Source organism: Umezawaea sp. (assembly GCF_036375055.1).
Taxonomy (GTDB): Bacteria; Actinomycetota; Actinomycetes; order Mycobacteriales; family Pseudonocardiaceae; genus Umezawaea.
On record NZ_DASUSQ010000046.1, the window covers coordinates 1 to 57,671 of the forward strand.

Consider the following 57,671-nt stretch of genomic DNA (forward strand, 5'->3'; position numbering starts at 1 on the left):
CCCGGTGTGGCGCGACATCCAGTGGTGGCGCGGCACCCAGTGGTGGCGCGACATCCAGTGGTGGCGCGACACCCAGTGGTGGCGCGACACCCAGTGGTGGCGCCGGGCCGTGCGACCCGGCACCACCACCTCGGGGTCAGACGGTGGCCGTGGCCAGTGCTTCGAGCAGACGGGCGGAGTAGTTGGTCTGGCCGTTCAGCTCCTTGGTGTCGAACCACTGGGTGCTGGTCACCTTCAGGGTGACCTTCTTCCCCTGCGGGCTGAGGGCGTGCAGGGTTGTGCCCGGTGGGATCGGTGTCGTCGGCGGGGTGTGGTTCTCCTCGACCCCCTGGAGGTCGACGCGCACACCGGCCGCGAGTTCGGCGGCGGTGAGTTCCGAGTCGGTCACGGTCACGTCGGCCAGCAGCTGGTAGTCGGGCTTCTTCGTCATGTAGTGCGCGACGTGCGCTTCCGAGCCCTGTGCGAACAGCAGGTACGAGGGCTTGGGCGGGTAGTCGTCGGCGTCGTGGAACTGCCGGTTGTGCAGGACGAGGGTGATCTCGGCCGGAACGCCCGACACGATCGGCTGGGCGTCGTGGAGGTCGTTGCCGATCACCTTGAGGATCGAGCCGGTGAACCTCCGGTTGGTCACCATCTCCTGGAGCAGCAGCTTCTCGTCGTTGACGACGATGAACGTCGCCGTCGGCGCCGCCCGCCGGGCGTCGACGTAGGTCTTCTTGACCGCGGCGCTGAACTCGAACGTCGCGATCACCTGGTAGCGGTGGGCGGCCATGGTGAACATCGCCAGGTGGCCGCCGTACACGAGCTGGTCACCCATCAGCACGAAGCCGTGGATGTCCGGGGTCTCCTCGTCGTGGGACATCGTCATGAGCCGCTCCTCCCTAGAAGGCGCTGTCGGAGAAGCGGACCAGGGCCAGGCGGGCGATGTCGCCGCTGTCGGCCGAGCCGTCCACGTAGGTCGCGAGGTTCGTGCCCCCGCGCTGCATCGGCACGCTGACGGGACTGGACTTGGCGAGGTCGGCCACCAGCGCGTCGATCGTCGACGTCGTGACGTGCGGCATCACGTACAGGTGCGCGTAGTGGACGACCTGGTCGCCCACCTTGAGCGGGATCGTGGCCAGCGAGTACTTGTGCACGAGTTCGGGCGGTGGCTGCTTGAACCGCACCGTGAGCGCCAGCGGCGTTCGCGCGGCCTCCCACGTGCCGCCCAGCTCCTTGAGCTTCTTCTCCGCGTGGTCGGTGACCTCCAGGGCGGTGCGGATCATCGTCATCTGCTCGCGCTCGGAGTGCTTGGCCAGGAAGTGCCACATCACCAGCGGCGAGAACGCGTTGCGCGACCCGCCGAACGTGGTGTCCGGCGACCCGATCACGGCGGGCTGCTCGGGCGGCTGCATCTGGAGGTTCGCCTTGGTCATGAACACGCCGCACGGCCAGGGCGCGCCGGGGTACTTGTGCCCGCTGGTGACGATCGAGGCGACCTCGGGGACGCGGAAGTCGAACTTCGGGAGCGGGGTGGTCGGCGTGATCTCGCCCGCGTCGACGAGCTTCTCGATGAACGGCGCGTAGGTCGCGGCGAGCGCCCCGTCGACGTGGATCCAGTGGCCGGTGCGCTCGTCGACCAGTTCGTTGCCGTTCTCGTCACGGCCGTAGCGGACCTTGCGCTTGTCCAGCCCGTACCGGGCGAAGATCGGCCGCAGCCGGTCGCAGACGCCCTCCACGTCGTCGTAGGCGCCCTTGAACGTGCTGCCGTAGTTGAGGTTGACCACCACGGGGTGGCCCATGCTGGCGAAGAACTCCACCAGCGTCGCCAACTTGTCCACGTCGATGCTGCCCGGTCCGCCGTCACCGCCGGTGGACGGCACCTCGTGGTCCCACGGCTGGCCGGGGTTCAGCGGGTTGGCGTACGGGTACATCTTGGTGCCGACCTCGTAGAAGTTCGGGATGTTCAGCACCCGCAGCGCCTTGGCCACCGAGTAGTGCGTGTCGTGGGAGTAGAAGCCCACGGGCGAGTAGGCGTTCTGGTTGTCGGCGGGCGCGGTGTCCTGCACCCACACGTACTGCGCGCCGCCGCCCTCGGCCGGTTCGCGCATGAGGGTCTTGCCGGAGAGGTAGTCGCGGGCGTTCCACAGCGCGTAGTTGTTGCCCTCCGAGGAACCCATGGTGAGCACGTAGCCCCAGTAGGCGTCCTTCGGGACCTCGCCGTCGACCTCGGTGCGGGGCTTGGCGCGCCACAGCTTGGCGTAGTAGTCCAGGACGGCGCGCTCGGCCCACCGGGTGTGCAGGGTGAAGTGCGAGTCCTCGAACGGGTCGCCGACGTTGTTGAAGTGGTAGTCCAGGAACCGGGCCATCGGCTCGCGCAGCTTGAGGTCCTCGTTGGTCTGGTAGCCGAGGAACCTGCCCTGGAGGTCGGCGAAGTAGGTCTCCAGCTTGTCCAGCACCGCCATGCGCTGCGGCTCGGGCACGCCTTCGGGAGGGATCGCGAAGTCCTGGTCCGTCGGGCTCGGCGCGGACCTCGCACCCTCTGTGCGCGTGCGGTCCAGTGCCTGCTCTGTGATGGTCATGGTCGCCTTCCAGTGGTGGTCCGTCTCCCGATCGGGGAGCCGTTCAGCGGCGGGGCTTGGCGAGCGCGTTGAGCAGCAGCGCCTCGGCGAGGGTCATGTGCTCCAGCTCGGACTTGCTGACGCTCTCGTCGTCCCCGTGGATGTTGGCCAGTGGTTCCTCGCAGCCCCACAGCACGATGTCCGCGCCGGGGTTGGCCACGTGGAGCGCGGAGACCAGCGGGATGGAGCCGCCCTGACCGGCGTGCGCGACGCCCGCGGTCCCGTAGGCGGTCTTCAGCGCGGTCTCGACGGCGGCGTGGTGGGGCCCCTGGTAGGCGGCGAAGCCCTGGCCGAGGCTCACGGGCTCGACCGCGCGCACGACCGCCTGCGGGGCCTTGGCCTCGATGTGGTCCCGGAGCGCCTTGAGGGCCTCGGCCGGGTCCTGGTTCGGTGCGAGGCGCACGCTGATCCGGGCGGTCACCTCCGGGTGCAGCACGTTCGCGGGCCTGTCCATGCTGGGCGCGCCGCGCAGGCCCACGACGTTGGCGGAGGGACGGCCGAACAGGCGCTGGGCGAGCGTGCCGGTGCCGACGAGGGCGACTCCTGGTTCCACGCCCGCGTTCTGGCGGTACTGCTCCTCCGGCACGGCGGGCCAGTCGTGGTCGAAGCGGGTCAGGCCGGGCACGGCCACGTCGCCGTTGTCGTCGTGCAGCGTCGCCAGGAGCCGCACCAGCACCGTGAACGCGTCGGGCGCGGGCCCGCCGTACATGCCGCTGTGCACCTCCTTGGCGAGCGTCTTGACGGTCACGTCCACCGCCAGGATGCCGCGCAGGGTGGAGGTGAGGGCGGGGTGGCCGACCGCCAGGTTCCCGGTGTCGGCGACGATGACCAGGTCGGCCTTGAACCGGGGGTCTTCCGGGTGGTCGGCCAGGTAGGAGTCCAGGACGCTGCTGCTCTCCTCCTCCCCCTCGACGACGACCTTGACGTTGATCGGCAGCCCGGACCACGTCTCCCGCAACACCTTGAGCGCGCCCAGGTGCATGACGACCCCGGACTTGTCGTCGGCGGCGCCGCGGCCGTAGAGGCGGGTGTCGCCGCCCGCCGCGACCTCCTTGGGGACGAAGGGCTTCGTGACCGTCCACTTCGCCTCGTCGGCGGGCTGCACGTCGTAGTGCGCGTAGAGCAGGACCGTCGGCGCGCCGTCGGTGTTCGCGCTCTCCTCCGCGTACACCAGCGGGGCGGATGTCCTGCCCTGGTGGGTGATGGTGGTGACGGTGGCCCCGCTCAGGCCGACCGTGCGGAACAGCCCGGCGATCGTCTCGGCGGTCGTGCGCAGGGGCGGCTCCGGCTGGTCGGCCGTGGACCTGTGCTTCACCAGGTCGATCAGCGTCTGCCAGAACTCGGGGGCCGAATCGCGCACGTGCTCGTGCAGGCCCTGCTCGGAGGCGACCGCGGTCATGGGGGTCCTTCCCGTGGTTGTGCGGGCGCGTCGAGGGGAGGTGTCCACTCCGGATTGGGCGCCACGTGGGATCGGGCTGTGCGCCCATCGTCGCACCACGACGGCGGTGCCCGACAGGCCTCGGGCACCGGACCCCACCAACGTGTGGCAGGACGAGGTCGGCGGCGACGGTGCGTGTTCGCGGCGGTGCCGCGGCGACCGGGAAAGAGCGCGATCATCGTTGTGGCACAACGAGAAGAGGTCTCAGCGACGCGGGCGACCCCGATCGGGCACCGGCGCGGACGCTCTGGAACCACGCCGGACCACGCCACCGTCCCCGGCACCTGAAGCGGGAAACCCGATCGGGAGCGGAGTCCCCCTCCACGGGGTGCGCGGTCCGGGCCGGCCGGTGGCGCACGGTGATCCGCCCGGCCCGAGGGCTACCACGTCGGAGCACCACTCTCCCGATGGGATTCCCCTCGCGCACTCGGCCGCACACACCCCGAATCCGCAAATGTGCGGCGCCAGCAACGTGAAACGGCCGGAACGCGGGTGCGTCCCGGCCGCTCGACGTCGGTGGATCAGCCCCTGATCGGGCGATTCAGGTCCGCTCCGAGCTGGAAGCTCGTCACGGAATCCGGGTTGACCGCGAACCAGTCCGCGTCCAGGTCGCCTTCCTTGACCTCCAGGTCGTCGCCCAGCAACGCGGCGACGCGGTCACCGTCGACCTGGAACCCCGTCACCCCACCGGCCAGGTGGACCAGGTCGGCGTCGAGGTCGCCCTCCTTGGCGTACAGCTCGCCGCCCTCGGTGAACGCGATGCGGTCGGTGTCGAGGTGGAACGCGGTGACCGAGTCGGTGTTCACGGTGTACCAGCCGGGATCGAGGTCGCCCTCCTTGACGAGCAGGGCGCCCGCCGAGGTGAGGGCCGCCAGGCGGTCACCGGAGAGCTGGTAGGAGGTGACGCCGGACTCCTGCTCGACCGACGGCGCGTCCAGGTCGCCCTCCTGGGCGAACAGGGTGGTGCCCTCGCGGTAGGCGATGCGGGTGCCGTGCAGCTGGAAGTCCGCGACGCCCGTGGCGATGGTCTGCCAGCCGGGGCCGAGGTCGCCCTCCTTGACCAGCAGCGAGCCGTCGGTGGTGAGCACGCCCACGCGGTCGCCCTCGATCTGGAACGACGTCACCGCCGCGTCCTGGTGCACGATCTCGCCGTCGACGTCGCCCTCGACCACGTAGAGGTCGGGCCCCTCGGTGAACGCGATGCGGTCGCCGTCGAGCTGCACGTCGGTGACCGAGTCGCCGTTGACGGTGTGCCAACCGGGTTCCAGGTCACCCTCCTTCACCAGCAGCGAACCGTCGTCCTTCAGCACGGCCACGCGGTCGCCCTCCAGCACGTACTCCTCGACGCCCTCCTCCTGGAGCACGGGGTCGGCGCCGAGGTCGCCGTCCTTCGCCCACAGGGCACCGCCCTCGGTGTAGGCGATCCGCCGCGCGCCGACCGCGGGCCCGCTGGACGTGCCGCCCTCGAAGAGCCGCACCGCGCCGTAGTAGTCGCCGTGGGACGACGCGGCCGAGACCTTGATGAGCGAACCGGAGTTCGGCGCCTCCACGATCCAGCCGTCGCCCAGGTACATCGCGACGTGGTGGATGCCGCCGGGCGAGGTGCCGTAGAAGAGCAGGTCGCCGGGCAGCAGCGGGTCGTGGCCTTCGGCGCGGCTGAAGCGGTCGACCGCTCGGGAGGACTGCCACTGGGTGGTGGTGACGCCGTTGACGATGTCCTCGTCCACGGCCAGGTAGTAGGCGTAGCGGACGAACCCGGAGCAGTCGAGTCCGCGGACCCGGCAGTCGTTCGGGGCGCCGTTGAGGGGATCGCAGATCCCGTAGGAGAGGCCGGGCTGGGGGCCGTGGCCGCCGCCCCAGGAGTACGGGACGCCGATCTGGTCGCAGGCCCGCTCGACGGCGGCGACGGCGTCGGCTCCGGCGCCGTCCGCCAGCACGCCGCACTCGGGGGCGGCGGAGGCGGCGGGCGCCGCGGCGAGGTCGAGGGCGGCGGTGCCGAGGCCGATCGTGACGGCCAGCACGAGCCTGGTGAGCTTCTTCATCGGAGTGTCCTTCGTGGAGCGTCAGGGGCGGACGCAGTTGATGTGGCCGTCGGGCAGTTCGCCGCCGTTGAAGTAGCGCAGCGCGGCCTCGAAGTCGGAGCAGCGCTCGGCGTCCTCGCGGGCGTCGTGTGCGTAGCCGATGTTGCTGTCGACGCGGCCCATGTCGAGGTCGTCGGCCAGCTCGTTGGTGTTGGGGCGGGCGACGGTCCAGTACCAGCGGGCGATCTGGCCGCTGCGCTCCAGCGACGCCGCGGCGTCCGGGTCGGCGAGCAGGTCGTACCCGAGCCACTGGCCCGCGGAGCGGTAGTTGAAGTCACCGGTGAGCTGGATGTAGCCACGGCCGCGGTAGCGCCCCGACTGACCCGCTTCCCCCGCGTCGTAGCGGAACCCGCTCTCGTTGCGCAGCGTGGCGAGGAACGCCGCGATGCGCGCCGGGTTGTTGATCTCGCCGTCGTCCATGGCCTGGTTGAGGCTGTCCAGGCCCTCCTCGACGACGTCCTCGCTGCCGATGAAGCCGTAGACGGCCTTGAGGTCGTCGAGCGTCACGGTCGTGGAGCCGCCGCCGTGCCGGGTCGCGGCGAGCAGCCGCACGGCGGTCGCGCCGTCCTCGTCGGCGACGAACCAGCCCGGCTCCAGGTCGCCCTCCTTGACCAGCAGCCGACCGTCCTCGATCGCGGCGACCCGGTCTCCGACGAGGTCGAACGCGGACACGCCTTCCTCCTGGAGGATCGACGGGGCGTCCAGCTCGCCCTCCTGCGCCCACAGGTCGTCGCCCTCCAGGTAGGCGATGCGGTCGCCGTCGAGCCGGAACCCCGTGACACCACCGCCGATCTCGGCCCAGCCGGGCTCCAGGTCGCCGCCCTTGACGAGCAGGTCCCCGTTCTCCTTCAGCGCGCCGACGCGGTCCCCGCTCAGCTCGAACGCCGTGACGCCCGACTCCTGGTGGATGGACTCGGCGTCGAGCTCCCCTTCCCGCGCCCACAGCTCGGTGCCCTCGGTGTAGGCGATCCGGCTGTCCTCAAGCTGGAAGTCGGTGACGTCGTTCGTGCTGATCTCGGCCCAGCCCGGCGCGAGGTCGCCCTCCTTGACCAGCAGGTGGTCGTCGGTGGTGATGACGCCGACGCGGTCGCCCTCGATCTGGAACGACTTGACGGCCTGGTCCTGGTGCACGAGCTCGCCGCCGAGTTCGCCCTCGGTGACGTAGAGGTCGGTGCCCTCGGTGAACGCGATGCGCCCGTCGCGGATCTGGAAGTCGGTGACGGAGTCGGTGTTGACGGTGAACCAGCCCGGCCCGAGGTCGCCCTCCTTCACCAGCAGGGAACCGTCGGTCTTCAGCACGGCGACGCGGTCGCCGTCGAGCTGGAACTTCACCACCCCGGACTCCTGGGGTTCCCAGTCGGCGTCGAGGCCGCCCTCCTTCACGAAGAGCGTGTCGCCCTCCAGCACGGCGATCCGGTCCTCCTGGCCCGGCAACGCCGACGCGGGCAGTGCGGGCGCCACCACCAGGAGGCCGGCACCGACGGTCGACGCCAGTGTCATGCGCAGGAACTTGGACATCGGTGGATCTCCGTTTCGCTCGGGTGCTCGTCTGGGAACGAGGCTGCCGAGCGTCGATGACTCCGCCGTGACGCGCCGACGACGGCTCACGTCATCGCGCTGCCACGGAGAACAAAGGCCAAGGGGGTCGTCAGTGGACTGTCCACTGACGACCCCCTGCGGATCAGGCCCGGTCCAGCTCGTCGCACACCCGGTCGAGCAGTCCCGGCACGGCCGACTCGACCATCCGGAGCACCTCGGCGTACTCGGCCGGACCGCCGTAGTACGGGTCCGGCACGTCGACGTCCTCCCCCGCCACCGGGTCGAACGACCGGAGCAGCCGCACGCGGTCCGGGTCGGTCACGAGCCTGCGCAGCGTCCTGGCGTGACCGGAGTCCAGCGCCACCAGCAGGGACGCGTTCAGGTGGTCCGAGCCCAGCGGGGCGGCGACGTGGCCGACGGGGTACCCGTGGTCGACCAGCACCGCGGTGGCCCGCCGGTCGGTGGGAGCACCGACGAGCCACAGGCCGGTACCCGCGCTGGTGACCCGCACCCGCTCCGCGATCCCCTCGCGGTGCAGGTGTTCCCGGAACACCAGCGCCGCCATCGGGGAACGGCACGTGTTGGTGCTGCCGATGAAGCTCACGTGCACGGCGGGCTCACCGGAGCAGCCCCTCGCACGCCGCCAGCACGATCGCCTCGGCGCTGTCCGGCGACGCGGGGTCGCTGCCGGGCGCCGACGCGTTGAGCGGGGACGGCCAGCCGTAGGAGAGCATGCTGCTGCCGTAACCCGCGATCCACGGGTCGTCGTTCCAGCCCGCCTCGTAGCCGTTGTGCAGGCCGAGGCCCGCCCAGAGGATCCGGTCGGACGCCACGTAGCACTGGGTCTCGTTGGCGTAGGCCATGATCCAGAGGTTGCCGGTGCCGATGTCCTGCGCCAGTGCGTTGATCATCAGGTGGTAGTCGCTGACGACCTCGTGCGAGAGCCCCAGGATCGTCACCCCGCCCATCTTCCAGCACTGGAGGGGCATCGGGATCGAGGCGGCCAGCTCGCCGCGGTCGATCTGCCCGATGATCAGGTTGGCGTGCCGGACCTCGGCCTGGCCCAGGTGCCCGTCCAGCCGCGCCACGTACTTGCGCCGCAGCTCCGCCCGCACGCCCGCGTCGGTCGTGTCCACCGCGAACGGCAGCTCGACCTCGGTCAGCTCGGTCGCGATGGGGCCTTGGACGTCGGTGAAGTCGCCGTTGTTCACGGTGTCGATGACGGCCGACGCCAGCCGCTGCCCCAGTTCGTCGGTCGGCAGGTCCAGCGGGTCCTGGTCACCGGCCGTGCCCTGGAAGAACAGGGCCATCGCGCCGAACTCCTGCTCGATGATCTCCGACGCCACGCCGACGAAGTCGCTGTGGAACGAGGGTTCCCGGCCGCACGACACGGGGTGCGTGCCGCAGCCGAAGAGCACGGCGAGCAGACCGCCGTCGTCGGTGTCGCGCACCGCGATCACCGGCACGTCGGTCATCACGTGGTCGAGGCCGACGCGGTTGAAGCCGACCTCGGCGCTGCCCTCGGCGAAGTGCAGCGTCGCCGGGATGGGCGTCTCCCCCACGGTCCGCTCCACCAGTTCGGTGAGCAGGTCCATGAACACGAACGTGGAGCCGTTGACGGCGTCCACGTCGGCGTCGTCGAGGTTCATCAGCACCTTGGGGTCCGGGTGCGTGTCGCCGATGAACGGGCCGCTGTGCGTGTGGCTCGCCACGATCATGAAGTCCGAGCTGCCGACCAGACCCAGCTCGTCGCACACCCGCCTGCGCAGCTCCTGGTGCACGTCGCGCGGGATGCTCACCACGTCCACGCGGAGCAGCACGTTCACCGAGCCGCCCTCGTGGATCGCGATGCAGTGCGCCCGCAGCGGGTGCGCGGGCGGCGGGGCCGACGGACTCGCCCCCCTCGGGTCCCAGCCGTAGCCGCCCATCCACAGGCTCGGCCAGCCCGGCACGGCGGGCGTGATGTCCAGTTCGTTGTAGGCGACCGCGAACCCGTCCGCGGGCGCGGCGGACGCGGCGGACGCGCCCGCGAGCCTGGTGGTGAAGACGGCGGTGGCGGCGAGCAGACCGCCCCGCAGGACGGACCGACGGCTGATTCCGGACACGGTGGAACTCCAGACGTGAGGTGGTGGGCTGACGGGCTTCTAGACGGGATCGGCCGCGAGTTCGGCGGCGATCCGGGAGGCGGCGGTGTACGGGTCGCCGACGGGCTGGGTGGCGTGGGCCTCGGTCTGCCTCGTCCACTCCAGACCGCGGGCGTCCCACTCGTCGTCGAGGCTCGGCTCGTTCCCGGAGGGGATGGTGCTGGGCAGCAGGTCCAGGAACCTCTCCCACCGGGGCTTGTAGTAGCCGTCGAGCAGGCCGTGCCAGTCGCGGTTCGCGTAGTCGTGCAGACCGCCCGACCCGAGCGCCTTCGAGGTCCAGATGGTCAGGATCGACCGCGCGTTCCACTCCAGGATCCCGCGCTCCTCGGCGTCGCCGCCCCACGCCTTCGCCTGCTCCAGCCAGGGGCCGAGCAGCCAGTTCCGGTCGGTGGCCAGGACCTCCGACGTCAGGTCGAGCGCGCGGAGGAACCGCCGCGAGTGCCTGGTCACGCCCGCGCGGTCCCGCGCCTCGTAGGCGGTGCGGAGCTGGTCGACGAGCAGCCTGCCGCGGTTGGCGAGGACCTGGCGGGTCACGTCGACCAGGTCGTAGCGGTAGGTCGCCGACGTGCGCAGCGCGGGCGCGACGGCCAGCATCTCACCGAGCACGGGCGCGAACTCCGCCGGGTCGTAGCGCCAGCGGTCGGGCCCGAAGTTGCTGGCGGAGGTCAGGTTCAGCGTCGGCCACGCGGCGAACGGCGTCTCGAGGGGACCTTCGCCCGCCTGGTGCCCGGTGGCGGCGAACGAGTACGCGGTGCGCAGCAGGATCCTCCACGCCGCGGCGGCGTGCGCGTCGGCGGCACCGTAGCGGCGCTCGGCGTAGGCGAGGATCCACGGTTCGAGGTCGACGGCGGTGCGCCGCCAGGTCATCTCGCCCAGCAGGTCGGCGACGACGGGGTTGTGGTGCGTGCCTTCGAGGGCCATCGCGCTGCCGACCAGCCGCTTGCGCTCCGGCGACGTGCGGACCTCCGGGAAGGTCCGGCCGGGTTCGACGAGGTTGCCGAACAGCCCCAGCCTGCCGCCGAAGTTCTGGATGGTGCCCCAGCACCACGGCACGCCCCAGTACGCCTCGGTGTCCTGCCACTTGCGGCTGTCGTCGGAGTCGAGGTCGAGCACGACGATCCGGTTCTCGTCGACCGCGTCGAGGACGTCCAACCGGGGGTTGTCCTGCCAGCCCTGCATCAGCCAGACCGCGCCCGGCACGGCCTTCTCCAGCTCGTCCTGCACGGCCCTGGCCGCCTCGCCGAGGTCCGCGCCGTCCAGCACCGCGGGCAGGTCGTCCGCGCCGACCTCGTGGAACAGGTCGTTCGAGTAGTGGGTCGTGGTGCCGAACCGCTCCGCCTGCGCCTGGTAGAACCGCCGCGCCACCTCGGGGTAGAGGGCCTCGGTGGTGTCGAGCCAGTACGGGCGGGGGTGGCCGGAGTAGTCGCCCTGCGCGGGGATGTGCGTGTCCGGGTGCAGGTCGGCGAACACCTGGTCGGGCACGTGCCCGACGAACGCGGGGAACACCGGCGTGATGCCCAGCTCGCGCATCCGCTCGACGATCCGCAGCCCCAGGTCGGCCCGCCGTTCCAGCAGGCCGACGCTGACCGGGCCGCTGAACCCCGAGGCGTCCTCGTCGTAGCCGGTGGTCTCGCCGTACCACTGCCACGGCTGGAGCGCGGGCTGCGCGATCCACTGCCGCACCTGGAGTTCGTCCATGCCGAAGTCGGTGAACGTGTCGTACCAGACGATCTCCTGCCCGATCAGCGCGAGCGCCCGGTTCGTGCCGCTCGCCGCCAGGTGGTCCAGCTCGCGCTCCCAGTCCGACCAGGTCCAGAACGGCGTGGTGTAGCCGAAGACGGTGAAGTTGTAGGCGTAGCGCTCGGTCAGCTCGGTGGACTGGCGGATCGTCGCGGTCGGGGTGGGCAGCGTGGCGGGCAGCGAGATCCGGTCGCCGTTGGTCGACAGGTGCTGGCCCGCCACGTACTTGAGCCACCAGTGGAACGCCGACATCGTCGCGACCGCGCTCGTGCCGCCGAGGACGATCCGCCCGCCGGACGCGCTGATCTCGAACGCGTCGGCCTCACCGGCGCGGGGCGTCAGCCGCCGCAGCCCGAACTGGTCCGCGTCGCGGCCGAGCAGCCGGGCGATGGCGGCGCGGACCGCGGGCGAGTCTGCGGGCACGGCGGCCCGCGCCGTCGCGGCACGACCGGCGCCGACCAGGGCCGTCGCCATCGTGCCGAGGAGGAAGCCGCGGCGGGAGATGCTGTGCATGTGTCGGTTCCTGTCGTCACCGGACTGGGACGACCACAGCCTCCGGCGCTCTGGTGACGTCCTGTTGACGCGGCGTTGACGCCACCCCCATTGCGGCCTGGACCCGCTCCGCCGTGGCCAGGTGCTCAGCCGCCCGCTCCCGCAGGCCGAGCCGTTCCTCGACGGCCGCCAGCACGGTCAGCGCCTGCGCCTCCCGCAACCGGAACCCGGTGCGCCGGGCCAGGTCGAGGGCGTTGCCGAGGTGCGCCACGCCCTCCTCGGGCGGCACGGTGCGGCCGAGGCCGATCAACGCGGTGATCTCGCCCTGCCGGTAGCCCGCGCTGCGGCTGATCTCCAGCGCCGACGTGTGCTTGACCAGCGCGGACGCCGGGTCGCCCGTGCGGTTCTCGACCGACGCGAGCGTGTTCAGCGCGTCCGCCTCGTAGCGCAGGTTGCCGGTCTCGACCGCCAGCGCCAACGCCTGCTCGCAGTGCCTGGTGGCCTCGGCGTAGTCGCCAGCCTCGCGGTGCGTGGCCCCGAGGTTCTGGAGCACCTCGGCCTCGTCGTGGCGCGACCGCAGCCGCCGGTGCACCGCCAGCGCCGCGTGGTGGTGGGCGAACGCCTCGGCGATCCGGCCCTGCCGCAGGCACACCCCGCCCAGGTTGTTGCGCGCGGTGGCGCCGGTGTGCGCGAGACCCGCCCGTTCGCACAGCGCGAGCGCCCCGGTCAGGAGGTCCCGCGCCTCCCGCAGCTCACCGCGTTCCAGGTGCATCGACCCCAGGTTGACCAGCGACGCGGCCTCAAGCCGTTCCGCGCCCAGCTCCCGGCTGGCCGCCAGCGCGCGGGTCGAGTGCGCGACGGCCACGTCCAGGTCGCCCAGTTCCAGGTGCACGACCCCCAGGTTGCCCAGCGCCACGCACTCGCCGATCCGGTTGCCCGACGCGCGGTGGCCCGCCAGCGCCCCCTCCAGGTCCTCCACCGCGGCCGGGTAGTCGCCCCGGCTCCAGAACAGCATCCCGCGGCTGTTGCGCAGCCACGGCCGAACGCCCTGCTCACCAGCATTCTCGGCGGCGGCGAGCGCGGTGTTCGTCGTCGTGAGCAGGTCGGCGTCGAGGCGGCGCGAGTGCAGGTAGCCGCGGACGGCGTCGGTGAGGTGCCAGGCGTACTCCGGCGCCACGTCCGCCGCCTGCCGGACCGCGGCGACCAGGTTCGCGCGCTCCTCGCCGAACCAGGTCGCGGCGTCGCACTCGTCGGCGAGGTGCGGCACGAGCGGGACGGTGTCCGGCTCCGGCCTCGGCAGCCGCGCCAGCGTCGGGTGCAGCAGCTCGGCCGCCGCGTCCGCGGTGTGCAGGTACTGCTCGTAGACCCGGCGCAGCGCCCCGGTGCGCGCGGCCGCGTCGTCCTCCTCCTGCGAGGTGGTCACGGCGTAGAGCCGCAGCAGGTCGTGGAACTGGTAGCGGCGCGGCTCGTACTGCTGCACCAGGCTCGCCGCGGCGAGCTGTTCGAGCAGCCGCGTGGCCGTGCCGAAGGGCACGCCGAGCAGCGCCGACGCGGTCGGGGCGGTGAAGTCCGTTCCCGGCACCAGCCCGAGCAGCCGGAACAGCCGGGCGGCGTCGGGGTTGAGCGCGCGGTAGGACGGGACGAACGCGCCGCGCACGGCGGCCGACTCGTCGCCGTCGACGGCCAGCGCCGCGAGCCGGTCGTCCTGGCGCAGCTCGGCCACGTAGTCGGCCACGTTCGGGCGCGGTCTGCTGCCCAGGTTGGCCGCCGCGATCCGCAGCGCGAGCGGCAGCCCGCCGCACAGCGCGGTCAGCTCCCCGCCCGCCACCGGGTCGTCGTCGACGACCCGCCCCGCGATGCCCGCGACCAGCGCACGGGCCTCCTCGGCGGACAGCACGTCGAGCGCGACCCGTCGAGCGCCCTGCAACGCGGTCAGCCCGCGCATCTCGCTGCGGCTCGTGACCAGCACCGCGCAGCGCGGCTCGGCGGGCAGCAGCCGCCGGACCTGGTCCACGTCGGCGGCGTTGTCCAGCACGACCAGCACCCGCCTGTCGGTCAGCAGCGACCGGTACAGCAGCTCCTGCTCGGCCTGGTCGAGCGGCACGCGTTCCGCGGAGACGCCGAGCGCGCGCAGGAAGTAGCCCAGCGCCTGGGTGACCGACGTGGTCGGGCTGGTCGAGTACCCGTGCAGGTTGACGTGCAGCACGCCGTCCGGGAACTCCGGCCGCAGCCGCCGCGCCACGTGCACGGCCAGCGCGGACTTGCCGACGCCCGGCGGTCCGGACACCACCAGGATCGGCGCGGCCGTGGCGTGCTGCTCGGACAGCAGGGCGGTCGCGAGGGCGATCTCGTCGGCGCGCCCGACGAAGTCGCCGATGTCCGGCGGCACGGTCGTGCCGACGGGCGGCCTGGGCGCGGGCCCTGCGGGTGCGGCGGCGTCCAGCGACGGGTCGTTGCGCAGGATCGCCTCGTGCAGCCCGCGGATCGCGTCGCCCGGCCCCAGGCCCAGTTCCTCGGCCAGCAGCACGTCGAGGTCGCGGTACACCTGGAGCGCGTCGGCCTGCCTGCTGGCGCGGTAGAGCGACAGCATCAGGCTCGCCCAGAACCGCTCCCGGTACGGGTGCGCCGCGGTCAGCGCCCGCAGCTCACCCACCAGTTCGTCGTGCGCGCCCAGCTCCAGGTCGGCCTCGACGCGCTGCTCCACCGCCAGCAGCCGCTGCTCCACGAGAGCGGGCACGTCGTCGCGGTGCAGCGCCTCCGACGGCACGTCGGCCAGCGCGGGCCCGCGCCACAGCCCGAGCGCCCGGTGCAGCAGCGCCGACCGGGTCTGGGCGTTCGGCGCCCGCCGGGCCTCGCCGATCAGACCGGTGAACCGGAACAGGTCCACCTGCTCCCTCGGCACGTCGAGGACGTACCCGCCGGGCACCGTCCTGATCGTGTCCGCTCCCCCGAGCGCCTGCCTCAGCCGCATCACGTACGCCTGGCACGTCGACCGCGCACCGCTCGGCGGCGCCCCGTCCCACAGCGTCCTGACCAGCCGCTCCACCGGCACCGTCTCGCCCGTGCGCAGCAGCAGCGCCGCCAGCACGACCCGGTGCTTGGCCGCGGCCAGCCGCACCACCGCCCCCTCGCGGCGCACCTCCAGCGGCCCGAGCACGCCAAAGCTCCACATGTGCGACATCCCCCCGTTGTCCTCCCGTGGCGATCCTGCTGAAGGACGGGGCACCGGTCAACCGGAACACGACCGCGTCACCCCTGCGCGCACGGGACAGGGGCACAGGGCCGCGTCCTCGACGCGCTCCGGGACCGACCGGCCGTTCGAGGTTCGCCGCAGGTTCGTCCAAGCCGGGGCTGGAGGCTGACCCGTGCGGTGTCGGCGGCGCTGTCCAGCACCACCCGCCGTCCCGCGACGAGACCGCGGTGGCGAGCGGCCCGGGCGTGGGGGGTCGACGGGGATCCGGCCGGGGGGCGCACCGAGGGCGTCGAGGGACACGCGGACCGCCACCGCCGGGGGCAGCGGTGGGTCGGGGCCGAACCCGCTCAGGTCGACGAACAGCTCGCCGTCGGGACACCGGTCCAGCACGCCGGGTCCACCAGCCGCTCGAACGGCCGCGGATCGGTGGCGTGCGGGACGTCCGGCCCTACGGCAGCGGCACGACCGCCCTCACGTGGAACTCCCCGTCCTGCCCGACCTCGATGACGGGCAGCCGGCGCGCGACAGCGTTGCCGGTCGTGGCGTCCAGGGTGAAGGGGCCGCCCGCACCGCGCACCTGGTTGCGTTCCCGGTCGGACCGGGCCAGCTCGGCGCGCACGTCCTGGCGCGTCGGCAGCTCCCCCTGCTTCATCCCGATCGCCGAGCGGCTGATCACGTCCCGCATCGTCAGCATCGCGTCGTGCATCATGACGCCCCAGCCGTCAGCGAGATCGGTGGTGGAGAACCCGAGCCGCTGGAACTCGAGGGTGAGTTCGGCGAACTCGGTGATGCCCATCTCCCGCGCCGCGTCCGGGTCGACGTGCGGGGTGTAGACGACGGCCAGGGGAGGCTGGTCGGCCCGAGGTCGCAGGTCCTCCCTGCTGCGCAGCATCGACGCGTCGGAACCGGTGACGAGCGTGATGAGCCGGTCACGCGCGCAGCTGCGGTTCCGCAGGTTGTTGATCAGGTCGTCGAGCAGGACCGCGCGGCCCGCGTAGAGCACGGTGGTCGGGGCGCCGTCACCGCACAGGTCCCTGGTGATCTGGTTGAACTGGTTGTCGAGGGTCGCCTCGGTGTCGAACCGGTTCTCCACGGTGATCGGCAGCCTGCCGCTCGCCGAGGCGTCCTTGAACTCCTTGTAGAGGGTGGCGGGGTAGAGGTCGTCCTCGTTGACGTCGTAGACGAGCATCGCCTTGCCGACGCCCCGTCCGGCCAGGTAGCCCGACAGCACCGCGATCTGGTTGCCGGTGGTCGAGCTGACGCGGGTGAAGCCCCTGATGTACCGGGCGGGCTCGCCCGGTTGCGCGGGCGGCTCGACGTTGAACCCCGTGGCGGTCACCACGGAGGCGACCATGGGGATGTCGGCCTCCGCCAGCGCGCGGGCCGTGTGCTGGGCGTTGGTCGTGCTCTGGCCGACCCCGATCACACCGACCAGCCGCTGTTCGTCCGCCAACTCCACCAGCTGGTCCACCACACGTCGCCACTCCTGCTGGCCGCTGCCGGGATTGGCCAGCAGCAGGCGGATCTTCGGCTCCTGCCTGTCCCCGTTCGCGGCGAGCTGAGCGACGAGCGCACCCTCCAGCTGCGCGCGAACCCGCTGCCAGGTCACGCTCCCCACGTCGGTGGGCAGCAGCGGCGTGAGGAGGGCGACCGTGACGTGCGGCTGCCCCGACACCCGTTCGTTCTCCTCCAGGATCCGCCGCTGCACGTCGGCGAGCTGGTCGTCGAACACGTAGGAGCCGTCCGTGACGCCGACGCACTCACCTCCCCGGTCGTGGACGCCCTCCCCGCACCGGGTGATCAGGTTCACGCCGAAGGCGGCAGCGGCGCCCACCACCAGCACCGCCACCGCGGCGATCACCCCGAGCCGGACGCGCGCCCTGCGCAGCACGCGCGCGGGCGTCGGCGGCGTGAAGTCGACCTCCTCCGGCGGCTGGGCCAGCAGTTGCCACCGCGCGGACCGGCTCACCACGGGAGCATCGCCCGCCTCGGCCTTCGCCTCCAGCAGCGCAGCGGCCTTGAGGAAGTCGTTGCGCGCCACGCCCGGCTGCTGCGCCAGGGCCTTCAGGTCCAGCGCGGCGCTGCTCCACAGTTCCGCGCGGTTCGCGGTGGACAACGGATCGTTGGCCGCCCACAACGCCACCAGCACCCGCGCGATCGTCCGGCCGGGTTCCGACCGCGGACCGGCGAGGCCCGCCGAGGCCAGAACCCGGTCGGGGTCGGCCTCGTCGGTGTCGAGGTCGTTGGGTGCGGCGGTGACCGCGTCGAGTTCGGCGAACCACTTCCGCGAGTCCGGGAGCAGCGCCTCCAGGTTCCGCAGCACCTCGTCGAGGTCGCGCAACGCGAGGGCGTGGTAGCCGCGGTCGGCGTCACGCCCGTTGTCCCGCAACCAGGTGTGCGCGGCCGTCCACCGCTCGGGGTCGGCGGCGAGGCGGCGCAGCAGCAGGTGCCGCAACGCGGGCACCATGACCACGCGACCAGTGTCGTGGGCGCGGACCTGGAGGGCGTCGGGCACGAGGCTCGTTCCCCCGCGCGAGGTCACCAGTCCGCTGCCCGACAGCTCGTCGGCCTGTTCCACGTCACGAGCGGCGGCGCAGGGCTCCAGTGCGGCAGCGCGGGCAGCCACGGCGGCACGGGCGTCCACGGTGGACAGAGCGGCGTCCGACGGCGAGCCGAGCAGCTCCCGCAGCAGCCGTTCCCCGACGGTGACCGGGTCCCTGTCGACCGGGCCGCGCCACCGGTTGTCCAGCAGCCCCTTCACCGACGGGTCGTCACCCGTGTGGTCGCCGATCGCCCTCACGACCACGGCGGTGGCGGCGGGATGACCGAGGGTGAAGCGGTACACCTGCGCGGCGACCGCGCGGTGGGCGTTGAGCCTCGGTCCGGCGATGTCGGACACCATGTCCTTGACCTCGTCCGGCGTCAGGTCCCGCAGCGCCACCGGGTAGGAGTCGCTGTCGTACCCGCCCTGCCTGCGTTCGAGGTAGTCGTCGTAGCCGGCCTTCTCGGCGAACGGGATCTCCTCGTCCGGCGCCACGTGCCGGGCCACGCCACCCGCGCTGGTGGCGACCACGGTCAACGGGTCGGGCTCGCCGCGGCGGGCGTCGGCGAGCGCCTGGTAGAGGAGACGGCCGGGCTTGGTGTCCACGTCGTCCAACAACAGCACGCAGTTCAGCGACCAGGCGCGCGCACCGCGGCCCTTGGCGAAAGCGGCCCGCAGGTCGGCCAGGAACGCGGCCCACAACAGCTCCGTGGCCTCCTCGTGGTCGGCCTCGCTCGCGTCGTCGCGGGTGAGCAGGTTGAGCCGGACCAGCTCGTCGTAGGCCTGGTTGCCCGAGCCGTACCACTCCAGCCCCTCACCCAGGACGACGCGGCGCCCGTGGCGCCACGACACCAGGCCGTGCAGGACGAGACCCGCCGCGTACCGCGCCGCCGTGGCCACCCCCGGCACACCGCCCACGACCGACACCGTGCCCGTGACGTCCTGCGCCAGGTCGTCCAGGAAGGTCCGGAGCCGGTCGACGTTCCGAGCGTTCTCCAACGCCTGTCGAATGCGTGCTCGGGAGGCCTGGCCGGGTGAGTCCAACTCCGTGGAGATGGCCACCTGAGCGGTGACGAAGCGGGGGAACGGGATCGAGCGGTAACCGGCGACGGTGCGGTTGAGGTCGAAGGTGAGCAGCGAGAGCACCTTCCAGGCGGTGGCGCTCTTCAGCTCGCCGCAGTTGACGCGGGCGTGGGGGACCCTGTCCCGCACACGGCTCTCCAGGACGTCGAGCAAGGCGGTCTTCCCACAGCCCTTGGGCCCGGTGAAGATCAGGATCGGCGCACGGCGGGTGGTCGGGTAGCCGTTCGACTCCGGTCTGGTCGTGAACTCCCGGACCAGGGCGATGGCCCGGTCCCTCCCGTGCAGGTTGATCGACTCGCCAGGCATGTGCGTCCCCCGTGCGAACTAGCGCGAGCGAACATCATCTCGCCAGGTGGGGGCCGTGTCACGCCCCCAGTGGGGTGCCTGCTGGTCACCGGGGCACCGGACGGGCGGGGGGTTCCTCCACCCGATCGGCGCAGGTCGGGACGAGCGCCGACGACCTCCGTGCTCGACGGTGTCGCGTGCGGGGCCGGAAGGGGTGAGGCGGTCGGGGCCGTGGGGTGTCGGGCTGACCGCGCACCCGATCCGGCTCCGCCGCCACCCTCGCGGCACGACCCGGCCCGCAGGGTGTCGAGGCACGGCGCGGCAGTGCTGGCGCGCCGCGCAGCCGGATCGGAACCGCGTTCCACGCGACCAAGGGGTCCCCCGGTCGGGGGACCCCGCCCGCCGGCTACACCCGCTCGGCGGCGACCGTCGTCGTGGGCTCGCCCCCGGGCTGCCTGCGGTCCTCCAGCTTGATCCCGCACTTGCCGATCAGGGCCGCACCGACACCGATCGTCGTGACCGCCGGAGCGGCCAGCACCGCGACCAGCCCGAGGGCCACCGGCACGTCCACCACCACGTCGTCCTTGCTGTCGCGCACGACCACGCGACGGTGGACGCCCTCGCTGACCAACCCGCGCACGGCGTCGACCACGGAGTCGACGGAGGTGCGGTGGGACTCGGGCTTGGATTCGCTCATGACTCTCCTCGAACCGGGGACTTCCCTTGACACCTCCAGCCTGTCGGCGGCGGAGCGGCCTGCCATCAGGGTTTCCCCTGACCCCCGCCTGATTCACCCCCCAGGAGGGACCGGCCGCCTCGACGCGGTCATCAGAACAAGCTGGGGCGTGGGACCTCCTGGGCCACGGCGAAGGCGTCGTGCCACTTCACGCCGTCGCCCGCGAAGCGGGTCCCGGTGGAGGTGGCCACGTAGACGTCCGCGGCGGCGCCCCTGGTGAAGGTGACGACGTCGTCCTTGCCGTCGCCGGTGACGTCGCCGACGCCAGGCAGTTCGTCGCCCACCGCGAAGTGGTCGTGCCAGCGGGTCGACGTGCCGAACGACGTCCCGTTCGACAGCGCCGCGGTGACCGCTCCGTCCACGAAGGACACCGCGTCCGCTCGCCCGTCGCCGTTCACGTCGCCCACGGTCGACCGGGCGGGCAGCGCGTCGTGCCAGCGCCAGGCGTCCTGCACGAACCTGGTCCCGTCCGACAGCGAGGCGTACGCCGCGCCGCCGGTGAAGGTGACGACGTCGTCCCGACCGTCGCCGTCCACGTCGCCGACGGCGGGCCGCTCGGCGCCCACGGCGAAGTGGTCGTGCCACTTCACCGCCGTGCCCGCGAAGCCCCTGCCGGTGGACAGCGCCACGAACACGTCGGCCGCGTCGCCGCGGGTGAACGTGGCGATGTCGTCGCGGCCGTCGCCGTCGAAGTCGCCGACCAGCGGCACCTCCGCGTCGGCCGCGAAGAAGTCGTGCCAGCGCCAGCCGTCCTGCACGAACCGCGAACCGTCCGACAGCGCCACGTAGACGTCCGCGCTCGCGCCACGCGTGAACGTGGCCACGTCGTGCTTGCCGTCGCCGTCGAAGTCGCCCGTCACCGGGATCTCGTCCTCCACCGCGAAGTGGTCGTGCCACTTCACCCCGGAGCCGACGAACCGCGTGCCGTCGGACCTGGCGACGAAGACGTCCGCCGTCGTCGACCGGGTGAACGTCAGCACGTCGTCGCGGCCGTCGCCGTCCACGTCGCTCGTCAGCGGGTGCGTCGTGCGGGCCGACACCACGGCGCTCGGCGCACCCGCGTTGCCCGCGCCGTCGACCCCCACCACCTGGTAGTACCAGGTTTGCCCCTCGCGCAGCGCCCGGTGCGTGAACGAGGTGCTGGACGTGGTGCCCAGCGGGGCGAACGGCCCGGAGGCCGAGGTCGAGCCCAGCACCCGGTACGAGCGGGTGCCCACGTCGTCGGACGACTCGTCCCACGTCAGGCGCAGCGAGTGGACCTTCGTGCCGGTGAACGCCACCCGCCCCGGCGCGGACGGGCCGGTGGTGTCCGCGAAGGGCGGCACCAGGCTGTCCACGGCGTACCGGGCGGCCGTCCACGGCCCGCCGGACGGACGCAGCTCGACCGTGACCGCGGACTTGCCCGCCGTCGCCGGCGCGGGCAGCGCGTAGGTGTCCTCCAGCCAGCGCGACACCGCGTTCCCCAGGGGCTGCGACCAGGTGCCGACCGCCACGCCGTCCACGAGCACCTGAGCCCGTTGCCCGGCGCGGTCCTGGTCGCCCAGCCTGCGCAGCAGCACGCCGTTGTTGGTGGCCGCGACCGCCACGCGGAACGACGTCGGTCCGGACGACGAGCGCACGTCGTCCCGCACCACCACGTCGTCCTGGTCGCCCTCGAACCGGCCGTCCAGCGCGGCCTGCCCGCCACCGGTCTCGGACCAGGAGTGCGCGGACCGCGACGCGGCGTCGCCCGCGTCCACGGTGTCCGTCCGGCGCACGGCGGGTTCGGGGCGCGCGTAGAGGAACGCCGTGGACGAGTAGTCCGCCCGCACGTCGTCCTGCGGCCCGTGCTCGATGCCGAAGTCCAGCGCACTGGCGTAGCCGACGGAGTCGGCCAGCATCAACCGGTACGTGGCGTCGCACTCCCCCGCGCAGCCACCGGTTCCGACGAGGTGCCGGGTGTTGCCGTTGAGCGGGTTGGCGAACTCGCCGCGGTCGAAGTACCAGCCGCCCTCGTAGAAGTCCTCGGTGCCGGTGCCGTGCAGCTGCGGGCTGGGCGAGCCGTCGACGTGCACGCGCTCGTCGCCCTCCAGGTACCCGCGTCCGGCCGGGCCGCGCATGGTGTGGCTGACGCCGACGAACCGGCCGCGACCGGACGCCGAGACGAACGGCCAGTCCTGGCCCGGAGTGGTCGTGCCGGACCGGGACTGCGTGGTGAACCAGCCCGCGGCGCCGCCGGGCCCGAGGTCGGTGCTCCACCGGCCGTCCGGGGCGGACGTCACCTCGGACGACACGTCCGGCACCGCGGCCGAACCGGTGTTCACCAGCTCCACCAACGCTGCCGTCCGGTACGGCATGGGCCACCAGCTCGACGACCAGCCCGCCGGGTCGACGGCGGTCATCAACGACCCGATCCGCCGCGGCGTGCCCAGGCCGGCGCCGAAGAACTCGGCGACCGGACTGTCCACCGTGGTCCGCCCGTCGAAGGTGATCCGCAGCCGCAGGGAGTCCGGCGCGCCGCGCAACCGCAGCGCCGACACCGCGCCGGGCCCGGTCAACGACGCCAGGGTGGTCCTCTCGCCCGCCGCCAACGAGAACGTGCGAGCGGCGGTCGTCGCCCCCGCCGCCGCGGGCTTCGGGTCGCGGGTGCCCGCCGCCCGCAGCATCGCGATCACGTCGTCGGCGCGGTCGTCCGGGTCGAACGCCACGACCCCCGCCGACGTGGGGAAGTGCCGGTAGGTGACGTGGTGGAAGTTCGGGTTGTGCTCGACGGTCACCTTCATCGAGGACCGGTACGGCATCGGGACCTTCACGTGGACGCCACCGGAGCTCTGGTCCGCGGTGGCGACGAGCGGGGGCACGAACGGCGCGCCCTGACCGCCCGACACGAGGTCCTGCAACGACCGGTCCACGACGGCGCGCCCGTCGAGTTCGATCCGGATCCTGCCCGCCCCGGTCAGGTCGCCGGTCGGTCGACCGCCGGAGGCCTGGGTGAACCAGAGCGACGCGATCTCGCCCGCGCCGGTGTCCTCGGCGATGACGCAGCCCTGCGCCTCGGTGCGCAGGCACGAGTCCCGCCCGGAGAAGCCGTCGTCGTTCGAGCCGTCCCGGCCGAAGCTGGAGAACTGCCGGGTGCGCACGCCCGGCGGGGTGATGGTGGCGAGCTGGTCGAGCCGCCGGTAGGTGTCCCAGCCGTGCGCGCCCACCCCGGGGGCTGCCGTGGCGGCGTGTGCCGACGGCACGAGCAGCGCGGCGGCGGTCAGCGCCACCGCGGCGAGTCCGATCCTGCGTGTGTCCACGACGGACCTTTCGGTGCGGAGGGGGACGCCGGGTCGCGGCGTCCCCCTCGGACGGGATCAGGCCCCCGGAGGGCTGACGTAACCGGAGATCAGCACGTTGCGACCACCGGCCCGCGCGGTGACGGGGTTGATGGTGGTGGCGGCCACCCGCGACGTGGTGGGGCTGTTGCCCCAGTTGCCGTTGATCGTCGTGATGGTGCCGTTGGTGTTCACCGCCGAGACCACCGAGACGTGGCCGCCGGTACCGGAGCCGGGCTCGCCGTAGACCACCCAGTCGCCGACGGCCGGGGTGCCGAGCTGGCCCGCCGGGCGGCGCTTGAACAGACCGCGGTCGACGCCCCACTTGCCCAGCGCGGTGGCGACGTAGCTGCCGCGCGGCGTGCCCGCGATGCCCGCCCGCTCCCACGTCCAGGTCGCGAACATGGCGCACCAGTCCAGCGTGCACGGGCCGTACTTGGTGCAGCCGGGGTAGGACACGCCCACCTCGCCGCGCGCGATGTCGCCGATGCCCTGGCGCAGCGACGAAGTGCCGCCGAGCACGAACGTGGCGATGTCGGCCTTGCGGTCGCCGTTGAAGTCACCGGTGCGCGGGACCTCCGTGCCGACGGCGAAGTGGTCGTGCCACTTGACCGAGGTGCCTGCGAACCCCGTGCCGGTGGAGGCCGCGACGTAGACGTCCGACGCCGCCCCGCGGGTGAAGGTCGCGATGTCGGTCTTGCCGTCGCCGGTGAAGTCGCCGACCTCGGGGATCTCGTTGCCGATGGAGAAGAAGTCGTGCCACAGCACACCGTCGCCCACGAACGACGACCCGTTCGACAGCGCCACGTACACGTCACCGACGTCACCGCGGGTGAACGTGACGACGTCGACCTTGCCGTCCCCGTTGAAGTCGCCGGCGTCGACGACCTCGCCCCCGATGCCGAAGTGGTCGTGCCACACCGAGGACGTGCCGAAACCCGTGCCGGTGGACAGCGCCACGTAGACGTCGGCGGTGTCGCCGCGGGTGAAGGTCGCGATGTCGTCCTTGCCGTCACCGTTGAAGTCTCCGGTCAGCGGGACCTCGTTGCCGATGGAGAAGAAGTCGTGCCACAGCACGCCGTCGCCCACGAACGACGACCCGTTCGACAGCGCCACGTACACATCGCCGACGTCACCGCGGGTGAAGGTCGCGATGTCGTCCTTCCCGTCGCCGTCGAAGTCGCCCACGAGCGGGGTCTCCACGCCGACGGCGAAGTGGTCGTGCCACTTGACCGAGGTGCCGGCGAAGCCCGAACCGTTGGACAGCGCCACGTACACGTCCGCCGCGTCACCGCGGGTGAACGTGACCACGTCGTCCTCGCCGTCACCGTTGAAGTCACCGGTCAGCGGGACCTCGTTGCCGATGCCGAAGAAGTCGTGCCACCTCCAGCCGTCCTGCGCGAACTTCCCGCCGTCGGACAGCGACACGTAGACGTCGCCCGTCGGGTCGTCGGCCGACGCGGCGGGTGTCGCCGCCGCGAGCCCCGCCACCGCGGCCGTGCCTGCCAGCAGCGCGGTGAACACCTTCCTGAACACGTTGTCCCCCCTCATCACAGGACCCCCGGCGCCGGGATCTCGGCGCCGATCGCGAAGAAGTCGTGCCACAGAACACCGTCGCCCGCGAACCCGGAACCGTTCGAGAGCGCCACGTACACATCACCGACGTCACCGCGGGTGAACGTGACGACGTCGTCCTTCCCGTCGCCGTCGAAGTCGCCGACACCGGGAAGCTCCCCGCCGACGGCGAAGTGGTCGTGCCACACCGACGACGGGGCGAAGGAGGTGCCGGTGGACAGCGCGACGTAGGCGTCGCCCGCGTCACCGCGGGTGAACGTGACGACGTCGTCCTTGCCGTCGCCGTTGAAGTCGCCCACCGACGGCAGCTCGCCGTTGATGGAGAAGAAGTCGTGCCACAGCACGCCGTCGCCCGCGAAACCGGACCCGGTCGAGAGCGCCGCGTACACGTCGCCGGACGAGCCGCGGGTGAACGTGACGACGTCGTCCTTCCCGTCGCCGTCGAAGTCGCCGACACCGGGGACCTCGCCGCCGACCGCGAAGTGGTCGTGCCACTTGACCGAGGTCCCGCTGAAGGCGGAACCCGTCGACAGGGCCACGTACACGTCCGCCGCGTCACCGCGGGTGAAGGTCGCGATGTCGTCCTTGCCGTCGCCGTTGAAGTCCCCCACGGCCGGGATCTCGGTGCCCGCGGCGAAGAAGTCGTGCCACAGCACGCCGTCGCCCACGAAGCCGGAACCGTTCGACAGGGACACGTACACGTCCGCGACGGTGCCGCGGGTGAACGTCGCCACGTCCGCCTTGCCGTCGCCGTTGAAGTCACCGGTCAGCGGGATCTCGCCGCCCACCGCGAAGTGGTCGTGCCACTTGACCGACGTGCCGCTGAACGCCGTGCCGGTCGACGCCGCGACGTACACGTCGGACGCCGCGCCGCGGGTGAACGTGGCGATGTCGGCCTTGCCGTCACCGGTGAAGTCGGTGTCGCCGCCGCCCACCACGACGTCGGTCCGGCTCGGCGCGACCGTGTCGTACTGGTAGAGGTTGTGGTTGTTCATCAGCGAGATGACCTTGCTCGCGTAGTTCGGGTCCGTGGCGTACTTCTTGGCCACCTCGGTGATGAACCGGTTCGGGTCGTGCCGGAACGGCAGCGCCCCCGCGTAGTTCGCGCTCGTCGTGAGCAGCCTCCCGTAGTCGCGGAACGAGTCCCGCACGGACGCGTACACCCGGAAGTACGCGGTGACGGTGTGGCAGCCCGGCGTGCACTCCGTGGTGGAGTACGCGCGGCAGCCGGTCGCGATCGGACCGGGCGTGCCGGGCGCGGTGCACTTGAACCCGAAGTAGTTGCGGTCGTTGACCGACAGCCTGCTGCCGCCCCACGCCGACTCCAGGATCGACTGGCCCACGGTGACCGAGGCCGGGATGTCGTACTCGGCCATCACCGCCTGCGCCGCCGGTCCGGCCACCGCGAGGTACGCGGCGGTGTCGGCGGCGATCGTGACCGCCGAAGCCCGCACCTGGTCCTGGTTCGGCGTGCTGTCGCCGCCCGCGCGGGCGGTGCCCGCCGCCGTCGCGAACACCACCACCGCCAGCACGAGCGCGCCCACCCCGCGCCCCGTCCCCGTTCTGCTCCTCATGCGCTCCCCAGCTTCCCTGAGACCGGGAGGTCGTTTCCTCCCCCTCGGTCCGGGACGCTAGGGACGCGTTCTCAAGGAACCCTGCGGGATTTCTGCGACCAGCGGTTCCCGCGCCTCCCGGCTGCCGTGGTGGGCGAACAGGGTCCGCGCCTCCTCCCTGGCGGCCCGCGCCTCGTCGGGCTCGTCGAGGGCGTCGAGGGCGATCGCCAGGTCGCGCAGGCTGCGGGCCCGCCACAGGGGCAGGCCCAGCGCGTCCCACCAGCGGATGGACCGGGTCAGGTGCTCGCACGCCTCGACGGGTCGGTCGCGCACGAGGTCCAGCTCACCCAGCGTGCGCAGCACGAGCGCTTGGCCGAACCCGTCCTGCATCGAGTGGCAGGTGTCGAACGCCTCGTCCAGCAGTTCCGCGGCCTCGGCCACCTCGCCGAGCCGCAGCAGCGACTTCGCCAGCGCCTGCGCGGTGTAGGCGGCGCTGAGGCGCTGACGGCCCGCGCGGATCACCTCGTGCGCCCGCCGGGCGTCCCTCGCGGACTCGGCGTACCGGCCCGCGGCGCGGTGCAGGATGCCGCGGGTGCGCAGCGCCATGCCCACGCCGAACTCGTCCTCCGACTCCGCGTAGAGCCGCGAGGCCCGCTCGCACTCGGGCAGGGCGGCCTTCACGGCGCCCAGTTCGACCAGCGTGGACGCCCGCAGGTGCGCCGCCCGCGCCAGCACCCGGTGCTCGCGCAGGTGCGGCTCGGCCGCGTCGAACTCGGCCAGCGCCTCCACCAGCCTGCCCTGGTCGCGCAGCACGCCGCCGAGCAGCACGCGCAGCACGGCCCGGCCGCCGGTGTTCCCGACCAGGGCGTAGGCGTCGGCGGCCTGCGTGTAGTAGTCGGCGGCCTCGTCCAGCCGGTCCTGCTCGCTGCGCAGCCACCCCAGCCCCGCCAGCAGCAGGCCCTGGGCGGCGTGGTCACCGGCCTCACGGGCCGCGCCGAGCGCGCTGGTGTGCGACCGCCACCAGCGGGCGAACTGGTTCTCCACGGCGAACGTCGACGCGCACAGCACCGCGGCGAGCCGGGTCGCGGCGGCCACCGACCCCAGCTCGGCCAGCCGTTCCACGGCCGCCAGCAGCGCGGACTGCTCGGCGGCGAACCACGCCGTCGGGTTCGTCCGCACGGTCGCGAGCCACCCCGCGGGAGGTTCCACGCCGCCGGTGGGCTCCGGTCTGAGCACCCACGTGCGGAAGTCGACCGACACCCGTTCCACGACGCCCGCCCAGCACCCGACGGCTCGTTCCACGGCCGTCAGCAGGGCGTCCCGCTCCTCCTCGGCCTCGGCCCGTTCCCAGGCGAACGTCCTGGTCAGGTCATGCGGCCGGTACCGGGACGAGCCCGTGCCGTCCACACCCGTCACGTCCAGCAGCTGGGCGCGGACGAGAGCGTCGACCACGTCCTCGGCCTCGTCCACCGGCACGTCCAGCAGCACCGCGACCAGCCACGCGGTGAAGTCCGGCAGCCCGAACCAGCCGATGCGCCGCAACGCCGTCCGCTCCGCCTCGGCCAGGCCCGCGTAGCTCAGCGCGAGGCTGCCTCGCACCTCCAGGTCGCCGACCGCGAGCTCGTCCAGCCGTCGCCGCTGCTCCCCCAGCCGTTCCGCGAGCCGGGCCAGCCGCCAGTCCGGCCGGGCCGCGAGCCGGGCGCCCGCGATCCGCACCGCCAGCGGCAGCCGCCCGCACAGCCGCACGATGTCGCGGGCCCGGTCCTCCTCGGCGGCGCACCGGTCCGCGCCGACCAGGGACCCGAGCAGCGCCAACGACTCCTCGTCGGTCAACTCGCCCAACTCGACGTGCGACACGCCCTCCAGCGCGGCCAGCCGGGTGCGCCCGGTGATCAAGCACCCGCACCGACCGGCGGGCAGCAGTGGCCGGACCTGGCGTTCGTCGGCGGCGTCGTCCAGCACGACCAGCAGCCTGCGTTCGGCGGTGACCGTGCGGTAGAGCGCGGCCAGCTCGTCCGGGTCCTCGGGCACGGCCGTCGCGGGCACGCCCAACGCCCGCACGAACCGGCCCAGCACGTCGACGGGCGCCACGCGGTCCGGGCGCGATCCGAGCAGCCGGGCGTGCAGGACGCCGTCCGGGTAGCGGTCGCTCAGCCGGTGCGCCAGGTGCACCGCGAACGCCGTCTTGCCGGTTCCCGCCTTGCCCGACACGGCGACCAGCGGCACGTCCGACCCGGTCACGGCGGCCAGTTCGGCGGCCCGCCCGGTGAAGTCCACGACGTCGGGGGGCAGCTGGCCGGGCGTGGTCCGCACCGGCGCGTCCTCGACCGCGGGCTCACCGGCGAGGACCCGGTCGTGCGCGGCCCGCAGCTCCGCCCCCGGTTCCACGCCCAGTTCCTCGACCAGCAGCCTGCGCGACTCCCGGTACGCGGCCAGCGCGTCGGACTGCCGCCCCTCCCGCGCGAGCGCCAGCACCCACCGGCTGCGCAACCGCTCCCGCAGCGGGTGCAGGTCCACCAGCGCGGCCAGGTCGGCCGCCCGCACCGGGCCGCCCACGTCGAACAGGTCCTCGTGGACCGCCGACCACGCCTCCTCCAGCACGGCCCGCCGCCCGTCCGCCCACCGACCGACCGCGCCGCCCAGCGGGGCACCCCGCCACAACTCCCTCGCACGGGCGAACTCCCGTGCGGCCCCGCCGCGGTCCCCGTCCGCCAGCGCCCGCCGACCAGCCGCGATGGCCGCGTTCCACACCTCCAGGTCGGACGGCGCGTCCAGCAGGTACCCGCCGCCACGCCGCACCACCACACCACCCACGACCCGCCGCAACGCCGACACGTGCGTCTGCACCGCGGCGCGGGCGTTGTACGGCGGCCGCTCACCCCACAGCGCGTCGACGATCCGCTCGATCTCCACCACCTGCCGTCCACCGACCACGAGGACGGCCACCAACGTGCACGCCCTGCGCCCCCCGAGCGCGAGAGCCCCCTCCGCCCCCCACGCCTCCACCTGCCCCAAGATCCGGAACTCCACGTCTTCCCCCCGTTAGAGAACTCGCCCCCACTCCTACCAGACGGGCTATGGGGAGAAGGGGGAATTGGAGCAGGAGCCGCAGGCAGGACGACACCGGAGGCTCGGGCGGACACGGCGAAGCCGGTGACGCGCGCCTACAACGCCGTGCGCGGTGGAGGAGGTCCACCTCCTCGACGGCTACCCGGCCCGGAGGAACCGGTGCCGGCGTTGACCGGCGCGCGCGGCGAGTGCACCGGTGTGCTCGCCCGCACCGACCGGTGGCCGCCCTTCCCTTCGAGGGCCTGCCGCGCGTGCGGAGCCGTCGACGCCCCGCTCGACCAAGAAGGACTCAACGAACTGAAATCCGGGCGGCACAAAGGGGTTCCACCGGACTACGCTCGGATGAGGACCGATCAACAGCCACGGTCGGCGCGGACCCGAGGGAGCTACCGAAGTGGTGGAGACGCACGACATCGCCCGCCCGCCCGCCGAGCTGAGCGCGGCCCTCGCGGCCATCGGCAGCGCGACGGCCAGCGCCGAACTCAGCCGCATGGGCATCCGCAGCGCGTTCATCCGCGGCCCGGTCTCGGTGACCCCCGGCGTGCGCGTGGCGGGCCCGGCGCTGACGCTCCAGTTCCTGCCGAAGCGGGAGGACCTCTACCCCGTCGACGAGTACGCCGAGCCGGAGAAGCAGCTGCACCGGCACGTCATGTACCACGCCCAGCCCGGCGACATGATCGTCGTGGACGCGCGCGGCGACATGGGCAGCGGTGTGTTCGGCGAGATGATGCTGACCTACTTCAAGGGCCGCGGCGGCGCGGGCGTGGTGGTCGACGGGTGCCTGCGCGACGTCGGCGAGGCCAAGAAGCTCGGCCTCGGGCTGTGGATCCGTGGTGCCACGCCGAACTTCCACGCGCAGACCGACATCGTCCCGGTCGCCGTCAACGTGCCGGTGGCGTGCGGTGGCACGCTCGTCGAGCCGGGTGACATCGTCGTCGCCGACGACGACGGAGCGGTCGTGGTGCCGGTCAAGCTCGCGCCCGCGCTGGTGGCCGTCGCCCAGGAGCACGCGGAGTGGGAGGAGTTCTCCCGGATCCGACTGGCCGAGGGCGGCGACCTGCGGCTGTACTACCCGCTGTCGGAGGAGGCCCGGCCGGAGTACGAGCGGTGGCGCGCCGAGCGCGGCCCGGCCTGACGGGCGCCCTCAGCTCCACGGCCGGTCGCGGCTCGACGGTCGCGGCTCGACGGTCGCGACCGCCGGGCTCACCGACGGGCACCACCCCCAGCTCCACAAACGGTCACGGCCAGGACCGCAGGCAGCAGCACCACAACCGGACCTGGCCCAACCGCCCCGACCACCGGACTCACCAGCGGGCAGCACCGTCAGCTCCACAGCCGGTCGTGGCTCGACTCGGAGTCCCAGTGCGTCGTCTCGGCGAAGAACACCGGGTCGCGCGGGTCGAGGTGGCGGCGCAGCAGCTCCTCGTCGATGTCGCCGAACCCCAGCCCCGGCGTGTCCGGCACCGCGATGTGGCCGTCCTGGATCAGCGGGCGGGGCAGGTCGGTGACGAGGTCGCTCCAGAACTCCACGTCGGCCGCGTGGTGTTCGAGCGCGAGGAAGTTCTCGGTGGCGGCGGCCAGGTGCACGCTGGCCATCGTCGCGATCGGTGACGCCGCCAGGTGCAGCGCCATCGGAATCCCGCGCTCCTGCGCGTAGTCGCCGAGCCGCTTGGTCTCGGCGATCCCGCCCGCCGTCGCCGGGTCGGGGTGCACGACCCGGATGGCGCCCGCGTCCAGCAGCGGCCGGAAGCCGTCGAGCAGGTAGATGTCCTCCCCCGTGCACGTCGGGACGGCCACGGCCGTCGTGAGCTGGCGCCACTGGTCGGTCAGCTGCCACGGGATCAGGTCCTCGATCCACGCCAGGGTGAACGGCTCCAGCGCGCGGCCGATCCGGATGCAGGAGTCGAGGGCGATGTGGCCGAAGTGGTCGGCGGCGAGCGCGACGTCGTAGCCGACGACGGAGCGGACGACGTCCACGTAGGACGCCAGGTGCTCGACGCCCTTCGCGGTGACCTGGATGCCGGTGAACGGGTGCATCGTCGTCCGGTCCGCGCGGGCGCCGGGCGGCGCGATCAGCGCCCCCGGCACGTCCCACAGCAGGTTGACGCCCACGTCCATCTTCAGCATCGTGAACCCGCGCTGCTTGCGCTCCAGCAGCCGCGCGCCCATCGCGTGCGGGTCCGGCAGCGACGGTGTGTCCGCGTAGCAGCGGACCTCGTCCCGGAACCGGCCTCCGACCAGCGCGTGCGCGGGCACCCCGTACGCCTTGCCCGCGAGGTCCACCAGCGCCATCTCGACACCGGAGACCCCGCCGCCCTGGCGGCCGTGGAACCCGAACTGCTTGATCTTGCGGAACACCTTGTCGACGTTGCACGGGTTCTCGCCGACGAGCCTGCTCTTGAGCACGAGCGCGTAGGTGGCGCTGGCCTGGTCGCGCACCTCCCCGTAGCCGACCAGCCCCTGGTTGGTGTCGATCCTGATGATCGACGAGCGGAACGGAACCCCGGCCACCTTGGCCACCCGCAGGTCGGTGATCCGCAGGGCGCTCGGCCGGGACGCCGTCGAGACGTGCTCCTCCGTGATGGCCGGGGTCTCGCTCATCCCTTCACGGCTCCCGCGGTGAGGCCCTCGGTCAGGAACCGCTGCCCGAACCCGTACATGACCACGACCGGGATGCTGATCAGCAGCGAGGCCGCGGCCAGCTGCCCCTGCGGCACGACGTCACCGAAGATCATCGACTGCATCCCGACCGGCAGCGTCTTGTAGTCGTCCTTGGTGATGAACACGAAGGCGAACAGGAACTCGTTCCACGCGTTGGTGAGCGTGAACAGCGCGACCGCGAGCAGACCCGGTTTCGCCAGCGGCAGCACGATCCGGATGAACGCCCCGAACCGCGTGCAGCCGTCGACCAGCGCGGCCTCCTCCAGGTCGGCCGGGATCGACTTGAAGTAGCCGACGAGCAGCCACGTCGCGAACGGCAGGGTGAACGTGGGGTAGGCCAGCACGAGCGACCACAGCGAGTCGTTGAGCCCGATCCCGCTCATCATCTGGTACAGCGGGATGAACAGCAGCGCGCCCGGCATCACGTAGGTGAGCAGGATCGTCACCGTGAAGCTCTCCGAACCCCGGAACCTCAACCGCGCCAGCGCGTACCCCGCCAGCGCCGCGCAGACCAGGGCTATCGCGGTGGACGCCACCGACACCAGGATCGTGTTGAGGTACCAGGTGCCGAACGCCCTGCCGGTGAACAGGTTGGTGAACTGCTCGGTGCTCCACGGGGTCGGCCAGAGGTCGTCGGTGCGCGCGACGATCTGGGAGTCGGACTTGAAGGCCGTGACCGTCATCCAGTACAGCGGGGCGAGCACGAAACCCAGCAGCCCCAGCATCGCGACCCCCGTCCCGGTGCCGCTGACCACCCGCGCGGCCAGCCGGTTGCCCCGCGCGGCGAGCGCGGAGACGAGCCGTCCGACGGCGGCCGCGAGCACCACGAACACGCCCAGCACGAACGCGGCCTTCCACACGATGTGCGGCGACGCCCAGACCAGCACGAGGACCGAGCCCACGACGACCACCCACGGCAGCGCCCGGCGCTGAGCGGGGCTCAACCGCCTGCGCCCCAGGTCGGCCGCGCCCGGTTGGTCGCTGCGCCGCATCATCCGCACGAGGAGCACCACGAGGACGGCGACGATCGGCAGCATGACCACCGTGACCGCGGCGCCCGCGCCCAGTTGGAGCTGGAGGATCGCCTTGGAGTAGGCCACCATCACGTACGGGGCGGTGGCGTCCCCCGGTCCGCCCTGGGTCATCAGCCAGATCAGGTCGAAGTTGTTGAACGTCCAGATCGACGACAGCAGCACCGTCACGATCATGATGTTGCGCAGCCCCGGCAGCGTGATGTGCACGAAGCGCTGCCACGGCGAGGCGCCGTCCACCATCGCCGCCTCGTAGAGCCCGCTGTCGATGGCCTTGAGCCCGGCGAGGAACGTCACCGTGAAGAACGGGATGCCCTTCCAGACGTTGACCAGGATGACCGCGGGCATCGCGAGCGCGGGGTCCGACAGCCACTCCGCGGGCCACTTGTCGACGAGCCCGACGGCGGCCAGGGTGGGCCCGATCCCGGAGTCGGTGAGCAGGACGTTGACGCTGCCGAAGATCGGGTCGAGCAGGGACCGCCAGGTGAAGGCCGTGACGACCGTCGGCACCACCCACGGCAGCAGGATCACCCCGGCGAGTAGCGCCCGGCCGCGGCGCATGTGGTGCAGCATCAACGCCGCGATGAGGCCGAAGGTCACCTTGAAGATCTCGGCGTACGCGGTGAAGACGAACGAGTTGAGCACGCCCCTGTGGAACACGGCGTCGTCGATGAGGGCGGTGTAGTTGTCCAGCCCCACGAAGACCGTCTCCGCGCCGTGGCGCTCGGTGGCGCTGGTGAGGATGGAGCTGATGATCGGGAACAGGATGAGACCCGCGACCAGCAGCAGCGTCGGCCCGACGAACACCGCGGCGAGGCGCCAGTCGCGCCCGAGCAGCCGCTGCGACCTGGTGAGCGAGGACGACGCGCGCGGCGCCGGGCGGACCGGCGCCGGGCGCGGGCGGACGACGGTCACTGCTTGTAGCCCTGCTGCTCGAAGACCTGGACGATCCGGGCGTGGGTCGAGGCGACGGCCTCGGCGGGCTTGGTGCCCTGGATGACCGCCTGCATCATGTCGGTCAGCAGGTAGGCCGCGGTGGCGGCCTGCTCGCCGGGGCTCGGGGCCTGGGGGAACGAGTAGCCGGTCGTGGTGGTCAGCGGGAGCGCCGTGCGGGTCTGCTCCCGCAGCGCGGGGAAGGCCGGGTCACCGCTGGTGTAGTACGGGTCGGAGTCCCACACCTTGTCCCACGACGGGTTGACGAGGCACGGCGCTCCCTTCGCGACACCGAGCAGCGCGCTGCCGCCGACCATGAACTTCGCCACCAGCCTGGCGAGCTCGGGGTTCTTGGCCCCCTTGAACACGACGAACGAGTTGGACTCGCCGAACGCGAGCGGCTTGTCGATCGCCGGTCCGGTGGCGCCGTTGAACGGGTGGGTGTTGGCGTAGACCGGGTTGTTCTTGGTCTTCGAGTCGGCGTAGACGCTGAACTGGTTGAGCGTGAGCCCCAGGATCTGGGCCAGCCAGTTCTCGTTGTTGCTGGAGTCGGTCCAGCTCCCGACCCCCGGTGGCAGCATCGGCGCGTACTTCGGGTTCGTGTAGAGGTCGCCGATGAACGTGACCGCGGCGACGGTCTCCGGCGAGTTGAACACCACCTTCGTGCCGGTGTTGTCCGCCATCGCCCCGCCGTAGGTGTTGATGACGTTGGCGATGAAGCCGTTGGCGTCGCCGGAGCGGTTCACCGTCAGACCCCAGCCGAAGCGCCGCTTCGCCGGGTCGGAGACCTCCAGCGCGTTGTCGCGCAGCTCCTCCCACGTGTAGTGCGGCTTGAGCGGGAGACCCTTCTCCTCGTACCAGTCCTTGCGCAGGTACATCGCGGACGCGATGAAGTGGTAGGGGATCGCGAACCAGCGCCCGTCGAACACGCAGTAGTTGGCGGCCTCCGTCGCGGGTTCCCCGTAGAGCGTGCGCATCTCCTCGACCACGTCGGTGACGTCGGTGAGGGCGCCGAGGTTGTGGAGCTGGCCGACGAACCGCCGATCGCTCATGAAGGCGAGGTCGCGGTTGGTGCCCGCCCTCACCTCGGAGTCCATCTTCGCGACCATGTCGCCCGCGTCGCCGGAGACCAGGTCGTTGTGGACGGTGGTGCCGGTGGCTTGCGCGAACACCTGCAACGACCGGTCCAGCGCCTGGTTGGCGGCCTCCGAGTACAGCTTCTGCGAGAGCATCCCCACCGACCCGCCGCGGAGCGAGGCCGCTTGGTCGAGCAGCGCCTGCGGCACCTGGACGTCGACCTGCGGCGGGGCGGGGCTGCCCCCGCACCCGGCGAGACCGAGCACGCCCAGCGCGCTCATCCCGAGGAACGTGCGCCTCGTTAAGGCCGTCTTCTCTTCCATGACCACTCCTCTCGCGTCCGACCGGGGGACGCGTACCGACGGGGCGACAGTGCAACCGGCGGGACAGCGGGGCGAGTGCCGCGCTGCCGGGTCGTTCATGCGGCGAAGGACGCCGAACTGCTGGTGCGTTGGCCTGGTAGGCCGTCGAACAGCCCGGTCGAGCCGCGGGGCCGCCACAGCGGTACCGGGCCGGCGCCGGGCACGGGATCGAGCGCCACGGAGGCCGCCCGGTCCGCGGAGTCGAGTGCGCGCTGGACCACCATGGCGTTGGCCACGCTCTGCGCGACGCTGCCGACCGGCCGCACCCCGAACTGCACGGCGTCGGCGAAGTCGACGAGCTCGGCGCGGTAGCCGTTGTCGATGCCGCGGAAGACCGTCGTGCGGGCGGTGGCGTCGGGGCCGCTGCGCGTCACGCGGCGCTCCGACTCGGATCCGGCGAGCACGAGCACACCCTCGGTGCCGTACAGCCGCATGTCGTTGGGTTCGGGCGGCACCGGGATCTCGGGGTAGGACGCGGTGTAGCTGCCGATGGCGCCCCCGGTGAACACGAGGGTGAGCGCGAGGTCCGACGGTCCGTCCATCGTGGTGTTGGCCGTCTGCACGGCACCGTGCACCCGCGCGACGTCGCCGCACAGCAGCCGGATCTGGGCGATGTGGTGCACACCGGCGTCGAGGTGCACGCCACCCCGGTACCGCGGTCGCCGCCGCCACGGCGTGCTGGCGAACCTGCCCTCGTGGGGCAGCATCGTGCCGACGTGCCGCCACGCCATCAGGTGCGGGCGCCCGATGGCTCCGTCGTCGAGCAGCGCGCGGGCGTAGCGCAGGTCGTCGCGGTAGAAGAAGTTCTCCCCCACCACGAACGTCCGGTCCGGGTGCGCGTCCGCCAGCGCGAGGAACGCCGCCGCCTGCTCCGCGTCGCCCCCGGCCGGCTTCTCGCAGAGGACGTCCTTGCCCGCCGCGAGCGCGTCGCGCGCCACCTCGTACAGGTGCGGGATCGGGACCGAGACCAGCACGGCGTCCACGTCGTCGCGGGCCAGCAACGCGGCCCGGTCGGCGGTGCCCCGCGCGGGATCGGTCCCGCTGTAGTCGGCGAACCGCCCGGCCTGCTCGGCGGACCGGTCGGTGAACGCGGTGACCACGTACCGGTCGGCGAGCCCGCGCAACGCGGGCCAGTGCAGCTTCTCGACCGCCAGCCCGGTGCCGATCAGCCCCAACCGGATCGGCGGGATCGCAGGTGCTGCCATGCCTGGTCCGTCCTCGTCATCGGTTCCGGATGTCGGTCGTGCGGTGCGCTAGCGCCGCCGGGCGGCCCGCTTGGTCTTCCGCTCCTTCTCCGCGAGGAGCGTGGAGTTGTTGGCCAGGTGCTTGCGCATCGCGGCGCGAGCACCTTCCGGGTCGCGCGCCACGAGCGCCTCGTAGATCTCCGTGTGGTCGTGGGTGGCCTTGCGCAGCGCGGCGGGCGCCTCGTTGGTGATGCGCCTGCTGGCCGAGCCGAGCCAGCGGGCGGAGTACATGATCCGGTCGAGTATGCGGTTGTCCGCCGCCCGGCAGATCTCCATGTGGAACTCGTGGTCGACCTCGAGGTAGGCGTCGGGATCCGCTTCGAGCGCCGACATGCGGTCGATCTCGTCGCCGAGCCGGGCGAGCACCTCGTCGGTGATGCTGACCGCGGCCATCGCGGCGAGTTCGGGTTCGAGCAGGACGCGCATCTGGTCCAGTTCCCGGAGGAGCTCGGTGACGATCTCCTCCGGCAGCCACTCGACCAGCAGCGGGCTCAGGTAGTCCCACTCCGCGCGGGGGCGCACGACGACGCGGCGGCCCTGCGCGACGTCGACGATGTCGAGCGAGGCGAGGATCTTGAGGGTCTCCCGCGCCACAACGCGGGACACCCCGAACTCCTGGGAGATGTCGAGTTCCGACGGGGCCAGACCGCTCTCGAACTCACCGCTGACGATGCGCCGGGTCAGGTGTGCGGCCACCTGCACCGGGAGGGTCCGGACCTTGACAGCGTCCGGAGACTCTTGTCTCCTTTGCATGTCATCAGCTTATAGGACAAGCTAGGTCTGAGAACAGTCCGTGAACGTGCGCAACCCGGCGGCGGGAGAGCAATGCGGATCGTGAACGTCACGACGGCGGTGGTGGCCTACCACGGTGAGGCCACCCTGGTGCGGATCGACACCGACGAGGGCCTCAGCGGGTTCGGCGAGGCCAATCCCGACGCGGGCGCGGGCGCCGTCGTCGGGATGATCGAGTACCTGACGCCCCTGCTGATCGGCGAGGACCCGCGCAACGTCGAGCGGTGCTGGGAGAAGTTGCGGCGCAACAAGGTCTTCGCGGGCCCACAGGGCGGAGTCTTCGTGATCGCCCTGTCCGGGATCGAGCTCGCGCTGTGGGACCTCGCGGGCAAGGCCGCGGGCCAACCGGTCTACCGGTTGCTCGGCGGGAAGTTCCGCGACCGGATCCGCCTCTACGCCGACTGCGGCGACGGCGACGACCCGGCGGGCTCGATCGCCGGGTGCGTGGACCGGGCCCAGCGGATGGTCGCCGAGGGCTTCACCGCCATCAAGTTCGACATCGACAACCTGCACCACCCGGCCAAGTTCGACGCCTTCAACCACACGGTCAACAACGCCGAGCTGCGCTCGATGGTCGAACGCGTGGCGGCCGTCCGGGAGGCCATCGGGCCGGACGTCGACCTGGCCATCGACCTGCACGCCCGCTACGACGTGCCGAGCGCGTGCCGGATCTCCTGGGAGCTGGAGCCGTTCAACCTCATGTGGCTGGAGGAACCGGTACCGGCGGAGAACGTCGACGCGCTGGTGCGGGTGCGCGCGCAGACCCGCACGCCGATCTGCGCGGGCGAGAACCTGTACCTGCGCTGGGGATTCCGCGAGCTGCTCGAACGCGGCGCGGTGGACGTCATCGAGCCGGACGTGCCCAAGTGCGGGGGCCTCGCCGAGGCCAAGAAGATCGCCAACCTCGCGGAACTCCACTACATCCCCTTCGCACCGCACCTGGTGTCCACACCGCTCGGCACGATGGCCACGTCGCACCAGTGCGCGGCGATCCCCAACTTCTTCGTCCAGGAGTGGCACGCCCTGGAGGAGCGCGCGGTGTGGGACAGCTACGTGCACGCGCCAGACGGGAGCGGCTCGATCGTCAAGGACGGCTACATCACGCTTCCCGACACCCCCGGCATCGGTGTGGAACTCGACATGGACGGCGTGCGGGCGCACGCCGTCGCGGGCTACGGGGTGTTCGAGTAGCCGCCGCGGCTACGCGACCGCCGAGGACGCCCACCTGTCGATGAGCGCCGTGGTGGACGGCGCGTCGCGGTGCAGCGCGAGGTCGTGCCCGGCGTTCGGGATCACCGCGACCCGGACGTCGGCCGCGGCGCTGAACGCGCTCCGCTGGTCGGGTTCGAAGGCCGCCGGGTCGTTGCCCCGGTAGAGGTGGTCGCGGTCCCCGACGACGACGAGGACCGGCACGCGGACCTCCTTCGCGAAGGCCCGGCTCGCGAACTCCTGCCCGAAGCCCGGCACCTCCGCCGCGGTCGTGGTCGTCTTCGTCCGCTCGTCGGCGGTCGGCGTCGCCGGGTTCGTGCTCGGCAGGTGGTAGAAGAACGTCCGGGAGCCCGGCGCCGTGGTCAGGTAGTCCGCGGGCAGCCCCTTCCCGCCGAGAACGGGATCGGTGGCCGCGGGCACGAGTTCGGGGAACCCCTCGAACGACGGCGCGGTCCGGCGGTACAGGAACCCGGTGACCACCAGGGCGTCCACCTCGTCCGACGCGGCGGCCACACCCGCGGCGACCACGCTGCCGTACGAGTGCCCCACCAGGACGATCGGCAGCCCCTGGTACATGCCGTCGACCTCGTCGACGACGTGGCGGATCGACGCCACCTGCACGGCGGTCGTCACGGCGGCTGCCCGCGGCTTCGACGACGCGCCGGTGCCGACCCGGTCGAGCGCGATCACCAGCCACCCCTCCCGAGCGGCCTGCCGCGCCTGCGAGGCGACACCACCCCCGTCCAGGTCGAAGTAGTGGTGGTCGTAGGTGGTGCCGGGCACCATGATCTGCACTCCGCGCACACGCCCGGTCGGGGCGTACCGCTCGGCGTGGACCGTGGCCCACCCGACGCCGTCGACCCCGACCTCGACCCGCAGGTCGAGGTCACCGCGGTACCGGGCGTGCCGCTCGGCGGACGCGCCGCTCGGCACGGTGGTGACCGCTCCGACCACGGCGACGCCGATCGTGACGGCGGCCGTCCACCGGCGGAATCCGGTTTTCCTCACTGCTCGCTCCTCCAGCGTGGTGCTGCTCGGGTGACGAGCCGAGGATGCGTCCGGGCGGGCGGTCCCGTCCAAGACCGCTTCGATCCGCTGTGGTACCCACCCGGTATCACAGCAGCGAGGCCGTCCGGACCAGCCCGGCCAGGACGCGGGACCGGCTGTGCGCGGGCCAGGCGATGTGGGTGGTCACCAGGGGGGCGTCGACCAGGGGGACGGCGGCGTGCTCGTCCCACAGCCACGTGCGGGCCGACTCGGGGAAGACCGTCATGGTGCGGCCGAGGGCGATCAGCTGGGCCAGCTGCGTCTGGTCGTGGACCTCGGGGCCGGGGCCGGGCGGGTAGACGCCGTCGCTGGACCAGCGGGCGAGCGGAAGACCGGGGACGTCGGCGATGTCCGCCATGGACAACGTCGTGCGCGCGGCCAGGGGGTGCCTCGCGGGCACGATGGCCACCTGCTCCTCCGTCATCAGCTCGACGCTGTCGAACCCGGCGAGGGAGTTGAACGGCGAGTGCATGAGCGCCACGTCCGCGCGACCGTCGCGCAGCATCGCCTCCTGCTCGCACGTGCCGCTGGGCAGGATCTCGACCTCGGCGGCGCCGGGTTCGTGCGCGTAGGCGTCGAGGAGCTTGTCGAGCAGCTCGTGGAACGCGCCCGCCTTCACCGCCAGCACCAGGCGGTCCCGGCCGTCACCCGACCTGCCCACGCCCCCGGCGCGGCGGGTGCGGCGGACGGCGGCGGCGGTCGCGTCGAGAGCCGCCCGGCCCTCCTCCAGCAGGACCTCCCCGGCGCCGGTCAACGAGACGCCGCGCCGGTCGCGTTCCAGCAGGGTGACGCCGAGGCGGTGCTCAAGCCGCTGGATCGCCCGTGACAGCGGGGGTTGGGCGATGCCGAGCCGCTCGGCGGCCCGGCCGAAGTGCAGCTCGTCGGCCACGGCGACGAAGTAGCGCAGTTCGCGGGTCTCCACGGTGTCCATGCCGGAGCGTACCTCGCCGTGATACCTCCCGAGTATCACGGCGAGCCGCCCGGCGGTCGGTCACAGAGCGCGGAAGGCCAGCACCTCGTGGCTCGGGTAGCTGTGGAAGTTGTTGGCGGGCTCCACGAGGAGGAGCCGGGTGCAGCCGGTGTCGCCGTAGAGGGCGAGCCCGCGCTCCGTGACGTTGATGAGCGCCTTGGCGACGAACGGGAGCGCCGTGCAGCCCGCGCCGGGGTCGGCGTACCTCGCGGGCGTGGTGTTCGCCCAGACCGAGTCGTAGAAGCAGGCGACACCGGGCGAACAGGCCGTGCCGCCGGACGTGGAGGCCTGTGCGGCGGACGGCGCGCCGGTCACGGCCAGGGCCACCGCGGCGAACGCGGCGAGGACGTGCTTCTTCATGTCATACCTCCGGGTGGTGGTGGCGGCGGACCCCCTGGTCCGCCGGGTACGAGGAGCGCGGTGCCGGGTTCGCGGGGGTCACCCGTCCGGCCATCCCATCCTGGCGAGGGTCGCCCCGTCGGCCATTCCGGTCGCCAGCACCGCGCTGATCTCGCTCAACGCCTGCTGCTGCTCGCGGCTGAGGCGGTCGAAGACCAGCTCGCGAACCTGCTCGGCGTGCCTGCGCGCGGCACGCCTCACCTCCTTGACGCCCTCGGCGGTGAGGACGGCGCACTGCCCCCTGGCATCGGTGCCCGCCTCCTCGCGGCGGACCCAGCCGTCCCTGGCCAGGCGGTCGATCGTGTGGCTCAGCCTGCTGCGGTCGAACACGCACGCGGCGGCGAGGTCCGCCATCCGCATCGACCGGCCGGGCGCTTCGGACAGCCTCGCCAGCACGTCGTAGTAGGCGAAGGAGAGCCCGGACTCCCGCTTCAGGTCGCGCTCGACCCGGTCCATCAAGAGCTTGCTGGCCATGAGGAACCTGCGCCAGGTCACCTGCTCCTCGTCGTCCAGCCACCGGGTCTTCGGCATGGTTGTCCTCCGCGACTGGATCCTCGGTCCCCGGCGCGATCCTACCGGTCGCGCTGAATTTTCAACCACACCGCCGGAGCCGCGCTCAGGCCGCGGGCCGCTTGCGGCGATCCGACAGCGTCGGCAGGTGCCCGGTCAGCCCGCCGTCGACGTGGATCAGCTGACCGGTGATGAACTTCGACTCGTCCGACGCGAGGAACACCACGGTGTTGGCGACGTCGGCCTGTTCGCCGACGGTGTCGAGCATCTGGGAGTCCAGCACCATCCGCAGCGGTGCGGCGGCTTCGAGCTGGTGCGCCGCACCACCCTCCCGCTCCACGGCGGGTGGCGGGATCAGTCCGGGGACCACCGCGTTGCTGCGGATGCCGAGGTGCCCGAACGAGGTGGCCACCGACCTCGTCAGGTACTCGACCGCCGCCTTGCTCGTGCCGTAGGCGACCAGGGCCAGGTCCCCGCCCGCGGCCTGGATCGACGAGGTGTTGATGATCGATCCCCCACCGGACTCGGCCATGAGGGGGACGGCGTGCTTGCTGCCGAGGAAGACGCTGACCGTGTTGACCTCCAGGGTCCGCAGCAGGAAGTCGCGGCTGACCCCGACGACGTCGGTGTCCTGCTCGATCCACCCGCTGCTCACCAGTCCGGCGTTGTTCCACAGCACGTCGAGCCGTCCGTAGGCCTCCTCGGCGAGCGCCACGACGCCCGCCACGTCGCTCTCGACGGAGACGTCACCGACGTAGGACGTGACGTCGAGGCCGCTCCCCGCCAGTTCCTCCGCCCGGTCGCGAACGGCCGGGGACAGGTCCATCATCACGACGCGCGCGCCCTCGGCCGCCATCGCCCGCACCCCGGCGAACCCCAGCCCACCGGCCGCGCCGGTGACGATGGCCACCTTGCCCGCCACACGGTCCATCGACGAACACCTCCGCATGTAGTTGAAATTTCAGCACCCATCGCACGCTAGCACGGGATGCCGGAACCCCAACCGGACGACGGCGGGCGCTCAGCGCGGCGCGTGGGCCAACCGGGTGATCACGTCCACCGCGCCGATCAGGCTCCGACCCCGGTCGGTGAGGTGGTAGAGCACCTGCACGGGCGTGCTCGGAATCACCTCGCGGTGCACCAGACCGTGCTGTTCGAGCTCGGTCAACCGCGCCGACAGCATGCGGTCGGAGATGCCGTCGACCAGGCGGCGGTACTCCCCGAACCGACGCGCGCCCCTGGCCCCGGCCAGCAGGATCGCCGAGGTCCAGCGCCTGGAGACGAAGGCCATGATCCCGCCCGCCGCCTCGCAGCCCGCCGAGTCGATCAGGTGCGTCTGTACTTCAGCAGAACTAGTCACTTCTCCAAAGTAAGTAGGTTACCGGCCGATTGGCAAGGGAGGCGCACCGCCCGAAGCTGAGAACCATGTGTGAGACCAACGCTTTCCTGCCGCTCCACGTCGGCACCACCACCATCCGCAACCGCCTGTCCATGGCCCCGATGACCCGCAGCCGGGCCACCGAGCAGGGCCTGGCCACCCCCTCGATCGCCGAGTACTACCGGCAGCGCGCGGGCGCGGGCCTGATCGTCACCGAGGCCACCCAGATCAGCCCGCGCGGCAAGTCCTACCCGACCACGCCGGGCATCGGCACACCCGAGCAGGCCGAGAGCTGGCGGCAGGTCACCGACGCCGTGCACGAGGCGGGCAGCACCATCCACCTCCAGCTCTTCCACGGCGGCCGCACCGGGCACCCGACCATGCGGGGCGGGCTGGCGGGGCACGCGCCCTCGGCGGTGGCCGCGCCCGGCCAGACCTTCACCCCCGACGGGATGAGGGACCACGAGGTACCCGTGGCCATGACCGTCGAGGACATCCGCGACACGCTGCGGGAGTTCGCGGCGGCCTCGGCGCTGGCGATCTCGGCGGGCTTCGACGGCGTGCAGCTGCACGCGGCCAACGGCTACCTGCCGCAGCAGTTCCTCTGCCGGAACTCGAACCTGCGCACCGACGAGTGGGGCGGCAGCACGGAGAACCGCATCCGCTTCGTCGTCGAGGCCGTCCGGGCGATGGCCGGTGCGGCGGGCGCGAACCGGACCTCGCTGCGGATCTCGCCCGCCAGCACGATCCAGGGCATCGACGAGGGCGACAGCGAGGAGCTCTACGAGGCCCTGCTGGGCGAGCTGGCGGACGACGGCCTGGCGTTCCTGGACATCTCGGAAACCCCTGGCCACCGCGACCTGACCGCGGTGCTGCGCAAGTCCTGGCCGGGGGTGCTGGTGCTCAACCCCCACCGGGTCGCCGAGCCGGAGGCCCCGCACGACCGGGTCGCCGACGCGCTCGCCGCGGGCGCGGACGTGGTGGCGCTGGGCGCGCCGTGGCTGGCCAACCCCGACCTGGCCGAGCGCATCGCGCGGCGCGGCCCGTACAACGACCCGGACGGCTCGACCTTCTACGGCGGCACCGACGCGGGCTACCTCGACTACCCCCCGCTGGCGGCCTGACGTGGGCAAGCTGACGAACCGCACCGCGGTGATCACCGGTGGCACCGCGGGCATCGGACTGGCCACCGCCCGCCGCTTCGTCGCCGAGGGCGCGCACGTGGTGCTCACCGGCCGCCGCCCCGGCCTGCTGGCCGAGGTCGTGGCGGAACTCGGCTCGGCGGCCACCGGGGTGTGCGGCGACGCGAGCGACCCGGACCACCTGACCGAGCTGCTGGCGGTGGTGCGTGCCGGGGGCAGGGGGCTCGACGTGCTCTTCACCAACGCGGGCGGCGGCGCGTTCACCCCGTTCGGCCAGGTCACCCCGGAAACCGTGGACGAGGTGCTGGCGCAGAACCTGAGCGCGCCCTACCTCACCGTGCAGACGCTGGCCCCGGTGCTCAACGAGCACGCCTCCGTGGTGCTGATGTCCTCCATCGGCGCCACCGCGGGCCTGCCGGGCCTCGGCGTGTACTCCGCGGCGAAGGCGGGCGCCCGTGCGCTGGCCCGCACCCTCGCCGTCGAACTGGGCGGGCGGGGCGTGCGGGTGAACGCGGTGAGCCCCGGCTACATCGACACCTCCAGCGACCCGGAGGCCCGCGAGTACCAGCGGGTGGGCTCGGCGGGCATCCCGCTGGCGCGGGTGGGACGGCCAGAGGAGGTCGCCGGGGCGGTGCTGTTCCTCGCCTCCGACGACGCCAGCTACGTCACCGGGTCGGACCTGTTCGTCGACGGGGGGCGCAACCAGGTCTAGCGCACGGCGGAGGGCCGCCCCCGGTACCGGGGGTGGCCGGCCTGCGCCACCTCGGTAGACTGGAAAAACGTTGGTGGCTCACGAAGTCCACCACGTCGACCGGCCGGACGAGCGGGAGTGCAGGCTTCTGGTGGCGGAGCTCGTGGAGCGGGACGCCGAGCTGCGGGCTCTGCACCGGCTGGTGCTGCGGGTCAGGGCGGGGCACGGTGGCCTGGCGGTGCTGGACGCGGGGGCGGGTCTCGGCAAGACCGCGCTGCTGCGCCACCTGCGCGGGCTCGCGGCGGAGCAGGGGTGCGTCGTGCTGTCGGCCCGCGGTGCCGAGCTGGAGCGGGAGTTCGCGTTCGGCGTGGTGCGGCAACTGGTCGAACCCGTGCTGCCGCACGACGGGGCCGAGCGGCGGCAGGTCTTCCGCGGCGCGGCCGGCGCCACCGAGGGGCTGTTCGGCGCTGACGGCGGCCAGGCCGTTCCGGGGTCGCCGTTCCCGCTGCTGAACGGCCTGTACTGGCTGCTGGTCAACCTCGCCGAGCGGGCTCCGCTGGTCGTGCTGGTGGACGACGCGCAGTGGGCCGACCAGCCCTCCCTGCGGTTCCTGGGTTTCCTCGCGCGGCGGCTCGACTCGGTGGGGGTGCTCGTGACCGTGACGATCAGGTCCGCCGAGCACGGCGATGACGAGCTGGTCGACGACCTGCTGGCCGCCGACGACCTGACCCTGTTGCGCCCCAGGGACCTCAGCGCTCGCGGCGTCGCCCACCTGGTGCGCCGCGAACTCGGTCCCGGCGCGCAGGACGAGTTCTGCGCCGCCTGCCACGCCATCACCGGCGGCAACCCGCTGTTCGTCCGCGAGCTGCTGCGGGTGCTGGTGGCCGACGGGGTCACGCCGGACGCCGAGCACGCCGCCACCGTCGCGGAGGCGGGGCCGGGTGCCGTCCACTGGTACGTCGCCGCCCGGCTGCGCCGCCAGACGCCGCAGGTCACATCGGTGGCGCGGGCCGTCGCGGTGCTCGGCAACGACGTGGACCTCGCGGTGGTCGCGGCGCAGGCGCACCTCACGTGGGGGGAGACCGCGGCGGCGGCGCAGCGGCTGACCCGGCAGGGGATCTTCGAGCAGGCCGATCCCCCGGCGTTCGTCCACGCCGTCGTGCGGGACGTGGCGCTGTCGCTGATCCCCGCGGCGGACCTCTCGGCCGAGCACGAGCGGGCCGCGACCGTGCTGCTGCGGGCGGGCGGGTCGGTGACCACGGCCGCCTCGCACCTGCTGCGCACCGTCCCCGCGGGCGAGCCGGACCGGATCGGGACGCTGGCCGCCGCGGCCAGGCAGGCGTTCCAGCACGGCGCTCCGGAGAACGCGGCGGTGTTCCTGGTCCGCGCCAGGGCCGAACCTCCGCCTCCCGCGCTGCGTGCCGAGATCAGCAGGCAGCTGGGCAACTGCGAGGCGCACCACCTCGCCGTCGACGCCGCCGGGACCCACCTGCGGGAAGCGCTCTCCCTGGCGGACGCGGGGAGGCAGCGGGCGCTCTGCGCGTACAGCCTGGCCCGGTTCCACAACGCCTGCGGCGATCCCCGGCAGGCCATCCCCCTGCTCCGCCGGGCGTTGGACGACCTGGCGGGTGTGGACGACCCCGCGCTGGAACCGGAGGTGGAGGCCGAGCTGATCGGCGTGGCGCGGTCCGACCTCGCGGGGCGCGAGGTCCTCCTGCGGCACCTGGAGTCCTTCGACGCCAGGCCGGACCGCCCGGACGCGGTCCTGGACTCGCAGCGGTCGGTGGAGGCGGTCTTCGCCGGGCGCCCGGCCGAGGAGGCGGTCCGGCTCGCGCGGTCGGCGCTCGCGGGCGACGCGCTCACCCCGGAGCGGTCCGGGCTGTGGTCCGCCGTGCACACCCTGATCGTCACCGACCGGCTCGACGAGGTGGAGCGGCGGACGCAGCGGGCGCTCGACACCGCCGTCGACCGCGGCCTGCTGTTCCCGATGGGCGTCATCCGCGGTTACCTGGCGCGGATCGCCCTGCTGCGCGGCGACCTGCGACTGGCGGCCGAGCACGTCGAACTCGGCACGGCGGCGGCCCCCCGGCCGAACGTCGGCCTCCCCCTGCTCGACTCCACGGCGGTCCACCTGCTCGTCGAACGGGGCCGCCTCGACGAGGCCGAGGCCGTGCTGGCCGACGGCGAGCTGTCGGGCGACCGGCTGCCGAGGTCGTCGACGCACCTGTGGCTGCTCGAAGCGCGTACCCGCCTGCGGCTCGCCCAGGGCGACCACGTCGCCGCGCTCGCGGACGCCGTCGCGTGTGGACGGTCGTTGCGGGGCTGGGGCGTGGGCGGCGTCTGGGACGTGCCCTGGCGACTGCTGGCCGCGCACGCCCACCGCCTCGCCGGGAACCACGGGGAAGCGGCCTCCCTCGCGCACGAGCAGCTGCGGCTGGCGCGCGACTTCGCCGTGCCGCGGCACATCGCGGTCGCGCTGCGCGCCGCGGCCGGGTCCGCGGCCCCGGCCGACCAGCACGGGCACCTGGTGGAAGCCGCCGACCTGCTGCGCGGCGGACCGGGCAGGCTCGAACTCGTCCACGTCCTGGCGGACCTCGGCGCGGTGCGGCAGCGCGACGGCGACCGGGAAGCGGCCAGGACGACGGTCCGGCGGGCGGCCGAACTGGCGGCGGAGTGCCACGCGGTCGAGCTGGCCGAACGGCTCCGCGCCGGGCTGGCGGCGAGCGGTGGTCGTGCGCCCCGGCTGCGCCTCACCGGCCTGCACGCCCTCACCCCGTCCGAGCAGCGCGTCGCCAAGCTCGCGGCCGACGCGCTGACCAACCGCGAGATCGCCGAGCGCCTCTTCGTCAGCGAGAAGACCATCGAGGCCCACCTGAGCCGCACGTTCCGCAAGCTCGGCGTCCGCTCCCGCACCCAGCTCGTCACCCGCCTGACCGCGACCCCCTGAGCCCCCCGCACGGGCTGAGCGGCCAAGACGAGGGGTTCCTGTAGGGGTTTCCCGGACGAGCGCGGGTACCGCCCGCTCCTAGCGTCAGCGGGGTCAGGGACGCCGGTGAGACCACACCACCGGCCGTCGAGAACTCCACCAGCAGGGGGCACCCAGATGCCGATCCGCACGAACCCGGCGACCCGACGGCGGGTCACCGGGGACACCGGTCACCACGACCTCCTCCTCCACCGCATGGGCACGTCCGGCAACTCCGACCGGGACATCCCCGGCCGCGTCACCGTCGTGCTCGCCGACGAGGGCCACCTCTTCCTCGACCAGGTCCCGATCCCGCGCGACGCGTGGACCTACGACGAGCACGACCGGGTGCTGACCTGGAGGGGCGCCTACGGCGGCGGCACGCTGCTGCTCGCCCACGACGGCCGGGGCGCGCACGGCACCGTCGGCCCGGCCCACGACCTCTGCTCGGTCGCGGCGGGTGCGCGGGCGCAGTTCCTGTGCGACGTCGCGCTGGACTGCGGCGCCGGCTACGTGTCCGCGGGCAACCAGATCGTGGGTCTGGCCTGGGACCCGGCGTCGACCGAGTGGACCGGTGCGACCTGGGTGCCGAAGCGCCTGCTGCTCACCTACACCGTGACCCCCGGCGGTCCGCTCCAGCCGCCCACGTTCACCTTCGAGTTCAACGACACCGGTGCCAGGGGCGGGCCGTGGGACCCCGGCTCCGGCGCCTTCAGCGCGACCCTGCAACTCGGGGAGCGCGGCGACGAGCAGGCGTGGGACCTGACGTTCCGGTCTCTCATCCCGCCGCAGCCCGACCGGGGGAAACCCGGACCGGCCAGCGTCTACCCGTGGTGGCTCCAGGCCGCGGAGGACACCGCCGCGCTGGGCATCGACGGCGTCCTGGTCGTCGACGAGAACGCCCCCGACGGCACGCTCGTCGGGTTCCGGGGCCTGCGGCCGAACGCCGCCGTCGCGGGCTACTACCGCACGTCCACCCGGACCGCGCCGTTCGGCGTCTTCGACGGACGGCTGGTCGTGGGCGGCGCGCCCGTGCCCGACGCGGTCCTGGTCGGCGACCGGTTGACGTGGGCCGACCTCTCCCCCGCGCTGCGCGAGCGCACGGGGCTGCCCGCGAGCGGGAGCCTGGTGTTCGCGGACCTCGGGTCGACCGCCACGACCGAGGACGGCACCGTGCGGGCCGTCCGGCTCGACGCCGCGACGGCGCTGACCGCGATCACCCAGCACCGCGACCTGCACCGGGCGGCGCACCGGTTGTCGCTCGCACACGCGAAGGCCATCGCGGACCCCGCTCTGGACATGTACTCCCTGCTCGCGATGACCCCGTTCGCGAAGGACGACAAGGGCGTCCTGCGCGACCAGGTCCAGGGCGCCGTGACGCAGGACCTCAGCGACATCATGAACTCCTTCATCCCCACCGACCTGTGGAAGCTGGTCTTCCCGGACACGAACCAGACCACGCTCACCGGTGACCTCGCCGAGATCGCCAACAGCCCGGTGGCCGGTGTCGACGACCCGGTCGGCTGGTACCGCTCGCTCGCGACCGCCGTGCTCACGCACGGCCTGGCGAACGGTTCGGAGGAGCACTGCCGCAACCTCAACGGTCCCCGCGCGCAGGCCTGGCTCACCACCGAGGTGGCGAGGTCGAAGGTCTACGCCGCGCACGGGCAGCGCCTGTTCACCCTGCGGTGGCAGGAGCACTGCCCGCTGACGGCGTCGTACCTGCGGGACCAGATCACGAACGCCGCGACCTACCGGGACACGATCACGACGGTGGTCGCCGACGCGATCACCGACATCCAGGACAACGTGATCACCGACAGCACGTCGGTCCCGGACCTGAAGAAGACCATGATCGCCGACGTCCAGGAGGCGGGCCAGTACGCCGACACCAACGAGCTCTACTGGGCGTTCGCGTACTACACCTACAACACCGCCCCCGCGATCCTGGCCAACATCGCCGTGCAGATGGCGTACGGCACCGGGTCCGGCGACGGGACCGGCCTCTCCCGGCTCCTCCAGCAGAACGTGGCCGTGCTGACGGCGCTGGACCCGTCGGGGTTCTTCGCGCAGCGCTACGTGCGCACCCTCAACACGTTCCTGGCCACCAACGTCCTGCCGAGCATGTTCGGATTCCTCGGCGACGCCATGAGCTTCGACCTCATCGAGGAGTACCTCCAGCAGTTCGTCGCGAACAACATCGCCAACGAGGACCGGCAGATCGCCGAGGCGGCCGCCCAGATCGACGCCCTGCTCAAGTCGAAGGACGCCGACACGATCCTGCACGACTCCATCGAGGCGTTGCAGGAGATCTCCTCTCTCATCAACGACACCCTGGCGCTGCCGTACATCGCGTCGAAGTGGGTCGACTGGTTCACCGAGAAGTACCCCAGGTTCTCCGCCATGGGATCGATGTTCGGCACCGCGCTCATCGGCGGGATCACCATGCTCGGCGTCTCCAACCTCATCAACGGGTTCAAGAACTGGTCGGACCTCGACAAGGACGAGCGCGCCGACCTGGTGCTCAACGCCGTCCAGTTCGGGGTGCAGCTCGTGGCCGCGGTGGTCAAGAGGGGCATCCGGATCTACGCGATCTTCAGCGTCGAGGGGATGACGTCCAAGCAGCGCACCGCCGCCGTCAGCAGGATCCTGATGACCGGTGAGGCGGACCGGCTGGAGAGCGGCCTGATCAAGATCGGCAACTCCACGGCCCGCTGGCTCGGCGACACCCAGGGGATGGCCGAGTACCTCAAGGAGAACCCCGAGGTCCTCGAACGCCTGCTGGACACCCAGCTGACCACCGACGCCGAGGAGGTCGGCTGGGCGGCCAAGGTGTTCGGGGCGAACCTCGACGAGTTCCTCGCCAACAGGCTCGGCCCGGTCCTCATCGTCGCGGGCATGGTGGTGAGCGTCGTCCGCCTCGCCGAGGGCGAGTCGACCATCGACACCTGGGCCGACGCGCTGAACATCGTCGGCGGGGCGCTGATGCTCATGGCGTTCGCGGGTGAGGGCATGGCCGAGGGCGCGCTGGCGAGCGCGCTGGCGTTCGCCGGACCGCTGGCGATCCTCGTCGCGCTGGCGGGCCTGGGCCTGATGCTGTACGAGATGTTCAAGAAGCAGCCCGACCCGGTCGAGGACTTCGTCGACGGCTACGCCAAACCGGCGGGCTTCTGGGTCCCCTCGTCGAAGACCGCGCTGGACTACGCCGTCCCGTTCGAGAACCCGGACCGGGGATCGCTGATGATGATGGGCTTCACGCTGTCGACGAAGGACGGAACCCTCCGGGTGCACGGCGACGGCTCGGTCCTCCCGGAGCAGAGGACCGCGCTGCCCGACTGCGTGTGGCAGGCCACGACCGACGGCTTCGGCATGAGCACCATCGCCACGGTCGTGCAGCAGGACCAGGGCAAGCCGCCGGTCGTGCGCTACCTGAGCCTGCTCGAGGACGGCACCGTCGCGTTCCGGCCGCGGTGGAGCCCGCTGGAGGAGCTCGTCCCGGTCTCGACGCCCCGCCCGAAGCAGCCCGACGTCATCACCCAGGTCTGGTTGGGCGAACCGTGGCGGGACGCCACGCTGACCAGCGACGGGAAGGACATGGTCTCGCTACCGCTGAGGTTCCAGCCCGTGCCGCCGGACGCCAACGGCGGTCACTCACCCGACCGGGCGCGCGACTGGCTCGCCGTGCTGGACGGGAAGCTCGTGGTGACCGACCAGGTCCTGCCGACCGGGGACCCGTTCACGCCGGTCGTGCACGGATCGGTGTTCACCCTGGACATGTCCGGCATGGCGCCGAACTACACCACCATGGTGGACCTGACGTTCCGGCTGGACACCACCCCGTCGACCGTCCAGGTGTTCGGCCCGTCGTTCGCCGTGGTGCCCAGCACACCCCTGTCCTACACCTACCAGGGCGACGCCCTGCCCGCGTTCCTCGGCTTCGACCCCAAGACCGGCACCTTCCGGCCCAACGGCCAGAAGGCCGACCACGGGTCGCGGACGAGGGACTCGATCATCGCGACGAACGCCTGCGGCAGCGGCTCGGCGACGTTCTCCATCACCGTGGCCCAGCCGATCTCCCCGCTGATCCCGAACAGCTGACCCGCGACCAGTCCGACGTGGAGCAACGATGACGTCCTACCGGCAACACCAGCGCAACCTCGTCGGACTCGTCGTGGGCGGGTGGGAGGACGGCGTGGACGACCCCGCCGTCCTCCCCCGGCTCAAGACCCTGCTGAAGGCGCTGCCCCACTACGGGAACCCCGCCGTCGAGGCGGCTCACCGCGGCGTGCTGAGCACCGTGCTCGAGGTCAGCGCGCCGAACGACCGGATCGCCGCCCAACCCGACGAGACCGGCTGGGGCTACTACACCTCCTACGCCTACCGGGGCCCGTACTCCGGTTACGGGGACGCGTTCTTCCCCGGCCGGACGACGACCTCCGCGGCGGCGGAGGTCGTGGCCTCGGTGCGCGAACCGCGATCCGGGTGGTGGCGGGACTACGCGCTGACCGTGCTCACCGACGCGGCGCGGCAGTCGGTGTCGCTGTCCCTGGACACCGGCAGGCTGACCGCCGACCTGGCGACCGCGCACGCGGAACTCCTGCCCGCCCTGACCGCCACCTACCTGTCCACGCTGCGGCACGCCTACGAGCCCACGGCCTCCGCGCTCGCCGCGCTGGCCGCCGCGGGCGAGGTGGACCGCGCCCGCGCCGAACTCGGCGACGCGCTGTCCTCGGGCGCGTTCACCGCGAACGTCGACCAGGCCATCGCGATGGGCGGCGACGACACCAACGCCGTGGTGTGGTTGCTCTACAACACGTGGACCACGCTGAAGGCCCTGGACTGCCCGAACGTCGACGCCACGATCCGGACCCTCCAGGCAGGCGGGCTCACCGTGCCCGCCCAGGTGGGTCCGCGCCGCTGGTGGGACGGCGGCTACACCACGTGGTACCACCCGCTGGCGGGGCCCGACCTCGCCACGGGCGCGCTCACCGCCGGGATGCCCCAGACTGCGACGACGTCCTTCTCCCCACCGCCGACCACACCCCCCACGAGCAGCGCCGTCACGACGGCGGGCGGCTACTCGCAGAGCCTGTGCCTGTGGGGACCGCTCAACCGGTACCGGCCGCGGAGCAGCAGCTGCCTCGGGACGGGCACCGGCGTCCTCATGGCCGACGGCTCCGTGAAGCCCGTCCAGGACGTGCGGATCGGCGACGCGGTGAGGTCCCCCCGCGGCACGGGGAAGGTCGTGCTCGTCGAGCGGCCCGCCCGCCGGGGCCGGGTGCTGCACTCGATCAACGGCCTCGACGTCCGCGCCACCTCCGGCCACCCGTTCCGCCTGGACGGTCCCGGCCCGGCGCGGGCGGCCGTGGACCCGTGGTGCCTCGTCGACGAGGTGCCGACGATGATCGCCGACGGCGTCGCGGCACTCGTGCCGGGAGTCGTGCTGGCGGGCTCGGTGACCGTGCGCGAGGTGACGCCCCACGAGCCCGAGGGTGGTGACGACGAACCGGTGTACGACCTCGTGGTGGACGACGGCCACCGCGGCCACGCCGCCTACTACGTGGGAGGCCCCGACACCTTCCTGGTCGTGGACTCGGAGACCGCCGATCCCCTGCACCACGTCGCGGCCACGCTCGGGGTCGTCGCGGCGATGGAGGTCGCGCTCGACGCCGTGCGGGACCACGTGCCCGATCCCCACACCGCGCTGCCGGCCCTCCTGTCCCGCGTGGACCTCACGGGCGCGCCGCCCACGACCGGACGGCCACCGATCCCCGGCCCCGACCTGTACCACCGGGACGGGGAGTGGGACCCGCACGCGTCGGCGTTGGAGAGCCACCTGGTGCGCCGGTTCGGGCGGGTGTTCCGCAGGCACCGCGCCACCGCGCCGCGGCCGGGTCCGGCGTCGCCCGACGACCGGTTCGTGGTCCACGTCCGCGACGTGGAGCTGCTGGGCGACACGCCCCTCACCTCGTCGGAGGTGGTCGTCGACCTCGTCCTGCGCGGCGAGGACCAGGCCGGGGACCGGGTCCGGCGGGTGGTCGTCGGGACGGACGGCGCACGCTGGCACCTCACCCCCGACGCGGCCGTGGACTTCGGCGCCCCGGCCTGGGGAGCCACCCTGGCCGGAACGCTGCGCACCGGCGACGCGGTGCTCGGCGCCTTCCGCGCGACCGCCACCGAGGGCGAGCGCGAGCACTTCCTCTTCTCCCCCGGCGGCACGGTGGTCGGACGCGTCGCCGTCGACCAGCTCCTCACCCGACCGGCCGAGCGGGCGCGGGCGTGGAGCGAGCGCGACGCGCGGGCGGCGGCGGTCGACCTCGGCCGCCACCTGGGCCAGCAGCTCGTGGACCTGGTTCGACCGCCGCGGTAGCCGCAGGCGGGTCAGGTCCCGGACGGTCCCCCGACGCGGTGGAGCAGGGGGTGCTTGGCCGTGCGCTGGTCCCCGGAGGACTGGCCGCGCAGGCGCCTGCCGAGCCAGGGGCCGAGGAAGGTGGCCGCCCACCGCAGTTCGGCGGTGGCGCGCCACCGCGGCGGCGGGCCGGGCAGCGGTGGCGGTGGCTGGTTCCACGAGTCGTCGCTGCCCGGCACCCGCAGGGCGTGCGCGACCGCGGCGGCGATCAGCCGGTGCCCCAGGGGGCTGCAGTGCAGCCGGTCGTCGGCCCAGAACCGGCGGTCGGCGACGGCGGGGTGCCGGGCGATCTCGGCGACGGCGACCCCGTGCCGGTCGGCCGCGGCGCGGATCCGGTCGTTGATGTCGAGGATGCGGGAGCGGACCGGTCGGGCGAGCGGGATGACCCTGGTGAGGTCGGGGAAGGTCACGGTCGCCACGCGGGCCCCGGAGTCGGTCAGCGCGGCGAACATCGCCTCCAGGTGACCGACCACCGTGGACGGCTCGACCCGAAGGCGGAGCAGGTCGTTGACCCCGGCGACGACGGTGGCCACGTCGGGGCGCAGGGCGAGGGCCGGCCCCAGCTGCTCGGCCCGCACCTCACCCGCGCGGCGGCCCCGGACGGCGAGGTTGGCGTACTGGAGGTCGGGGTTGTCGACGGCGAGGTGCTCGGCGAGCCGGTCGGCCCACCCCCGCAGGCCCACGACGTCGTCGCCGTCACCGAGGCCTTCGGTCTGGCTGTCGCCCAGGGCGACGTAGCGCAGGTACCCGCCGGACCGGGCGGGGTCCGGGGTGCTCTTCTCGTGCGGCGTCACACCGTCTCCCTAGTCAGAAAGTTGACTAATCATAATCATGGCTATGGCGGGCGTGTCCACCCCGTCGGCGGCGAGGAGGCGCGCCGGGACGTCCGCGGAATTGGCCGAACCCCCAATCGGCCGACGTGGTCGAATAGCCGGATCGAATTCATCGAAATCGCGAACACATTCACCGGAAAACCGATTCCGATTGACACGGGGTTGCCAGCGGAGCGATAGTCGTCGGTACCGCCCCGCACATCCGGCACTCGCGCGGCGAAACGGCCGCGTTCACTCGGGCGACGACGCCCCGGAAAGCGGAGCCATGGTCAACGGAATTCGATCGGTCGTGACGGCGGTCCTCGTGGTGGCGGGTCTGATCGGTGCGACCGGGGTGGCGCGGGCCGCCGCCTGGTCGTCCACCGACAAGTGGGGGACGTGGTCCAACGGCGGCTACACCGTCCGCAACGACGTGTGGGGGAGCGGCGTCGGACCGCAGACGATCTGGGCGAACTCCTACGGCAACTGGGGCGTGTGGGCCGACCACCCCGGCACCGGCGGGGTGAAGGCGTACCCGCACTCGGCGAAGGCGATCAACAAGAGGGTCAGCGCGCTGACCAGGCTGTCGAGCTCGTTCAACGTCAGCAGGCCGGGGTCGGGGGCCTACGCCACGTCCTACGACATCTGGGCCGACAACAACGCCTACGAGATCATGATCTGGGTCAACAAGCAGGGCGCCGTGGGCCCGATCGGGTCGAAGCAGACCACCGCGTCGGTCGGCGGGCACACCTGGGACGTGTACCGGGGCTCCAACGGCGCCAACCAGGTCTTCTCGTTCCTGCGCACCGGGAACACCAACTCCGGCACGGTCGACGTGCTGGCGGTGCTGAAGTGGATCGGGTCGCGCGGCTGGTACGGCGACGTGACCGTGGGCGAGGTGCAGTTCGGTTTTGAGATCACCTCCTCACCCGGAGGCATGGACTTCGTGTCCAACAGCTATTCGGTGACCGCGTGAACGCTCGTCCGCGCCTCTTTCGACACCGAGTCCGACCAGCCCGTTGAACCCGGATCAGACCGGTGTCGGGCGCACGGCGGCGAGAGTCGGTGGCACGGACGGAACCACACCGCGGAAGGGACGTGGGCGTCATGGAGGTCACGAGAACGGGCACGGGCACGGGCACGGGCACGGGCACGGGCACGGGCACGGGCACGGGCACGGGGAGCAGGATCGCGGTGCTGGTGGCCGGGATCGTCGTCGCACTCGGCGCGGTCGCCGCGCCCGCGAGCGCGGCGACCGGCTACGACAGGTGCGCGCACGGCAACTTCTGCCTCTTCGAGGACGGGGCGGGCCAGGGGAGGATGCTCGTCATCTACAGCCCCACCAGCGGCACGAGGGTGAACGTCCCGCTGGACTTCAACGACAGGACGTCGTCGGCCTGGAACCGCGGCGGGCGGGCGGTGGCCCTGTTCCGCGACGCGAACTGCCAGTACCGCCTGCTCCAGATGAACGCCTACGGCGCTCCGCTCGACCTGGCGCTGGGCCCGTACAACGACGTGATCAGCTCCTTCTGCGTCCACTGACCGTCCCCTGACCGGCCCCTGTCCGGCCAGGGGACGCGTGCGGCACCAGACGGTCCGCCCGCCCTCGGCCCAGCCCGCCGCGCGCACGCCGTCGAGGCCGGTGCCAGTGGGGTCGGCGAGGTGTGGCGGCCGTCGGCCGGGCCGGGTGTCCGCACGGCGGAGCCGGGAGGCGGGGCGTTCCCGCGGAACGGGCGGCCGCGAATCGCCGTACCCCTCTCCCGGCGATGCGGGCCGCCCGTTCCGGCGGAGTCCGGGAGTTCGACTCCCCCGGTGACCAGTACGGTGCCAGTCGGCGGTCCACCGCCGGTCCACTGGCCGCGCCGCAGGCGGTGGACCACGCACCAGGGAGTCACGGGGGTCCGGTTGTTCGGCGTGCTGGGGAGTCTCGACGTCGTGCGCGACGACGGCGAGCGCGTGGCGATCAGGGCGGCGAAGCAGCGGAAGCTGCTGACGACGCTGCTGCTGCACGCCAACCGGTGGGTGTCCGTCGACAAGATCGTCGACGTGCTGTGGGACGGCGCTCCGCCCCGGTCGGCGGCGGGCAACACCAAGACCTACGTGTGGAAGCTGCGCACCGCGCTCGCGAGCGGGCGCATCGCCAACGGTCCCGGCGGCTACCGGGTCGACGTCGGCCGCGACGAGGTCGACGCCCTCCGGTTCGAGGACCTGCTCCGGGCGGGTCGCGACGCGCTGGCGGCGCACCGGGAGCAGGACGCGGCGCGACTGCTCGCGGAGGGGCTGGGCCTGTGGCGCGGCGAGCCCTACGCCGACCTGACCGACGACGACGCGGAGGCGGCCAGGAGCAGGCTCACCGAGCAGCGGCTGAGCGCGCGGGAGGACCTGGCCGAGGTCCGGCTGGCGCTCGGCGAGCCCGTGGTCGTCGAGCTGGGCGGCCTGGTGCGGGCGAACCCGCTGCGCGAGCGGCCGTACGGCCTGCTCATGCTGGCGCTGTACCGCGACGGCCGCCAGGCCGAGGCGCTGACCGTCTACCGGGACCTGCGGGCGGTGCTGGACCGCGAACTCGGTCTCGCGCCGAGCGAGGACCTCGTGCTGCTGCACCGCGACATCCTCAACCAGGCGCCGCGGCTCAAGCCCGAACCGCGCACCGCGGTGTGGCGGCACGTGCCCGCG

At 72.5% G+C, this 57,671-nt stretch carries 37 protein-coding genes (1 of these 37 running past the window's edge); 10 read left to right on the top strand and 27 right to left on the bottom strand.

Translation table 11 applies throughout. The features are described from left to right. Positions 1 to 136: 136 nt before the first annotated feature. The 15 genes from VFZ92_RS13465 to VFZ92_RS13535 all read right to left on the bottom strand — a co-directional run bounded on the left by VFZ92_RS13465 (position 137) and on the right by VFZ92_RS13535 (position 29,327). Complete coding sequence (locus tag VFZ92_RS13465; RefSeq protein WP_330876227.1) at positions 137 to 868, bottom strand: hypothetical protein; 732 nt, start codon at positions 866 to 868, stop codon at positions 137 to 139. 13 nt (positions 869 to 881) lie between these two features. Further along, entirely contained in the window at positions 882 to 2,561 is a 1,680-nt protein-coding gene (locus VFZ92_RS13470) for a hypothetical protein (protein ID WP_330876228.1), read from the bottom strand. Between the two features lie 43 nt (positions 2,562 to 2,604). Continuing rightward, on the bottom strand, positions 2,605 to 3,999 hold the full coding sequence (locus tag VFZ92_RS13475; RefSeq protein ID WP_330876229.1) for a M20/M25/M40 family metallo-hydrolase: 1,395 nt from the start codon (positions 3,997 to 3,999) through the stop codon (positions 2,605 to 2,607). Positions 4,000 to 4,559: 560 nt separating this feature from the next. Continuing rightward, positions 4,560 to 6,080: a C40 family peptidase gene (locus VFZ92_RS13480; RefSeq protein WP_330876230.1), complete on the bottom strand. Its 1,521-nt coding sequence runs from the start codon at positions 6,078 to 6,080 to the stop codon at positions 4,560 to 4,562. A gap of 21 nt (positions 6,081 to 6,101) precedes the next feature. Next, a complete protein-coding gene (locus VFZ92_RS13485; protein ID WP_330876231.1) occupies positions 6,102 to 7,637 on the bottom strand; it encodes a glycoside hydrolase family 19 protein in 1,536 nt (511 codons plus the stop codon). A gap of 163 nt (positions 7,638 to 7,800) precedes the next feature. Then, positions 7,801 to 8,268 carry a low molecular weight protein-tyrosine-phosphatase gene (locus tag VFZ92_RS13490; RefSeq protein ID WP_330876232.1) on the bottom strand — a complete coding sequence of 156 codons (468 nt, stop codon included), beginning with the start codon at positions 8,266 to 8,268 and terminating at the stop codon, positions 7,801 to 7,803. A 7-nt stretch (positions 8,269 to 8,275) separates the two neighbouring features. Then, positions 8,276 to 9,763: a hypothetical protein gene (locus VFZ92_RS13495; RefSeq protein WP_330876233.1), complete on the bottom strand. Its 1,488-nt coding sequence runs from the start codon at positions 9,761 to 9,763 to the stop codon at positions 8,276 to 8,278. A gap of 39 nt (positions 9,764 to 9,802) precedes the next feature. Further along, the gene (locus tag VFZ92_RS13500; protein WP_330876234.1) at positions 9,803 to 12,055 is read right to left on the bottom strand and encodes an alpha-N-acetylglucosaminidase; all 2,253 of its coding nucleotides are present in this window, start codon (positions 12,053 to 12,055) and stop codon (positions 9,803 to 9,805) included. 16 nt (positions 12,056 to 12,071) lie between these two features. Next, the gene (locus VFZ92_RS13505; RefSeq protein WP_330876235.1) at positions 12,072 to 15,206 is read right to left on the bottom strand and encodes an AfsR/SARP family transcriptional regulator; all 3,135 of its coding nucleotides are present in this window, start codon (positions 15,204 to 15,206) and stop codon (positions 12,072 to 12,074) included. 469 nt (positions 15,207 to 15,675) lie between these two features. Beyond that, a complete protein-coding gene (locus tag VFZ92_RS13510) occupies positions 15,676 to 19,158 on the bottom strand; it encodes a hypothetical protein (protein WP_330876236.1) in 3,483 nt (1,160 codons plus the stop codon). A 385-nt stretch (positions 19,159 to 19,543) separates the two neighbouring features. Beyond that, positions 19,544 to 19,834 carry a DUF4342 domain-containing protein gene (locus VFZ92_RS13515; RefSeq protein WP_330876237.1) on the bottom strand — a complete coding sequence of 97 codons (291 nt, stop codon included), beginning with the start codon at positions 19,832 to 19,834 and terminating at the stop codon, positions 19,544 to 19,546. Between the two features lie 131 nt (positions 19,835 to 19,965). After that, the gene (locus VFZ92_RS13520) at positions 19,966 to 23,151 is read right to left on the bottom strand and encodes a DUF2961 domain-containing protein (protein ID WP_330876238.1); all 3,186 of its coding nucleotides are present in this window, start codon (positions 23,149 to 23,151) and stop codon (positions 19,966 to 19,968) included. Positions 23,152 to 23,208: 57 nt separating this feature from the next. Next, complete coding sequence (locus VFZ92_RS13525; protein ID WP_330876239.1) at positions 23,209 to 24,705, bottom strand: FG-GAP-like repeat-containing protein; 1,497 nt, start codon at positions 24,703 to 24,705, stop codon at positions 23,209 to 23,211. A gap of 14 nt (positions 24,706 to 24,719) precedes the next feature. Next, the gene (locus VFZ92_RS13530) at positions 24,720 to 26,318 is read right to left on the bottom strand and encodes a glucosaminidase domain-containing protein (RefSeq protein WP_330876240.1); all 1,599 of its coding nucleotides are present in this window, start codon (positions 26,316 to 26,318) and stop codon (positions 24,720 to 24,722) included. A 57-nt stretch (positions 26,319 to 26,375) separates the two neighbouring features. Then, positions 26,376 to 29,327, bottom strand: coding sequence for an AfsR/SARP family transcriptional regulator (locus tag VFZ92_RS13535; RefSeq protein WP_330876241.1), 2,952 nt, complete (start codon positions 29,325 to 29,327; stop codon positions 26,376 to 26,378). A 433-nt stretch (positions 29,328 to 29,760) separates the two neighbouring features. Between VFZ92_RS13535 and VFZ92_RS13540 the strand changes: the two genes are divergently transcribed. Beyond that, positions 29,761 to 30,501, top strand: a complete 741-nt coding sequence (locus VFZ92_RS13540; RefSeq protein WP_330876242.1) for a ribonuclease activity regulator RraA — start codon at positions 29,761 to 29,763, stop codon at positions 30,499 to 30,501. 188 nt (positions 30,502 to 30,689) lie between these two features. On the opposite strand, the gene VFZ92_RS13545 is transcribed toward VFZ92_RS13540, so the two are convergent. The 5 genes from VFZ92_RS13545 to VFZ92_RS13565 all read right to left on the bottom strand — a co-directional run bounded on the left by VFZ92_RS13545 (position 30,690) and on the right by VFZ92_RS13565 (position 37,370). Continuing rightward, entirely contained in the window at positions 30,690 to 31,967 is a 1,278-nt protein-coding gene (locus VFZ92_RS13545; protein WP_330876243.1) for a mandelate racemase/muconate lactonizing enzyme family protein, read from the bottom strand. After that, positions 31,964 to 33,973 (bottom strand): ABC transporter permease subunit, encoded by a 2,010-nt coding sequence (locus VFZ92_RS13550; RefSeq protein ID WP_330876244.1) that lies wholly within the window; start codon positions 33,971 to 33,973, stop codon positions 31,964 to 31,966. The genes VFZ92_RS13545 and VFZ92_RS13550 overlap by 4 nt, the downstream gene beginning before the upstream one ends. Next, a complete protein-coding gene (locus VFZ92_RS13555) occupies positions 33,970 to 35,391 on the bottom strand; it encodes an ABC transporter substrate-binding protein (RefSeq protein ID WP_330876245.1) in 1,422 nt (473 codons plus the stop codon). Before VFZ92_RS13555 ends, VFZ92_RS13550 begins: the two co-directional genes overlap by 4 nt. A 95-nt stretch (positions 35,392 to 35,486) precedes the next feature. Next, positions 35,487 to 36,635: a Gfo/Idh/MocA family oxidoreductase gene (locus tag VFZ92_RS13560; protein WP_330876246.1), complete on the bottom strand. Its 1,149-nt coding sequence runs from the start codon at positions 36,633 to 36,635 to the stop codon at positions 35,487 to 35,489. A gap of 48 nt (positions 36,636 to 36,683) precedes the next feature. Next, on the bottom strand, positions 36,684 to 37,370 hold the full coding sequence (locus tag VFZ92_RS13565) for a FadR/GntR family transcriptional regulator (RefSeq protein ID WP_330876247.1): 687 nt from the start codon (positions 37,368 to 37,370) through the stop codon (positions 36,684 to 36,686). Positions 37,371 to 37,499: 129 nt separating this feature from the next. On the opposite strand from VFZ92_RS13565, the gene VFZ92_RS13570 reads away from it, so the two are divergent. Next, complete coding sequence (locus VFZ92_RS13570) at positions 37,500 to 38,657, top strand: mandelate racemase/muconate lactonizing enzyme family protein (RefSeq protein ID WP_330876248.1); 1,158 nt, start codon at positions 37,500 to 37,502, stop codon at positions 38,655 to 38,657. A gap of 9 nt (positions 38,658 to 38,666) precedes the next feature. On the opposite strand, the gene VFZ92_RS13575 is transcribed toward VFZ92_RS13570, so the two are convergent. The 6 genes from VFZ92_RS13575 to VFZ92_RS13600 form a co-directional block, all read right to left on the bottom strand. Continuing rightward, the gene (locus VFZ92_RS13575) at positions 38,667 to 39,683 is read right to left on the bottom strand and encodes an alpha/beta hydrolase (protein ID WP_330876249.1); all 1,017 of its coding nucleotides are present in this window, start codon (positions 39,681 to 39,683) and stop codon (positions 38,667 to 38,669) included. A gap of 106 nt (positions 39,684 to 39,789) precedes the next feature. After that, positions 39,790 to 40,653 (bottom strand): LysR family transcriptional regulator, encoded by an 864-nt coding sequence (locus tag VFZ92_RS13580; protein ID WP_330876250.1) that lies wholly within the window; start codon positions 40,651 to 40,653, stop codon positions 39,790 to 39,792. Positions 40,654 to 40,713: 60 nt separating this feature from the next. Beyond that, positions 40,714 to 41,052 carry a hypothetical protein gene (locus VFZ92_RS13585; protein ID WP_330876251.1) on the bottom strand — a complete coding sequence of 113 codons (339 nt, stop codon included), beginning with the start codon at positions 41,050 to 41,052 and terminating at the stop codon, positions 40,714 to 40,716. 78 nt (positions 41,053 to 41,130) lie between these two features. Beyond that, positions 41,131 to 41,622: a MarR family winged helix-turn-helix transcriptional regulator gene (locus tag VFZ92_RS13590; protein WP_330876252.1), complete on the bottom strand. Its 492-nt coding sequence runs from the start codon at positions 41,620 to 41,622 to the stop codon at positions 41,131 to 41,133. An 85-nt stretch (positions 41,623 to 41,707) separates the two neighbouring features. Continuing rightward, on the bottom strand, positions 41,708 to 42,532 hold the full coding sequence (locus VFZ92_RS13595) for an SDR family oxidoreductase (protein WP_330876253.1): 825 nt from the start codon (positions 42,530 to 42,532) through the stop codon (positions 41,708 to 41,710). Positions 42,533 to 42,622: 90 nt separating this feature from the next. Then, entirely contained in the window at positions 42,623 to 42,961 is a 339-nt protein-coding gene (locus VFZ92_RS13600; RefSeq protein ID WP_330876254.1) for a winged helix-turn-helix transcriptional regulator, read from the bottom strand. Positions 42,962 to 43,026: 65 nt separating this feature from the next. Between VFZ92_RS13600 and VFZ92_RS13605 the strand changes: the two genes are divergently transcribed. The 5 genes from VFZ92_RS13605 to VFZ92_RS13625 all read left to right on the top strand — a co-directional run bounded on the left by VFZ92_RS13605 (position 43,027) and on the right by VFZ92_RS13625 (position 54,147). Beyond that, on the top strand, positions 43,027 to 44,103 hold the full coding sequence (locus VFZ92_RS13605) for an alkene reductase (protein ID WP_330876255.1): 1,077 nt from the start codon (positions 43,027 to 43,029) through the stop codon (positions 44,101 to 44,103). A gap of 1 nt (position 44,104) precedes the next feature. Beyond that, entirely contained in the window at positions 44,105 to 44,833 is a 729-nt protein-coding gene (locus VFZ92_RS13610) for an SDR family NAD(P)-dependent oxidoreductase (RefSeq protein ID WP_330876256.1), read from the top strand. Between the two features lie 73 nt (positions 44,834 to 44,906). Continuing rightward, positions 44,907 to 47,759, top strand: a complete 2,853-nt coding sequence (locus tag VFZ92_RS13615; protein ID WP_330876257.1) for an ATP-binding protein — start codon at positions 44,907 to 44,909, stop codon at positions 47,757 to 47,759. Positions 47,760 to 47,915: 156 nt separating this feature from the next. After that, the gene (locus tag VFZ92_RS13620) at positions 47,916 to 51,875 is read left to right on the top strand and encodes a hypothetical protein (protein WP_330876258.1); all 3,960 of its coding nucleotides are present in this window, start codon (positions 47,916 to 47,918) and stop codon (positions 51,873 to 51,875) included. Between the two features lie 28 nt (positions 51,876 to 51,903). Further along, positions 51,904 to 54,147 (top strand): hypothetical protein, encoded by a 2,244-nt coding sequence (locus VFZ92_RS13625; protein ID WP_330876259.1) that lies wholly within the window; start codon positions 51,904 to 51,906, stop codon positions 54,145 to 54,147. A gap of 11 nt (positions 54,148 to 54,158) precedes the next feature. On the opposite strand, the gene VFZ92_RS13630 is transcribed toward VFZ92_RS13625, so the two are convergent. Next, complete coding sequence (locus VFZ92_RS13630; protein ID WP_330876260.1) at positions 54,159 to 54,980, bottom strand: SGNH/GDSL hydrolase family protein; 822 nt, start codon at positions 54,978 to 54,980, stop codon at positions 54,159 to 54,161. 304 nt (positions 54,981 to 55,284) lie between these two features. On the opposite strand from VFZ92_RS13630, the gene VFZ92_RS13635 reads away from it, so the two are divergent. The 3 genes from VFZ92_RS13635 to VFZ92_RS13645 all read left to right on the top strand — a co-directional run. Beyond that, a complete protein-coding gene (locus VFZ92_RS13635; protein WP_330876261.1) occupies positions 55,285 to 55,974 on the top strand; it encodes a glycoside hydrolase family 12 protein in 690 nt (229 codons plus the stop codon). 131 nt (positions 55,975 to 56,105) lie between these two features. Continuing rightward, positions 56,106 to 56,540, top strand: a complete 435-nt coding sequence (locus tag VFZ92_RS13640; protein WP_330876262.1) for a peptidase inhibitor family I36 protein — start codon at positions 56,106 to 56,108, stop codon at positions 56,538 to 56,540. 372 nt (positions 56,541 to 56,912) lie between these two features. Continuing rightward, a protein-coding gene (locus VFZ92_RS13645; RefSeq protein ID WP_330876263.1) for an AfsR/SARP family transcriptional regulator crosses the window boundary here: on the top strand, positions 56,913 to 57,671 show its beginning. Its footprint extends 2,184 nt past the window's final position; only the first 759 of its 2,943 coding nucleotides appear in the window; it begins with the start codon at positions 56,913 to 56,915; its stop codon lies off the right edge, out of view.

Coding starts and splice junctions, on each gene's coding strand:
- VFZ92_RS13465 (WP_330876227.1), bottom strand. CDS start 868: ATGACGATGTCCCACGACGAGGAGACCCCGGACATCCACGGCTTCGTG.
- VFZ92_RS13470 (WP_330876228.1), bottom strand. CDS start 2,561: ATGACCATCACAGAGCAGGCACTGGACCGCACGCGCACAGAGGGTGCG.
- VFZ92_RS13475 (WP_330876229.1), bottom strand. CDS start 3,999: ATGACCGCGGTCGCCTCCGAGCAGGGCCTGCACGAGCACGTGCGCGAT.
- VFZ92_RS13480 (WP_330876230.1), bottom strand. CDS start 6,080: ATGAAGAAGCTCACCAGGCTCGTGCTGGCCGTCACGATCGGCCTCGGC.
- VFZ92_RS13485 (WP_330876231.1), bottom strand. CDS start 7,637: ATGTCCAAGTTCCTGCGCATGACACTGGCGTCGACCGTCGGTGCCGGC.
- VFZ92_RS13500 (WP_330876234.1), bottom strand. CDS start 12,055: ATGCACAGCATCTCCCGCCGCGGCTTCCTCCTCGGCACGATGGCGACG.
- VFZ92_RS13505 (WP_330876235.1), bottom strand. CDS start 15,206: ATGTGGAGCTTTGGCGTGCTCGGGCCGCTGGAGGTGCGCCGCGAGGGG.
- VFZ92_RS13510 (WP_330876236.1), bottom strand. CDS start 19,158: ATGCCTGGCGAGTCGATCAACCTGCACGGGAGGGACCGGGCCATCGCC.
- VFZ92_RS13515 (WP_330876237.1), bottom strand. CDS start 19,834: ATGAGCGAATCCAAGCCCGAGTCCCACCGCACCTCCGTCGACTCCGTG.
- VFZ92_RS13530 (WP_330876240.1), bottom strand. CDS start 26,318: ATGAGGAGCAGAACGGGGACGGGGCGCGGGGTGGGCGCGCTCGTGCTG.
- VFZ92_RS13545 (WP_330876243.1), bottom strand. CDS start 31,967: ATGAGCGAGACCCCGGCCATCACGGAGGAGCACGTCTCGACGGCGTCC.
- VFZ92_RS13555 (WP_330876245.1), bottom strand. CDS start 35,391: ATGGAAGAGAAGACGGCCTTAACGAGGCGCACGTTCCTCGGGATGAGC.
- VFZ92_RS13560 (WP_330876246.1), bottom strand. CDS start 36,635: ATGGCAGCACCTGCGATCCCGCCGATCCGGTTGGGGCTGATCGGCACC.
- VFZ92_RS13570 (WP_330876248.1), top strand. CDS start 37,500: ATGCGGATCGTGAACGTCACGACGGCGGTGGTGGCCTACCACGGTGAG.
- VFZ92_RS13580 (WP_330876250.1), bottom strand. CDS start 40,653: ATGGACACCGTGGAGACCCGCGAACTGCGCTACTTCGTCGCCGTGGCC.
- VFZ92_RS13585 (WP_330876251.1), bottom strand. CDS start 41,052: ATGAAGAAGCACGTCCTCGCCGCGTTCGCCGCGGTGGCCCTGGCCGTG.
- VFZ92_RS13590 (WP_330876252.1), bottom strand. CDS start 41,622: ATGCCGAAGACCCGGTGGCTGGACGACGAGGAGCAGGTGACCTGGCGC.
- VFZ92_RS13595 (WP_330876253.1), bottom strand. CDS start 42,532: ATGGACCGTGTGGCGGGCAAGGTGGCCATCGTCACCGGCGCGGCCGGT.
- VFZ92_RS13605 (WP_330876255.1), top strand. CDS start 43,027: ATGTGTGAGACCAACGCTTTCCTGCCGCTCCACGTCGGCACCACCACC.
- VFZ92_RS13620 (WP_330876258.1), top strand. CDS start 47,916: ATGCCGATCCGCACGAACCCGGCGACCCGACGGCGGGTCACCGGGGAC.
- VFZ92_RS13625 (WP_330876259.1), top strand. CDS start 51,904: ATGACGTCCTACCGGCAACACCAGCGCAACCTCGTCGGACTCGTCGTG.
- VFZ92_RS13635 (WP_330876261.1), top strand. CDS start 55,285: ATGGTCAACGGAATTCGATCGGTCGTGACGGCGGTCCTCGTGGTGGCG.
- VFZ92_RS13640 (WP_330876262.1), top strand. CDS start 56,106: ATGGAGGTCACGAGAACGGGCACGGGCACGGGCACGGGCACGGGCACG.